At 66.3% G+C, this 55,671-nt stretch carries 55 protein-coding genes (2 of these 55 running past the window's edge); 29 read left to right on the top strand and 26 right to left on the bottom strand.

Annotated features, from left to right (window positions below; all coding sequences use genetic code 11):
* On the top strand, window positions 1-32 hold the final stretch of the coding sequence (locus tag AWJ14_RS21520) for a polysaccharide deacetylase family protein (protein WP_066184551.1). 1,036 nt of this gene lie to the left of the window's left edge; 32 of the gene's 1,068 nt are visible here — the last part of the coding sequence; its start codon lies beyond the left edge, outside the window; the stop codon is at window positions 30-32.
* Here the strand turns inward: AWJ14_RS21520 and pdxH are convergent.
* Window positions 23-637: a pyridoxamine 5'-phosphate oxidase gene (gene pdxH, locus AWJ14_RS21515; RefSeq protein WP_066184549.1), complete on the bottom strand. Its 615-nt coding sequence runs from the start codon at window positions 635-637 to the stop codon at window positions 23-25. The two genes, AWJ14_RS21520 and pdxH, sit on opposite strands and share 10 nt — an antisense overlap.
* Window positions 638-787: 150 nt before the next feature.
* Between pdxH and AWJ14_RS21510 the strand changes: the two genes are divergently transcribed.
* The 5 genes from AWJ14_RS21510 to AWJ14_RS21490 all read left to right on the top strand — a co-directional run bounded on the left by AWJ14_RS21510 (window position 788) and on the right by AWJ14_RS21490 (window position 4,401).
* Entirely contained in the window at window positions 788-1,141 is a 354-nt protein-coding gene (locus AWJ14_RS21510) for an RT0821/Lpp0805 family surface protein (protein WP_066184545.1), read from the top strand.
* Window positions 1,142-1,246: 105 nt separating this feature from the next.
* On the top strand, window positions 1,247-2,281 hold the full coding sequence (locus AWJ14_RS21505) for a DnaJ domain-containing protein (protein ID WP_083220423.1): 1,035 nt from the start codon (window positions 1,247-1,249) through the stop codon (window positions 2,279-2,281).
* A 210-nt stretch (window positions 2,282-2,491) separates the two neighbouring features.
* Window positions 2,492-3,304 (top strand): enoyl-ACP reductase FabI, encoded by an 813-nt coding sequence (gene fabI / locus AWJ14_RS21500; RefSeq protein WP_066184541.1) that lies wholly within the window; start codon window positions 2,492-2,494, stop codon window positions 3,302-3,304.
* Window positions 3,305-3,341: 37 nt separating this feature from the next.
* Window positions 3,342-3,932: a histidine phosphatase family protein gene (locus tag AWJ14_RS21495; RefSeq protein ID WP_066184539.1), complete on the top strand. Its 591-nt coding sequence runs from the start codon at window positions 3,342-3,344 to the stop codon at window positions 3,930-3,932.
* A 172-nt stretch (window positions 3,933-4,104) separates the two neighbouring features.
* Entirely contained in the window at window positions 4,105-4,401 is a 297-nt protein-coding gene (locus tag AWJ14_RS21490) for a hypothetical protein (RefSeq protein ID WP_139112744.1), read from the top strand.
* Window positions 4,402-4,485: 84 nt separating this feature from the next.
* On the opposite strand, the gene catB is transcribed toward AWJ14_RS21490, so the two are convergent.
* Both catB and AWJ14_RS21480 read right to left on the bottom strand, forming a co-directional pair.
* Window positions 4,486-5,121 carry a type B chloramphenicol O-acetyltransferase gene (catB, locus tag AWJ14_RS21485; RefSeq protein WP_066184535.1) on the bottom strand — a complete coding sequence of 212 codons (636 nt, stop codon included), beginning with the start codon at window positions 5,119-5,121 and terminating at the stop codon, window positions 4,486-4,488.
* Window positions 5,122-5,296: 175 nt separating this feature from the next.
* Entirely contained in the window at window positions 5,297-5,557 is a 261-nt protein-coding gene (locus tag AWJ14_RS21480; protein ID WP_066184533.1) for a DUF1344 domain-containing protein, read from the bottom strand.
* 220 nt (window positions 5,558-5,777) lie between these two features.
* Here AWJ14_RS21480 and aroC point away from each other — a divergent pair, with 220 nt between their 5' ends.
* The 3 genes from aroC to AWJ14_RS21465 all read left to right on the top strand — a co-directional run bounded on the left by aroC (window position 5,778) and on the right by AWJ14_RS21465 (window position 8,701).
* Complete coding sequence (gene aroC, locus AWJ14_RS21475) at window positions 5,778-6,872, top strand: chorismate synthase (RefSeq protein ID WP_066184531.1); 1,095 nt, start codon at window positions 5,778-5,780, stop codon at window positions 6,870-6,872.
* A 12-nt stretch (window positions 6,873-6,884) separates the two neighbouring features.
* Window positions 6,885-7,985: a 3,4-dihydroxy-2-butanone-4-phosphate synthase gene (gene ribB, locus AWJ14_RS21470; protein WP_066184529.1), complete on the top strand. Its 1,101-nt coding sequence runs from the start codon at window positions 6,885-6,887 to the stop codon at window positions 7,983-7,985.
* A 215-nt stretch (window positions 7,986-8,200) separates the two neighbouring features.
* Complete coding sequence (locus AWJ14_RS21465; protein ID WP_066184527.1) at window positions 8,201-8,701, top strand: GNAT family N-acetyltransferase; 501 nt, start codon at window positions 8,201-8,203, stop codon at window positions 8,699-8,701.
* On the opposite strand, the gene AWJ14_RS21460 is transcribed toward AWJ14_RS21465, so the two are convergent.
* Window positions 8,683-9,453: a gamma-glutamyl-gamma-aminobutyrate hydrolase family protein gene (locus tag AWJ14_RS21460; RefSeq protein WP_066184525.1), complete on the bottom strand. Its 771-nt coding sequence runs from the start codon at window positions 9,451-9,453 to the stop codon at window positions 8,683-8,685. The two genes, AWJ14_RS21465 and AWJ14_RS21460, sit on opposite strands and share 19 nt — an antisense overlap.
* Before the next feature lie 168 nt (window positions 9,454-9,621).
* Window positions 9,622-10,815 (bottom strand): winged helix-turn-helix domain-containing protein, encoded by a 1,194-nt coding sequence (locus AWJ14_RS21455; RefSeq protein ID WP_066184523.1) that lies wholly within the window; start codon window positions 10,813-10,815, stop codon window positions 9,622-9,624.
* A 170-nt stretch (window positions 10,816-10,985) separates the two neighbouring features.
* Between AWJ14_RS21455 and AWJ14_RS21450 the strand changes: the two genes are divergently transcribed.
* From AWJ14_RS21450 to AWJ14_RS21415, 8 genes are all read left to right on the top strand, one after another.
* The gene (locus AWJ14_RS21450) at window positions 10,986-11,912 is read left to right on the top strand and encodes a histone deacetylase family protein (protein WP_066184521.1); all 927 of its coding nucleotides are present in this window, start codon (window positions 10,986-10,988) and stop codon (window positions 11,910-11,912) included.
* 3 nt (window positions 11,913-11,915) lie between these two features.
* Window positions 11,916-12,161 (top strand): exodeoxyribonuclease VII small subunit, encoded by a 246-nt coding sequence (locus AWJ14_RS21445; protein WP_066184519.1) that lies wholly within the window; start codon window positions 11,916-11,918, stop codon window positions 12,159-12,161.
* Window positions 12,162-12,210: 49 nt separating this feature from the next.
* Window positions 12,211-13,134, top strand: coding sequence for a pirin family protein (locus AWJ14_RS21440; protein ID WP_066184517.1), 924 nt, complete (start codon window positions 12,211-12,213; stop codon window positions 13,132-13,134).
* A gap of 181 nt (window positions 13,135-13,315) precedes the next feature.
* Window positions 13,316-13,555 (top strand): hypothetical protein, encoded by a 240-nt coding sequence (locus tag AWJ14_RS21435; protein ID WP_066184515.1) that lies wholly within the window; start codon window positions 13,316-13,318, stop codon window positions 13,553-13,555.
* A gap of 243 nt (window positions 13,556-13,798) precedes the next feature.
* On the top strand, window positions 13,799-15,730 hold the full coding sequence (dxs, locus tag AWJ14_RS21430; RefSeq protein WP_171904920.1) for a 1-deoxy-D-xylulose-5-phosphate synthase: 1,932 nt from the start codon (window positions 13,799-13,801) through the stop codon (window positions 15,728-15,730).
* A gap of 183 nt (window positions 15,731-15,913) precedes the next feature.
* Entirely contained in the window at window positions 15,914-16,216 is a 303-nt protein-coding gene (locus tag AWJ14_RS21425; protein WP_139112743.1) for a hypothetical protein, read from the top strand.
* A gap of 58 nt (window positions 16,217-16,274) precedes the next feature.
* Window positions 16,275-17,042, top strand: coding sequence for a TlyA family RNA methyltransferase (locus tag AWJ14_RS21420; RefSeq protein WP_066184509.1), 768 nt, complete (start codon window positions 16,275-16,277; stop codon window positions 17,040-17,042).
* The gene (locus AWJ14_RS21415) at window positions 17,039-18,298 is read left to right on the top strand and encodes a class I SAM-dependent RNA methyltransferase (protein ID WP_066184507.1); all 1,260 of its coding nucleotides are present in this window, start codon (window positions 17,039-17,041) and stop codon (window positions 18,296-18,298) included. The genes AWJ14_RS21420 and AWJ14_RS21415 overlap by 4 nt, the downstream gene beginning before the upstream one ends.
* 405 nt (window positions 18,299-18,703) lie before the next feature.
* Here AWJ14_RS21415 and AWJ14_RS21410 read toward each other — a convergent pair whose 3' ends face one another.
* The 3 genes from AWJ14_RS21410 to AWJ14_RS21400 form a co-directional block, all read right to left on the bottom strand.
* The gene (locus AWJ14_RS21410; protein ID WP_066184676.1) at window positions 18,704-19,462 is read right to left on the bottom strand and encodes a crotonase/enoyl-CoA hydratase family protein; all 759 of its coding nucleotides are present in this window, start codon (window positions 19,460-19,462) and stop codon (window positions 18,704-18,706) included.
* A 46-nt stretch (window positions 19,463-19,508) separates the two neighbouring features.
* Window positions 19,509-21,290, bottom strand: coding sequence for an acyl-CoA dehydrogenase family protein (locus tag AWJ14_RS21405; RefSeq protein WP_066184505.1), 1,782 nt, complete (start codon window positions 21,288-21,290; stop codon window positions 19,509-19,511).
* A gap of 199 nt (window positions 21,291-21,489) precedes the next feature.
* Entirely contained in the window at window positions 21,490-22,527 is a 1,038-nt protein-coding gene (locus AWJ14_RS21400; RefSeq protein WP_171904919.1) for a GGDEF domain-containing protein, read from the bottom strand.
* A 202-nt stretch (window positions 22,528-22,729) separates the two neighbouring features.
* On the opposite strand from AWJ14_RS21400, the gene AWJ14_RS21395 reads away from it, so the two are divergent.
* From AWJ14_RS21395 to AWJ14_RS21380, 4 genes are all read left to right on the top strand, one after another.
* A complete protein-coding gene (locus tag AWJ14_RS21395; protein WP_066184501.1) occupies window positions 22,730-23,701 on the top strand; it encodes an L-threonylcarbamoyladenylate synthase in 972 nt (323 codons plus the stop codon).
* Between the two features lie 261 nt (window positions 23,702-23,962).
* Complete coding sequence (locus tag AWJ14_RS21390; RefSeq protein WP_171904918.1) at window positions 23,963-25,507, top strand: pilus assembly protein TadG-related protein; 1,545 nt, start codon at window positions 23,963-23,965, stop codon at window positions 25,505-25,507.
* A 190-nt stretch (window positions 25,508-25,697) separates the two neighbouring features.
* The gene (locus tag AWJ14_RS21385) at window positions 25,698-27,131 is read left to right on the top strand and encodes an FAD-binding oxidoreductase (RefSeq protein WP_066184497.1); all 1,434 of its coding nucleotides are present in this window, start codon (window positions 25,698-25,700) and stop codon (window positions 27,129-27,131) included.
* Window positions 27,132-27,315: 184 nt separating this feature from the next.
* Complete coding sequence (locus tag AWJ14_RS21380) at window positions 27,316-27,882, top strand: DUF6101 family protein (RefSeq protein WP_066184494.1); 567 nt, start codon at window positions 27,316-27,318, stop codon at window positions 27,880-27,882.
* Between the two features lie 58 nt (window positions 27,883-27,940).
* On the opposite strand, the gene ubiA is transcribed toward AWJ14_RS21380, so the two are convergent.
* Window positions 27,941-28,915 carry a 4-hydroxybenzoate octaprenyltransferase gene (gene ubiA, locus AWJ14_RS21375; RefSeq protein ID WP_066184489.1) on the bottom strand — a complete coding sequence of 325 codons (975 nt, stop codon included), beginning with the start codon at window positions 28,913-28,915 and terminating at the stop codon, window positions 27,941-27,943.
* 279 nt (window positions 28,916-29,194) lie between these two features.
* On the opposite strand from ubiA, the gene purD reads away from it, so the two are divergent.
* Complete coding sequence (gene purD / locus AWJ14_RS21370) at window positions 29,195-30,466, top strand: phosphoribosylamine--glycine ligase (RefSeq protein ID WP_066184674.1); 1,272 nt, start codon at window positions 29,195-29,197, stop codon at window positions 30,464-30,466.
* 118 nt (window positions 30,467-30,584) lie between these two features.
* Entirely contained in the window at window positions 30,585-31,133 is a 549-nt protein-coding gene (locus AWJ14_RS21365) for a plant virulence effector HPE1-like domain-containing protein (protein ID WP_066184486.1), read from the top strand.
* Between the two features lie 277 nt (window positions 31,134-31,410).
* On the opposite strand, the gene glyS is transcribed toward AWJ14_RS21365, so the two are convergent.
* The 4 genes from glyS to AWJ14_RS21345 form a co-directional block, all read right to left on the bottom strand.
* Complete coding sequence (gene glyS, locus AWJ14_RS21360; RefSeq protein ID WP_083220422.1) at window positions 31,411-34,059, bottom strand: glycine--tRNA ligase subunit beta; 2,649 nt, start codon at window positions 34,057-34,059, stop codon at window positions 31,411-31,413.
* A 229-nt stretch (window positions 34,060-34,288) separates the two neighbouring features.
* Entirely contained in the window at window positions 34,289-36,211 is a 1,923-nt protein-coding gene (locus AWJ14_RS21355; protein WP_066184481.1) for a DUF2207 domain-containing protein, read from the bottom strand.
* A gap of 3 nt (window positions 36,212-36,214) precedes the next feature.
* The gene (locus AWJ14_RS21350) at window positions 36,215-37,477 is read right to left on the bottom strand and encodes a 3-phosphoshikimate 1-carboxyvinyltransferase (RefSeq protein ID WP_066184478.1); all 1,263 of its coding nucleotides are present in this window, start codon (window positions 37,475-37,477) and stop codon (window positions 36,215-36,217) included.
* 115 nt (window positions 37,478-37,592) lie between these two features.
* The gene (locus AWJ14_RS21345; RefSeq protein WP_066184475.1) at window positions 37,593-38,144 is read right to left on the bottom strand and encodes a LemA family protein; all 552 of its coding nucleotides are present in this window, start codon (window positions 38,142-38,144) and stop codon (window positions 37,593-37,595) included.
* 316 nt (window positions 38,145-38,460) lie between these two features.
* Between AWJ14_RS21345 and AWJ14_RS21340 the strand changes: the two genes are divergently transcribed.
* Window positions 38,461-39,927 carry a sensor domain-containing diguanylate cyclase gene (locus tag AWJ14_RS21340; protein WP_066184472.1) on the top strand — a complete coding sequence of 489 codons (1,467 nt, stop codon included), beginning with the start codon at window positions 38,461-38,463 and terminating at the stop codon, window positions 39,925-39,927.
* Window positions 39,928-39,990: 63 nt separating this feature from the next.
* Here AWJ14_RS21340 and AWJ14_RS21335 read toward each other — a convergent pair whose 3' ends face one another.
* From AWJ14_RS21335 to AWJ14_RS21315, 5 genes are all read right to left on the bottom strand, one after another.
* Entirely contained in the window at window positions 39,991-40,944 is a 954-nt protein-coding gene (locus AWJ14_RS21335) for a glycine--tRNA ligase subunit alpha (RefSeq protein ID WP_066184469.1), read from the bottom strand.
* 140 nt (window positions 40,945-41,084) lie between these two features.
* Window positions 41,085-41,276 (bottom strand): hypothetical protein, encoded by a 192-nt coding sequence (locus AWJ14_RS21330; RefSeq protein ID WP_066184466.1) that lies wholly within the window; start codon window positions 41,274-41,276, stop codon window positions 41,085-41,087.
* Window positions 41,277-41,346: 70 nt separating this feature from the next.
* Window positions 41,347-42,204, bottom strand: coding sequence for a S49 family peptidase (locus AWJ14_RS21325; RefSeq protein ID WP_066184465.1), 858 nt, complete (start codon window positions 42,202-42,204; stop codon window positions 41,347-41,349).
* 119 nt (window positions 42,205-42,323) lie between these two features.
* Window positions 42,324-43,226: a tRNA1(Val) (adenine(37)-N6)-methyltransferase gene (locus AWJ14_RS21320; protein ID WP_083220421.1), complete on the bottom strand. Its 903-nt coding sequence runs from the start codon at window positions 43,224-43,226 to the stop codon at window positions 42,324-42,326.
* Window positions 43,204-43,449: a putative signal transducing protein gene (locus AWJ14_RS21315; RefSeq protein WP_066184463.1), complete on the bottom strand. Its 246-nt coding sequence runs from the start codon at window positions 43,447-43,449 to the stop codon at window positions 43,204-43,206. The genes AWJ14_RS21320 and AWJ14_RS21315 overlap by 23 nt, the downstream gene beginning before the upstream one ends.
* Window positions 43,450-43,581: 132 nt before the next feature.
* Between AWJ14_RS21315 and AWJ14_RS21310 the strand changes: the two genes are divergently transcribed.
* The 3 genes from AWJ14_RS21310 to AWJ14_RS21300 all read left to right on the top strand — a co-directional run bounded on the left by AWJ14_RS21310 (window position 43,582) and on the right by AWJ14_RS21300 (window position 47,564).
* Window positions 43,582-44,598 (top strand): polyprenyl synthetase family protein, encoded by a 1,017-nt coding sequence (locus AWJ14_RS21310; protein WP_066184460.1) that lies wholly within the window; start codon window positions 43,582-43,584, stop codon window positions 44,596-44,598.
* Window positions 44,599-44,726: 128 nt separating this feature from the next.
* Window positions 44,727-46,649 (top strand): tetratricopeptide repeat protein, encoded by a 1,923-nt coding sequence (locus AWJ14_RS21305; protein WP_066184458.1) that lies wholly within the window; start codon window positions 44,727-44,729, stop codon window positions 46,647-46,649.
* A gap of 15 nt (window positions 46,650-46,664) precedes the next feature.
* Complete coding sequence (locus AWJ14_RS21300) at window positions 46,665-47,564, top strand: 4-(cytidine 5'-diphospho)-2-C-methyl-D-erythritol kinase (protein ID WP_066184452.1); 900 nt, start codon at window positions 46,665-46,667, stop codon at window positions 47,562-47,564.
* Window positions 47,565-47,570: 6 nt separating this feature from the next.
* Here AWJ14_RS21300 and AWJ14_RS21295 read toward each other — a convergent pair whose 3' ends face one another.
* Window positions 47,571-48,086, bottom strand: coding sequence for a glycosyltransferase family protein (locus AWJ14_RS21295; protein WP_066184447.1), 516 nt, complete (start codon window positions 48,084-48,086; stop codon window positions 47,571-47,573).
* A gap of 203 nt (window positions 48,087-48,289) precedes the next feature.
* Here AWJ14_RS21295 and AWJ14_RS21290 point away from each other — a divergent pair, with 203 nt between their 5' ends.
* Both AWJ14_RS21290 and AWJ14_RS21285 read left to right on the top strand, forming a co-directional pair.
* Window positions 48,290-49,447, top strand: coding sequence for a PA0069 family radical SAM protein (locus AWJ14_RS21290; protein ID WP_066184445.1), 1,158 nt, complete (start codon window positions 48,290-48,292; stop codon window positions 49,445-49,447).
* A 168-nt stretch (window positions 49,448-49,615) separates the two neighbouring features.
* Window positions 49,616-50,263: a ribonuclease HII gene (locus AWJ14_RS21285; RefSeq protein ID WP_139112748.1), complete on the top strand. Its 648-nt coding sequence runs from the start codon at window positions 49,616-49,618 to the stop codon at window positions 50,261-50,263.
* A gap of 164 nt (window positions 50,264-50,427) precedes the next feature.
* Here AWJ14_RS21285 and AWJ14_RS21280 read toward each other — a convergent pair whose 3' ends face one another.
* The 7 genes from AWJ14_RS21280 to der form a co-directional block, all read right to left on the bottom strand.
* Window positions 50,428-50,907, bottom strand: a complete 480-nt coding sequence (locus AWJ14_RS21280) for a F0F1 ATP synthase subunit B (RefSeq protein WP_066184439.1) — start codon at window positions 50,905-50,907, stop codon at window positions 50,428-50,430.
* A gap of 15 nt (window positions 50,908-50,922) precedes the next feature.
* Window positions 50,923-51,507 (bottom strand): F0F1 ATP synthase subunit B, encoded by a 585-nt coding sequence (locus tag AWJ14_RS21275; RefSeq protein ID WP_066184436.1) that lies wholly within the window; start codon window positions 51,505-51,507, stop codon window positions 50,923-50,925.
* Window positions 51,508-51,571: 64 nt separating this feature from the next.
* Entirely contained in the window at window positions 51,572-51,799 is a 228-nt protein-coding gene (locus AWJ14_RS21270; RefSeq protein ID WP_066184433.1) for a F0F1 ATP synthase subunit C, read from the bottom strand.
* A gap of 65 nt (window positions 51,800-51,864) precedes the next feature.
* On the bottom strand, window positions 51,865-52,614 hold the full coding sequence (locus tag AWJ14_RS21265; RefSeq protein WP_066184431.1) for a F0F1 ATP synthase subunit A: 750 nt from the start codon (window positions 52,612-52,614) through the stop codon (window positions 51,865-51,867).
* 37 nt (window positions 52,615-52,651) lie between these two features.
* Window positions 52,652-53,059: an AtpZ/AtpI family protein gene (locus AWJ14_RS21260; RefSeq protein ID WP_066184428.1), complete on the bottom strand. Its 408-nt coding sequence runs from the start codon at window positions 53,057-53,059 to the stop codon at window positions 52,652-52,654.
* Window positions 53,060-53,297: 238 nt separating this feature from the next.
* Window positions 53,298-54,476 carry a cell wall hydrolase gene (locus tag AWJ14_RS21255; RefSeq protein WP_066184425.1) on the bottom strand — a complete coding sequence of 393 codons (1,179 nt, stop codon included), beginning with the start codon at window positions 54,474-54,476 and terminating at the stop codon, window positions 53,298-53,300.
* 164 nt (window positions 54,477-54,640) lie between these two features.
* Window positions 54,641-55,671, bottom strand: the 3' portion of a protein-coding gene (gene der, locus AWJ14_RS21250; protein ID WP_066184421.1) for a ribosome biogenesis GTPase Der. 469 nt of this gene lie beyond the right edge of the window; the window shows 1,031 of its 1,500 coding nt (coding positions 470-1,500); its start codon lies off the right edge, out of view — the gene reads right to left on this strand; it ends in the stop codon at window positions 54,641-54,643.

The following is a 55,671-nucleotide window of genomic DNA, read 5'->3' as shown; positions in this document are numbered from 1 at the left end:
CCTTCGCGCTGCGGCCCGCGCGTCAGGGATAGAGCCGGGTCCTGTCCCAGGCATCGCCGGTACGGGCGAACACCACGCGATCGTGCAGCCGGAACGGACGGTCGTGCCAGAATTCGATGGTCTGCGGAATGATGCGGAAGCCGGACCAGAAGGGCGGGCGCGGAATGTCGCCGATGGCGTGTTTGGCCGTGTATTCAGCGACCGCCTTTTCGAGCGCGAAACGGCTTTCGAGCGGACGCGACTGCTTGGAGGCCCAGGCGCCGATGCGGCTGCCGCGCGGGCGCGAGGCGTAGTACTCGTCGGCCTCGGCGTCGCTGACCTGCTCCACCGGCCCGCGTACGCGCACCTGCCGGCGCAGCGATTTCCAGTGAAAGCACATCGCCGCCTTCATCGAGCCCAGGATCTCGCGGCCCTTGGTGCTTTCGAAATTGGTGTAGAAGACGAAACCGCGCTCGTCGAAGCCCTTGAGCAGGACCATGCGCACATCGGGAAGCCCGTCCGCATCGACCGTGGCCAGCGCGACCGCATTGGCATCATTGATTTCGGAAGCCTTCGCCTCCTCGATCCATGCGGCGAAAAGCCGGTACGGTTCGTCCGCTTCGGTGAAGTCACCGATTGTTAACCCTGTTTCCGTCATAGTCTTCCTTCATGCCTCCAGGCCGGAGTTGGCAGCATCGTGATATTTGACCTAACAGAAGCGAAGGGAGCGGAAAAGGGCAGGACGGCCCGGCGCGCCGTTTTCCGGGCAGCGCTGGCGCTGCCCGTCTGTTTGGCGTTGTCCGGCTGCATGAGCGGCAAGTCCCCGGCAGTGTCGGCGCTGACGATCGACGACAGCACCACCGGCGCGATCACGCCGCTGTCGGCCGACAGCGAAATCCAGTCGGACAGCACCGTGATCCGCGATCTCGTGGGCGCGCTCGGGCAGGCAGGCATGGCCGAACCGCAGCCCTGGTCCAACACGCTTACCGGCTCCGCCGGTGTGATCGGCGGCGTCACCGCAGTTGCCGATGGCGCGCGGGCCTGCCGTCAGTTCCGGACCACGCGGCACAGCTATGACGGCGTCGGCATGTTCGAGGGCCGGGTCTGCCAGCGCCCGGACGGCGGATGGGATCTCCTCAATTTCGACCGCATCGGCGCCTGAGACGTCAGCCCCGCCCCGGATTCGCACCGCACGCGATTTCATATACGGATGGTTAGCAATATCCCGCTACGCTGGCCGCGATAAGCGTTACGGGAATTTTGTATTATGCGTAGTCCGTACACGGTGCTCGGCCTCTCCAGAACGGCAAAGCCCGACGAGATCAAGAACGCCTACCGCCAGCTCGCCAAGACCTGGCATCCCGACCAGAATCAGGGAGATCCGGAGGCCGGGAACCGGTTCGCCGAGATCTCGCATGCCTATCGGCTGCTGATCGATCCGGACATGCGGCTCAAATTCGACAACGGCCATATCGATGCCCGCGGCCGCAAGCGCACGCGGCCGATGCGGGGCTTCGCGGCCAATCCGTTCAAGGCCTTCAAGCAGGCGATGGCATCGGGCACCGCAGCCTCCGCCGGCGCGGCGGCAAGCGGGCAGCCCGCCGACACCCCGGGGGACGCAAGCTTCGAGGAGATGGTGTCGCACATCTTCGGCGACGCGGCAGCCCGCGAGCCGAAGCAGGCACCGGACCGGGCCACCACATCCCGGCGCCGTAGCCAATCCGACGCGCCGGGCATGGACGAAGACCCGCTCGACGCCCTCGACGCGCTGTTCGAGAAATGGAAGACGCGGCACAAGCCGCAGGCGGCCGCCCCGGTTTCGCGTCATCACGTCGAGATCGACCTGAAGGCGGCGCTGACCGGCAGCCGCGCGGAAATCACCCTGGCCGACGGCACGACGGTCGGCTTCGAAGTGCCGGCCGGCACCGTCGACGGCGCCGAGATCGAAGTCCCAGCGCCCGCCGCCTCCGCCCTGGGACCTGCGGTGGTGACCGTGCGCCACCGCAAGCATCCGACATTCCGCTCGCTGGGCGCCGACATTCACGGCGAGCAGACGATCGAGCTTGCCGAGGCGGTGCTGGGCGGATCGATCCTGTTCGAAGGGCTCGACGGCCCGTTGCGGCTCGCGGTTCCGGCCTGGTCGGGTTCCGACACCGTGCTGCGCGTCCAGGACAAGGGCTTGCCCACCGCCGGCGGCGGGCGCGGCGCGCTGCTCGTCCATCTCAGGGTGGTGCTGCCGGAAACGCCCGACCAGCAACTCATCGACCTGATGCGCATCAGCCGGAAGGCGATTTATGTCTGACCCCGCGCGAAGACCGGCACCGGGCTGCCGGTCCGGCCGCAAAAATGCTCGCTTTCAGGATATGAAGCAGAGCATTGCACCGCTGAGCAGCCGGATCCCCGGCTGACACGCATACGACATATCACCGGCGCACCGCGCCCTTAACACCGTGACTTGCAGGCGGCTGCCCCGTGTGCCATAGCCTGCGCTTCAATTCCGAGGGAGACTAGAATGGCTGACACTTCCGGCCTGATGAAAGGCAAACGCGGGCTGATCATGGGCGTGGCCAACAACCGCTCGATCGCCTGGGGCATTGCCAAGGCCTGCGCCGACGCCGGCGCGGAACTGGCCCTGACCTACCAGGGCGACGCGCTGCGGAAGCGGGTCGAGCCCCTGGCCGCGGATCTGGGCGCAATCATTGCCGGTCACTGCGACGTCACCGACCTCGACAGCGTCGATGCCGTGTTCGCGGCGCTGGAAGAAAAGTGGGGCAAGCTCGATTTCGTGGTCCACGCGATCGCGTTTTCGGACAAGGACGAACTGACCGGCCGCTATGTCGAGACCACCCGCGAAAACTTCAACCGCACCATGGAGATCTCGGTCTATTCGCTGACCGCGGTCGCCAAGCGCGCCGAGCCGCTGATGACGGATGGCGGCTCGATCCTGACGCTGACTTATTACGGCGCGGAAAAGGTGATGCCTCACTACAATGTGATGGGCGTCGCCAAGGCCGCCCTGGAAGCCAGCGTGCGGTATCTCGCGGTCGATCTCGGCGGCTCCAACATCCGCGTCAACGCGATCTCGGCCGGGCCGATCAAGACGCTTGCCGCCTCGGGCATCGGCGACTTCCGCTATATCCTCAAGTGGAACGAGTACAATTCGCCGCTCAAGCGCACGGTGACCATCGAAGAGGTGGGCGATTCCGCGCTCTATCTCGTCTCCGATCTCGCCCGCGGCGTCACCGGCGAAGTGCTGCATGTCGATTCGGGCTACCACACCGTCGGCATGAAGGCCGTCGATGCGCCCGATATCAGCGTCGTCTAGCCCCAAGCCCGACACCCGCCCCTGAAGGACCGCCGGCATGCTTCTCTATGTGATCCGCCATGGACAGACGGACTACAACAAGGAGGACCGTCTTCAGGGCGCACGCGACATTCCGCTCAACGACACCGGCCGCGCCCAGGCGACCGGCAACGGCCGCACGCTCGCCGGGCTCGAGAGCCTGGAACTGCCGCTGCCCGAATTCGACTGGGTGGCAAGCCCGCTGGGCCGGACGCGCGAAACCATGGAACTGGTGCGCAAGGCGGCCGGCCTTGAGCCCCGGGACTATCGCACCGACCAGTTGCTGATCGAACTGTCGTTCGGCGACTGGGAGGGGCACACGCTTGAAGAAGTGGCGGCGCACTCCCCGCACCTGATCGAGCAGCGCGAACAGGGCAAATGGGATTTCCGCCCGCCGGGCGCGCGCGCGGAAAGCTATGCCATGCTCGCCCAGCGCATCGACCGGTTTCTGGAAACGGTCACCCGCCCCACGATCTGCGTCGCCCATGGCGGCGTGGTGCGCGCGCTGTTCAACCGCATCGGCCATGTGCCCGGCGACGAAGCCGCGATGATCGACATCCCCCAGGACCGTGTGCTGAAGATCGACGGCGCGTCGATCGGCTGGGTGTAATCGCCGCACGCACAACCTTATGCTTTACGGCCGGGCTTCTCCTGCCTACTCTCTCGCCATTGCACCAGCGAGAGCGTCGAACATGAGATTTCCAATTGCTTCTTTCATGGCCCTTATGGGCCTTTGCCTGCCCGCGACGGCCGCGGATGTCGTCAAGGCCAACAGATCATCCGTGATGTACGACGTGGCGGTCTGGCTGCCTTCCACCTGCGCGACTTTCGGGCGGATCAAACACCAGATCCAGACCCCGCCGAAGCATGGCCGGCTCGATTTCACCACCAATATGAGCAAGGCCAAAAATATTCCCGCAAACTGCAAGGGCAAGGTCAGGGGGCTGCAGATCATCTATACGCCGGATCGCGGCTATCGCGGCCCCGACAGCTTTTACGTCAGCGTGATCGTGCCCCGCTTTGAAAACGACCCGGCGCCGACGGGTCACCCGCTCCGGTCCAGGTTCACCGTGAAATAGCGACCAGGGCCTGCCCGACCAGCCTTCCGGAGCTGAGCCGGTCGTGCCCCCGCCCCCCCCGGTCAGGAGGCGGGGGCATCGCTGTCAACCGGCGCGGATGCGCTCGCTCCAATGCGCGTGCAGCGCCTCGACGTCACCGCTGGTGAGCAACGGCATCGCGGCCTTGAGCTGCGCCTCGGGCCAGTCCCACCAGCACATTTCGGTGAGCAGCGCGACCGAGCGTTCATCGAAGCGCATCCGCACGGTTCGCACGGGATTGCCCGCGACGATGGCATAGGGATCCACATCGCGGGTCACCACCGCCCTTGTGCCGATCACGGCCCCGTCGCCGATTCGCACCCCGGGCATGACGATCGCCTCCGACCCGATCCAGACATCGTTGCCGATCACCGTGTCGCCGGCCGGCCGGTAGCCGTTCGCGGCCCCTTCGAAGGCCTCGACCTCCGACATCCAGTAGAAGGGAAAGGTGCTGATCCAGTCGTTGCGGTGTCCCTGGTTGCCCGCCATAATGAAGGCTGCACCCGAGCCGATCGAGCAGAAACTGCCGATCACGAGACGGTCGACGCCGTCATCGGGCAGGAGAAACCGCGCGCAGTCGTCGAAGCTGTGGCCGTGATAATAGCCCGAGTAATAGCTGTAGCGGCCAACGACGATGTTCGGGTTGGTGACCTGCTTGTCGAGCGTGACGCCCCGGAAGGGGCTTTCGAAATAATTGTTCATGTTCAGTCCTCTGAATGGATGTGCGTCCGCGCGCACGCGGAACCGGCGCAGCCGCCGGACGGCGCTGCGCTTGAGCCCTGTCCGAGCGTCAGGGCGTCATTCAGATGGTTCGGTCTGCCGACTTCACGAGGGACCTTCACATGGAAAAGAGAGGGGTGCGTGACCGCTCGGCGGCTTACTGCACCAGTTCGAGATCGTTGATCATCCGCTTGCCGTCGACCTCGGTGTAGAAGATCACCACTTCGACATCCTTGTCGAGGCCTTCGAAATTGAACTCGGTCGGGGTCTGGTAGACCTTGCCGTCGTCGAGCTTGATGGTCTGGTCGGCGGGCGAGACCTCGGCAATCAGGCCGGTGGCGTCCGCGCTCTGGGCCCAGGCCGCAAATGGCGCGAGAAGGGCGGACACGGTCAGCAAAGCAGAAATGGCAAGACGCATGGGACAATCCTTGGTCAAAGATTCGTTTTGCCCCTTGAAGAGGCTGATTGTGGCAAAATTGATGGCGGCATGAGAGCCACAAACGCAGCCGATGTCAACGAAACGCCCCTGGCGCCTGCCCGTTTGCACAAAAACACTTCCCCCCGCCCCCCGATATCCTCTAGAACTCGGCACGAATGCAAGGACGCGGGCCGGCCCCGCCAAGATCACGGTAAAATCCATGTCGCACAACACTTTCGGCCATCTGTTTCGCGTGACCACCTGGGGCGAAAGCCACGGTCCGGCGCTCGGCTGCGTGGTCGATGGCTGCCCGCCCGGACTGCGTTTTTCCGAGGACGGATTGCAGCACTGGATGGACAAGAGAAAGCCCGGCCAGTCGCGCTTCGTCACCCAGCGCCGCGAGGACGACAAGGTGAAAGTGCTCTCGGGCGTGATGCGCGAGGAGAGCGGCGAGCTCGTTACCACCGGCACGCCCGTGTCGATGCTGATCGAGAACACCGACCAGCGCTCCAAGGACTATTCCGAGATCGCCCGGCGCTACCGGCCCGGCCACGCCGACTACACCTATGACGTCAAATATGGCATCCGCGACTATCGCGGCGGCGGACGCTCCTCGGCGCGCGAGACCGCGGCGCGGGTGGCGGCGGGGGGGCTCGCACGCCTGGTGGTGCCGAACATGATCGTGCGCGCGGCGCTGGTGCAGATCGGCGATCGCAAGATCGACCGTGGCAACTGGGACTGGTCCCAGGTCGACGCCAACCCGTTCTTCTGCCCGGACGCCAAGATGGTGCCGGTGTGGGAAGACTATCTCGACACCATCCGCAAGGCGGGCTCCTCGGTCGGCGCCGTCATCGAGGTGGTGGCCGAAAACGTGCCCGCCGGGCTGGGCGCACCAATCTATGCCAAGCTCGATCAGGACATCTGCGCCAACCTGATGTCGATCAACGCCGTCAAGGGCGTGGAGATCGGCAACGGGTTCGGCGCGGCCGAAATCAGCGGCGAGGAAAATGCCGACGAGATGCGCATCGGCCCCGACGGCAAGCCGGTGTTTCTGTCCAATAATGCCGGCGGCATTCTCGGCGGCATCTCGACCGGGCAGCCGATCGTTGCCCGCTTCGCCGTCAAGCCGACCTCGTCGATCCTCAACGACCGGCGTTCGGTCGATGCCGACGGCAACGAGGTGGACGTGCGCACCAAGGGCCGGCACGACCCCTGCGTCGGCATCCGCGCCGTGCCGATCGGAGAAGCCATGGTCGCCTGCGCGCTGGCCGACCATTATCTGCGGGACCGCGGCCAGACCGGCCGCCTGGACTGAGAGAGACGTTCCATGAGCTATGACCAAGCGCACGTCGTTGACGCCATCCGGGCCTTCGAGGCCGGCGAAATCGTGGTCGTGACCGATGACGGCGGCCGCGAGAACGAAGGCGACCTGATCGTCGCCGCGGTTCACTGCACGCCCGAAAAGATGGCCTTCATCGTGCGCCACACTTCCGGCATCGTCTGCACGCCGATGCCGCGGGAAGAGGCCAAGCGGCTCAATCTGACAGCGATGGTGGCGGAAAACGATTCGGCGCACACCACCGCCTTCACCGTCTCCGTCGACTACAAGCACGGCACCACCACCGGCATTTCCGCGGAAGACCGGACGCTGACGGCGCGCAACCTCGCCAACCCCAATTCCGGCGCGTCCGACTTCACCCGGCCCGGCCACATCTTTCCGCTGATCGCGCGCGAGGGCGGGGTGCTGATGCGCTCGGGCCATACCGAGGCCGCCGTCGACCTGTGCCGGCTCGCCAGCCTGCCGCCGATCGCGGTGATCTGCGAACTGGTCAACGATGACGGCACGGTCACGCGCGGCGAGCAGGTCGACCAGTTCGCCGCCACGCACAATCTCAAGCAGATCTCGGTCGCCGACCTGATCGCCTACCGCCAGCGCAAGGAAACGCTGGTGCACCACGTCGAGAGCTTCGACGTCGAGACCGTCGCCGGCCCCGCCAAGGCGCATTCCTACAAGCTGCCGTGGGATCCGATGCATCACCTTGCCGTGGTGTTCGGCGACGTGCGCGACGGCGTCGACGTGCCGGTGCGGCTGCATCTCGAATCGGTGGTCGACGACGTGTTTTCCAAGGCCGACCCGATGACCGCGATCATGACGCGGATGGCCAGGGAAGGCCGCGGCGTGGTGGTCTATCTGCGCGAAGGCTCGGTCGGCGTCGGCAAGCAGACGAACCGCCGCGACATCGCCGGCGACCGAGAGGAGCATGCGGAAGCCAAGGCCCGCGAGGACGAATGGCTCGAAATCGGGCTGGGCGCGCAGATCCTGAAGGATCTCGGCATCAGCTCGATCCGGCTCTACTCCTCGCGCGAGCGCCATTATGTCGGCCTCGAAGGATTCGGCATCAAGATCTCCTCGACCGAGATTCTCTGAACCGCCAGCCGGACATGCGTGATGGCGGCAGTACCCGCCTGTCAAAGTGGTGGCGCATCCCTTGCATGACCTGACGCTCAGGCCGATTGATTTCGGATAGCATCCGGCTCCGCCCCCCGCGGAAGCCCTTGCGTCTGCCGCGGCCGTGATCACGCGATTGCCCCCCGCGGCCGACGTCCCTCGCAAAGCCCCTGCCCTCATCACGGGAGACCTGCATGGACATCCGACCCGCCACCGCAGACGACGCCGAGGCGATCATTTCCCTCTGGCATCGGGGATGGCACGAGGCCCATGCCGCTCTCGTGCCCGAGGAGATCCTGGCCTACCGGAAGCCGGACACCTTTCGCACCTGGTGGGCGGAAGCAACAGACAGGTTCTTCGTCGCCGTTTCCGGCGCGCGGCCCATCAGTTTCGTGTCCGTGAAGGACTGCGAAGTCGTCAAGCTGTATGTCGGGTCGGCAGCGCGCGGCACGGGCGTCGCGCCCGCCTTGCTCGCGTTCGCGGAACGGACCCTGGCGCAGGTCGGGGTCACCGAGGCGGAACTCTTTTGCACTGCGGGCAATGCCCGGGCAGAGCGGTTCTACCTCCGGAACGGCTGGCGTCTCGCCGAGACCTTTGACGATGCGCTATGGACCCCGGCGGGCGTCACCCGCAGGGTCATCGTCCCCACGCATCGCTTTCGCAAAGGGCTGGCCGGTCAGTTCTCCGCCCGATAGGCGGCCACCGCTTCGCCGAAGGCGCGGAACAGCTTCTGATTGACCGGATTGTCCTGCGGGTCGTATTCGGCGTGCCACTGAACGCCGAGCGCGAACCCCTTCGCGTCGCGGAAGCGGATCGCCTCGATGGTGCCGTCTTCCGCCACGCCTTCCGACACGATCCTGTCGCCGAGTTCGAGCACGCCCTGGCCATGCAGCGAATTGACCCGGATGGTGCTGCTGCCGAGGATCTGCGCGAACACGCCGTCGGGTTCGAGCCTGACCTCGTGGCGGTCGGCGAAGACCACCGCCGGGTCGGGATGGATCTCGCCGGTCTCCAGCCGCGGCATGCGGTGGTTCATCCGCCCCGGCAGTTCGCGGATCTCGGGATGCAGCGAGCCGCCGCCGGCCACGTTCATTTCCTGAAAGCCGCGGCAGATGCCGAACAGCGGCACGCCGCGCGCGACGCAGGCCTCGACCAGCGGCAGCGCCACGGCGTCGCGGGCGACATCATAGGGCTCGTGGCGCGGATCGGGCACGGCGCCGAACCGGCTCGGATGCACATTGGCCCGCGCCCCGGTCAGCAGCACGCCGCTGACGACCGACAGCAGGTCGTCGATGTCGGTGATCTCGGGATTGCCGGCGAAGATCAGCGGCAGGGCGCCGGTGACGTCGGCGATGGCCTGGAGATTGCGTTCCCCGGCCATCTGCACGAGGAACCGGTTTTCCATGTTGTAGGTGTTGCCGATGATGCCGATAACGGGCTTTGGCATGAGTGGGCCTCGCATTCAGGTCGGCCCCGCATCAAGCGGAACAGACCCTCCGTGTTTTCCACACCCTGCGGCGTTCAACAACTCCACCCCGGCAAAAAACCGCACAAAAACCCTGAATTCCGGGGTGACGGAGTTTCAACCGCTGCAGCCGGAGCCTGCCTCCGCGCCTCAGGCGGCAAGCCAGCCCTCGGCATATTCGACGCCCGACACGCCGGTGAAGCGGGCAAGGCGCGCAAGTTCGGCGTCGAGCTTCGCCAGGCGCCCGGCCGAGGCGCGCACGCCCGGTTCGAGCCACAGCCGGGCGACCTTGAGCGTGTCGGCCTTGCGGTCGGCCTTCATGTCGATGCGGCCGATGATGCGGTCGCCTTCGAGCAGCGGGAACACGTAGTAGCCGTATTCACGCTTGGCCTCGGGCACGAACACCTCGATGCGGTAGTAGAATCCGAACAGGCGTTCGGCGCGGTTGCGGTCGCGCAGCAACGGATCGAACGGGCTCAACACCCTGACCCGCGCGGGCGGATCGGGCCAGTCGGCCGGATCGGGCGACAGGCCCTTGAAGGCAAAGCTCGCGCGCGCCCTGCCCCCGCCCATGCAGTCGATCTCGACCGGCACGAGTTCCGCGCGGTTGGCCGCGACCCAGGCCCTGGCTTCCTCCGGCGTCACCAGGGCCCAGAAGGCCGCGATCTCCCCGTGGGTGGCGAAGCCGAGCCGCGACAAGGCGCCGCGGCAGGCCCAGTCGACAAATTCCTCGTGCGTCACCTCGGGCATGCGGTGGCGATCCGGAATCACCCGTTCGCTCAGGTCGTAGACCTTCTGGAAGTTCTCGCGGGCTGAGATCGCGAGCTTGCCGGTGTGCCAGAAGAATTCGAGCGCGGTCTTGGAGGGATGCCATTCCCACCAGCCGCCGGACTTGTGGCCGGCCTGCTTGACCTCGCGGGCCATGATCGCGCCTGTCTCGGCGATCCGGGCATAGGTTTCGTCGAAAGCCCTGTCGAAATTCTCGCCATGCCACTTGGCCCAGCGCTCGCGCATCACCGGTTCCCTGCGCCGGAAGCGGTGCTTCCAGTAGCGATAAAAGGCGCTCGGGATGATCGAGGCGTCATGGGTCCAGTGCTCGAACAGGTCCCTGTCCTCCTCCAGCAACTGCCGAAGATGCTCGCGCCGGAAGGTCTGGTTGCGGGAAAACAGGATCTGGTTGTGGGCGCGCTCGACGGTCGAAATACTGTCGACCTGGACGAAGCCGATCTCATGGATCAGCGCGAGCAGGTCCTGTTTTGACAACGCCCGGGCGGGCGGCGCCGAAAGCCCCTGCTTGGCGAGGAATATCCGCCGCGCGGCGGTGTTGGAAACCGGAATCACCATGGCGCGAGCTTACACGCGTTCCCGCTTTGTTCAACAGCCATTGTCCCGCCCCGACGGCTCTCGGAGGTCAGGCCCAAGCGCGGCTGCGGCGCGCGCGCAGGTGACAGGTCGCGGATCTTGCTTTATCGATAGGACTGGCCCCAGCGCGATTTCACCGTTAGACGGATTCCATGACAACTTATTATTACTACAATCCCATCTGCCTGGAACACCAAACGCCGCCCGGCCATCCGGAGCGGGCCGACCGGTTGAAGGCGCTCGAGGCCATCTTCGAACACGAGCATTTCAACACGCTGGTCCGCCACCTGGCGCCGGAAGCCGCGGCCGAATCGGTGCTGCTGGCGCATCCCGAGAGCTATCTCGAACACGTGCGCACATCGATTCCCGAAACCGGGTTCGCCCGCATCGACGAGGACACGGTGGCAAGCCCGCGCTCGATGGAAGCGGCGCTGATCGGCGTCGGCGGGGCGATGGCAGCGGTCGATGCGGTATTCAAGAAAGAGGCCGACAACGCCTTTGTCGCCACGCGCCCCCCTGGCCACCATGCCGAGAAGGCCACTTCGATGGGGTTCTGCCTGTTCAACCAGGCGGCCATCGCTGCGCGCCATGCGCAGAAGGTCTATGGCGCCGAGCGGGTGGCGATCATCGACTGGGACGTGCATCACGGCAACGGCACCCAGGACATCTTCTACGACGACCCGAGCGTGATCTACTGCTCGACCCACCAGATGCCGCTCTATCCCGGCACCGGAGCGCTGTCGGAAACCGGCCAGGGCAACATCTTCAACGCGCCGCTGTCGGCCAATGACTGCGGAGACCAGTTCCGCGAGGCCTTCAGGACCCGCATCCTGCCGGCGGTCGAAAACGCGCGGCCGGACCTCGTCATCATCTCGGCCGGCTTCGATGCGCACCACCGCGATCCCCTCGCCGAGATCAACCTGGTCGCCGACGATTTCGACTGGGCCACCGGCAAGTTGATGGAAATCGCCGGCCGGCACGCCGGCAACCGGGTCGTCAGCCTGCTCGAAGGCGGCTATGATCTGGTCGGCCTCGCGGAATCGGCGGCCGCCCACGTGATCCGGCTGCAGGAGGGCTGACCCGTGACGGAAGCCAGCGACATCAACACCCTGAGTTTCGAACAGGCGGTGGCCGAACTCGAACGCATCGTCGAGCAGCTCGAACGCGGCGACGTGGCGCTCGACAAGTCGATCGAGATCTACGAACGCGGCGAAGCGCTGAAGGCGCATTGCGAGAAGCTCCTGTCGGCCGCCGAAAAGCGCATCGAAAAGATCCGGCTCGACCGCCAGGGCCAACCGGCCGGCACCGAGCCGCTTGACACCGAATAACCAGGCGCGCGCGCCCCGCGAGCGCGGGCCCGGACGAGGAGAGACCCAGATGAGCTTCTTTCCCGGCGGCGATCCCGAGCCTGGCGACGCACTGTCCTGCGACGCCATCGAGCACCTGATCATCCCCTCCTCGCGCGACATCGGCGGCTTCGCCGTGCGCCGGGCGCTGCCGACCGCACGGCGGCGCATGGTGGGACCGTTCATCTTTTTCGACCGGATGGGTCCGGCGGTGCTGACCGGCGGCGCCGCCCTCGATGTCAAACCGCATCCCCATATCGGGCTGTCGACGGTGACCTATCTGTTCGACGGTGCCATCCGCCATCGCGACAGTCTCGGCACCGAAATGGTGATCCGCCCGGGCGACGTGAACCTGATGACGGCCGGCCGCGGCATCGTGCATTCGGAACGGTCGCCCGAGGAGATGCGCGGCGGCGAGCTTTCGATCTCGGGCCTGCAGACCTGGCTTGCGCTGCCCGACACGCTTGAGGAGATCGACCCGAGCTTCGCCCATGTCTCCAACACCGAATTGCCCGTGATAACCGATCACGGCATCCGCGCCCGGCTGGTGATGGGCCATTTCGGCGGCGCCACGTCGCCGGTGCCGCAATTCAGCGACACGCTCTATGTCGATCTTGCGCTCGAGCCCTCATGCTCGGCGCCGTTCGATGCAGCCTGGGAAGAGCGCGCGATCTATGTGCTCGACGGCGCGATCGAGATCGCCGGCGACCGCTTCGGGCCCGACCGGCTGCTGGTGCTGCGCCCGGGCGACGCGATCACGATGACCGCCGGCGAAACCGGCGCGCGCCTGATGCTGTTCGGCGGCGAGAGCATGCCGACGCGGCGCCACATCTGGTGGAACTTCGTCTCCTCCTCGCGCGAGCGCATCGAACAGGCCAAGGCCGAATGGCGCACCGGCCGGTTCGATATCGTTCCCGGCGACGAAGAGGAATTCGTGCCGCTTCCGGGAGCCTGAGCCCCGCATTTTTTGGCCATCGCCGCACCGACTCACAACCAACCGGCAGACTGCGCCAGCATCGGCCACGATCTGTTCGGCCGCATTGCTTGGCATTTCATTCGCGGATCCACTATTATTTTGTTGAAACCCGGGTTTGTTCGATTACAAACTTTCGGCATTGTCATTGGAGGATATGTTTATGAGAAAATACTTATGCGCGACCCTGCTGAGCCTTGCGGTGGTCTCGCCGGCCCTGGCCGGCAATGCAACCCTGAAGAAGGACGGCAAGTCCTACGCGCTCAATTGCAGCAGTGGCGGCTGTTTCCTGTCGGAAAAAATCTCGATGTTCAAATCGGGTCCGAAACAGCGCCTCGGCCCGGGCGGCGTCGACAATTTCAAGGCCTGGCAAAAGAAACTGAAGAGCCAGGGCTACAACTGATCCGGCCCCGACGGCGCGTTCAAAAAGGCGGCCATCCAGCGCATGGCCGCCTTTTTCCGTCTGGATGGGGCCTCGCCCGCAACCCTGGCGCCGACAATGCGCTGCTTGCGGTGAGGTTACGGGCGGCCGCGCAGGCGTGACAAACACGCCTGTGGCATGTTTACACAAGCCCCACTTGAAGCGTTAATCCGGGTTTACACATTCCGGTTTCCGGGCTAGGCCTGAATGATTGTGAGGCATGACGTGACAAAACCGCCAGAAACCCCGCTCCTGGATACCGTCCGGTTCCCATCCGACCTGAAGGCCATTGACGACAAGCTGCTGCCGCAGCTGGCGCAGGAAGTGCGCGCCGAAATGATCGACGCGGTGTCGCGCACCGGCGGTCACCTGGGCGCCGGCCTCGGCGTGGTGGAACTGACGATCGCCATCCACAAGGTGTTCGACACCCCGCACGACCGGCTGATCTTCGATGTCGGCCACCAATGCTATCCGCACAAGATCCTGACCGGACGCCGCGACCGCATCCGCACGCTGCGCCAGGAAGGCGGGCTGTCGGGCTTCACCAAGCGCGCCGAAAGCGAGTATGACGATTTCGGCGCGGGTCATTCCTCGACCTCGATTTCCGCCGGGCTCGGCATGGCGGTCGCAAGCCAGTTGCAAGGCGTCAAGCGCAACGTGATCTCGGTGATCGGCGACGGCGCGATGTCGGCGGGCATGGCCTATGAGGCGCTCAACAATGCCGGCGCGCTCGACGCGCGGCTGATCGTGATTTTGAACGACAACGACATGTCGATCGCCCCGCCGACCGGGGCGATGAGCGCCTATCTCGCGCGCATGGCCTCGGGCCGGACCTATATGGGCATCCGCGAGGCCGGCAAGAAACTGACCGCCTATCTCGGCGAAAGCGCCGACCGCGCCATCAGCCGCGCGGTGGGCCACGCCCGCGGCTATGTGACCGGCGGCACCATGTTCGAGGAGCTGGGCTTCTATCACATCGGCCCGATCGACGGGCACAATCTCGAGCACCTGCTGCCGGTGCTGCGCAATGTGCGCGACAATGGCGACGGGCCGGTTCTCATTCACGTGGTCACGCAGAAGGGCAAGGGCTACGCGCCCGCCGAAGCGGCTTCCGACAAATATCACGGCGTGTCGAAATTCGACGTGGTCACCGGCACCCAGGCCAAGGCCAAGCCCAATGCGCCGAGCTACACCGCCGTCTTCGGCGAGGCGCTGGTCCAGGAAGGCACGCTTGACGACAAGATCGTCGCCATTACCGCGGCCATGCCAGGCGGCACCGGCGTCGACAAATTCGCCACAGCCTTTCCCGACCTCACCTTCGATGTCGGCATCGCCGAACAGCATGCGGTGACCTTTGCCGCCGGCATGGCGACCGAGGGGCTCAGGCCCTTCTGCACGATCTATTCGACCTTCCTGCAGCGCGGCTACGACCAGGTGGTCCACGACGTGGCGATCCAGAAGCTGCCGGTCCGGTTCCCGATCGACCGCGCGGGCTTCGTGGGCGCCGACGGCGCCACCCATGCCGGCACCTTCGACACCGCCTATCTCGCCTGCCTGCCGGGCTTCGTGGTGATGGCCGCGGCCGACGAGGCCGAACTCAAGCACATGGTGCGCACCGCCGCCGCCTATGACGAGGGCCCGATCTCGTTCCGCTATCCGCGCGGCGAGGGCGTGGGCGTGGAAATGCCCGCCCGCGGCGAAATCCTGGAAATCGGCAAGGGCCGCATCGTCCGCGAGGGCGCCAAGGTGGCGCTTTTGTCGTTCGGCACGCGGCTCGCCGAATGCCTGCTCGCCGCCGAGGACCTCGACGCGGCGGGCCTGTCGACCACGGTCGCCGACGCCCGCTTCGCCAAGCCGCTCGACCACGACCTGATCCGGCAGCTTGCGCGCCACCACGAGGTGCTGATCACCATCGAGGAAGGCTCGGTCGGCGGCTTCGGCAGCCATGTGTTCCAGTTCCTGTCGTCGGAAGGTCTGCTCGACGGGGGCCTGAGGGCGCGCTCCATGGTGATGCCCGACATCTTCATGGACCATGCTTCCCCGGAAGCGATGTATGCCCGCGCCGGCCTCGACCGGAGGGGCATCGTCGACACCGTGTTCCGCACGCTCACCGGCCAGGCGCGCGACACCGCGCAGGTAAGCCTTCTGAAACCATAGGCATTTGCCGCCCTCTAACCATGTCTTTTGGGCGTTCCGAAAGGCGTGGCTGCTAGTCTCCTTGCCAGAAGAAGAAGACTGACGGGGTGGTTGATCATGACACCGGGACATTCTGCGCGACAGCTTGCTGCGCGGCATTTGGCATGCGGGGCGCTTGCGGCATCGCTGCTCAGCGGCACCTCGATGGCCGCGGCGCTGGCCGGTGCACAACCGGCCTATGACCGCCATATCGAGGAGGCCGCGATCCGCATGCTGCAGCCCAAACTCGGCGAGATCCGCGGGCCGCTCGATCTCGATGCCCGCAATCACCTGTTTCCGCCGCTGTCCGAGCGGGTCGGGTTGCGAGGGGCCTCTGGCTTTTCCGCGCCGCCCGCGCCCGCCGGCGCGCCTGAGCACGTTACCGTGACCGATCCCCGCACCGTCATGCCGGCCCCGGCGCCAAATGGCAGGCAGCCGCGCGCGGAGGGCAGCATCCTCCGCTATTGACGGCCCACGCCCCGACAAAGGGCTTGCCCTCGCGCCGCTTCCGCGCCAAGACGGCGCGATGAACACACCCGCCTCCCCCAATGCGCCCGCGCGCGACCGGCTGGACCAGGTCCTGGTCCGGCGCGGGTTCTACGACAGCCGCTCGCGGGCGCGCGACGCGATCGCGCGCGGGGCGGTCTCGGTCGATGGCGCGGTCATCGCCAAGGCGGGCGCGCTGGTGGCGGATTCGGCGGAGATTTCGGTGCGCGATGCGGCGCGCGAGTACGTCTCGCGCGCGGCGCTCAAGCTCAAGGCCGGGCTCGCCGCCTTCGGCTACGATCCGGAGGGGCGGACCTGCCTCGATATCGGCGCCTCCACCGGCGGGTTCACCCAGGTGCTGCTCGAAGCCGGCGCGACCCGCGTGCTCGCGGTCGATGTCGGCCATGGCCAGCTGGCGGCGTCGCTTCTTGGCCATCCGCGCGTGACAAATCTCGAGGGGCTGAACGCCCGCGATCTCGCGGCCTCGCATCTCGACGGCGCCGAGATCGGCGCGGTGGTCTCCGACGTGAGCTTCATCTCGCTGAAACTGGCGCTGCCGCCGGCGCTCGACCTCGCCGCCCCCGGCGCCTTCGCCGTGCTTCTGGTCAAACCGCAATTCGAGGCGGGACGGACAGCGATCGGCAAGGGCGGACTGCTGAAGGATCCCGCGCAAGGCCCGCGGATCGCGGACGATCTCGCCCGCTGGCTCGATGGCCTGCCCGGCTGGCGCGCCACCGGCCCTGTCGCCTCGCCGATCGAGGGCAGCGACGGCAACCACGAATTCCTGATCGGAGGCGTCAAAACATGAGCGCTGAAAGACTTGCCATCGCGCGGCTCGGCGCCCAGGGCGACGGCATCGCCGACACGCCCCGGGGCCAGGTGTTCGTGCCCTTCGCCGCGCCCGGAGACGTGGTCAATGCCGGGGTCGAGAAGAACCGCGGCGCGCTGATTGCCGTGCTCGAGCCCTCGCCCGACCGGGTGACGCCGCCCTGCCCGCATTTCGGCCCCGACCATGAGAATGCCGGCTGCGGCGGCTGCGCGCTGCAGCATGTGGCCGATGCGACCTATCGCGACTGGAAGCGCGACCTGGTGGTCGCAGCACTCGAAAGCCGTGGCATCAGGGCAGAGGTGGCGCCGCTCGTCGCCTGCGCGCCGCACGCGCGGCGACGCGTGGTGTTTGCCGCGCGCCGCACGGACAAGGGCGCGGTGCTCGGCTTCAACCGCGCCTCAAGCCACCACATCGTCGCGATCGAGACCTGCGTCGTCGCCTCCGAGCGGATCAACCAGATGCTGCCGGCGCTCCGCCGCCTTGCCACCGCGGTGGCGGTCGGCAGGGAGGCGTTCCGGCTCTCCGTGCTCGACGCCGCCCCCGGGCTGGATCTGGCCGCCGAGGCCCCGTTCAAGCTCACGGAACCCGACCGGCTGAGGATCATTTCGGCGGTGCGGGCCGAGGCGGGCGTGGCCCGGCTTACTTTCAATGGCGAGATCCTGATCGAGAAACAGCCGCCCGAACTCGGCTTCGGCCGCGTGAGCGTGAACCCGCCGCCAGGCGGCTTCGTGCAGGCGAGCCGCGAGGCCGAGACCGTGATGGGCGACCTCGTCACGGATCACCTTAAGAAATCCAAGCGCGTGGCCGACCTGTTTTCCGGCGCCGGCACCTTCGCGCTGCGGCTCGCCGAGGCAAGCCATGTGCACGCGGTGGAGGCCGATGGCGCTTCGCTCGCAGCGCTTGACCGCGCCGCGCGCCACGCGCAGGGGATTAAGCCGGTGAGCGTGGAAAAGCGCGACCTGTTCCGCCGCCCGCTGATGGCCTCCGAGCTCAAACCCTATCAGGGCCTCGTCTTCGACCCGCCGCGCGCGGGCGCCGAAACCCAGGCGCAGGAAATCGCCCGCTCGACGATCCCGCGCCTCGCCGCGGTTTCCTGCAATCCGCTGACGCTTGCCCGCGACCTCGAAATCCTCCTCAAATCCGGCTACCGCCTCACCTCGGTCACGCCGATCGACCAGTTCCTGTGGTCGGCCCATGTGGAAGTGGTGGCGCTGCTCGAACGCCCGAAGCGGTAGAAGGGCTCCGCCCTCTCCACCGTCACCCCGGAGCTGATCCGCGGGCCGCCCACTCGCGCGTCCGCGCGGTGAGAGACTGTTGTCGGACAAAGAAGGCGCCACCCGGCTCGCGGACGCTCGCCCGCTGGATACCGAATCGGGGTCCGGCATGACGGGGGATTGGCCGCGCATTTCCGTATTTCGCGGCCGATGCACGGACCCCTCGTTTCGTCATCCTTGGGCCCCGACCCGAGGATCCATTCCGTGTTCTTTCCAGCCCCGATACAGGTCGAGACATCACGGTATGGATCCTCGGCTCGGTGGCCGAGGATGACGACGGAGAGAGTGCGGGATGACGACGGAGAGAGCCCGGGATGACGCAGGGCGTGACCGCGCGGTCTGAGAAGGCCGGCGCTGAAGCGGCGCCTACTTCTTCCGCGCCATGAAGGCCTGGAAGGCGGCCAAGGCTTCGGCGCTTTTCAACTGGCTGGCAAACAGCGCGCCCTCCTCGCGGATGCGGGCGACGACGGTTTCCGGGTCGGGCTTGACCAGGCGGCGGGCGATCGCGAGTGCCTGGGGCGGTTTGGCGGCGAGAGCCGAGGCCGCCTCGAAGACGGCGGACTCAAGCGCGTCGGCGTCGACCACGCGGAAGATCAGGCCCGCGCATTCGGCCTCTTCGGCGGAAAAGGGATGGCCTGCGGCGAGCAGCGCGAAGGCCTTCTGGTGGCCCATGATCGCGGGCGCGAGCAGGCTGGAGCCGGCTTCGGGCACCAGCGCCAGGTCGACAAACGGGGTATGGAAGCGTGAGCCGGGCGTTGCGAAGGTCAGGTCGCAATGCATCTGGATGGTGGTGCCGATGCCGATCGCCAGCCCGTCGACGCCGGAGACCAGCGGCTTTGTGAGCCTCGCCAGCGCCAGCAGGAAATCGGTGACTTCCGCGCCGTTCGAGGCGCCCATGGCGACCGCCATGAAATCCTGCAGGTCGTTGCCGGAGGAGAAGGCCCCGGGCGTGCCGAGCATCACATGGGCGCGCACGCTCGCATCCGCCTCGCCGTCGGTGAGCGCCTCAGCCATCGCCTGATACATCGCGCGGGTGATGGCGTTCTTCTTGTCGGGCCGGTTGAAGCGGATGACGTTCAGTGCGCCGGCATCGCCTGCGCGTTCAGTCAGGATATGGTCTGTCATGTCCGTCCCCTTCAGGATCGCGCCGGAGACACCGGCCACTGCTTGATCAGGCGAGCGCCGCTTCGGCACCCTTAAGGCTTGCGGCGCCCTCGGTGGCGGCGGCCAGAAGCCCGGCGGTTTCGGGGGCGAAATTGGCGGCGGCGAAGCGGGCGAGCGCCGCGCGGGCCGCGGCTTGCGGCGCCTGCGCATCCGCCAGCACGCCGCGGGCGACGAGCGCCACCGTCGCGGTCAACCCGAACAGCCGCAGATAGGGCGTGGCGCCGGTCAGTGCGTCGGGCTGCCGGCCCTCGGCAAGGGCCGCCTGCATATAGGCGGTGGCAGCTTCGAGATCGGCGATCGCCGCCTCGAGCCGGTCGGCGACGCCCGCGAGCGCACCGGAATTGTCCGCACGCGCGGCTTCCGCGTCGGCCTTGAACTCGGCAATCAGCCGGGCGACCGTGTCGCCGCCCGAGAGCGGCAGCTTGCGGGTGACCAGATCGATCGCCTGGATGCCGTTGGTGCCCTCATAGATCGGCGCGATGCGGGAATCGCGGAGCAGCCGGGCGGCGCCGGTCTCCTCGATGAAGCCCATGCCGCCATGCACCTGTACGCCGAGCGAGGCCACTTCCATGCCGATATCGGTGGAGAAGGCCTTGGCGATCGGGGTGATCAGGCTCGCGCGCTCGGACCAGGCCTTGGCCTCGTCGCCTTCGGTGAGCCGCGCCATGTCGAGCGCCTCGGCGCACGAATAGCAGATGGCGCGCGCGCCCTGCGTCAGCGCCTTCATGGTCATCAGCATGCGCGCGACGTCGGGGTGCTGGATGATCGGGCTCATGCCTTCGCCCGAAAAGCCCGGGGCGCGGCCCTGAGTGCGCTCCTTCGCATAGGCGATCGCCTTCTGGGTGGCGGTTTCGGCCACCGCGACGCCCTGCATGCCGACGGCGAGGCGGGCATTGTTCATCATCGTGAACATGCAGGCGAGGCCGCGGTTTTCCTCGCCGATCAGCCAGCCGATGGCGCCGGGCTCGTCGCCGAACTTGCCGTCGCCATAGATCATGGTGCAGGTGGGCGAGGCATGGATGCCGAGCTTGTGTTCGAGGCCCGAGCAGAACACATCGTTGCGCGCGCCGAGCGAACCGTCGTCGCCGACGAAGAATTTCGGCACCAGGAACAACGAGATGCCGCGGGTGCCCGCCGGCGCATCCGGCAGCCGCGCCAGCACCAGATGAATGATGTTGTCGGTGAAGTCGTGCTCGCCATAGGTGATGAAGATCTTCTGGCCGAAGATGCGGTAGGTGCCGTCGCCCACCGGTTCGGCGCGCGCCTTGAGCGCGTTGAGATCCGAGCCCGCCTGCGGCTCGGTCAGGTTCATCGTTCCCATCCATTCGCCGGTCACGAGCTTTTCGAGATATTTGGCCTTGAGCTCGTCGGAGGCATGCTTTTCCAGCGCCTCGACCGCGCCCATGGTCAGCGTCGGGCCGATTCCGAAGGCGAGCGAGCCGGAATTCCACATCTCCAGTGCCGCCACCGACATCAGCATCGGCAGGCCCTGGCCGCCGAAATCTTCCGGCCCGGTCAGGCCGTTCCAGCCGCCGTCGATCCAGCTGCGATAGAGTTGCTTCCAGCCCGCAGGCGTGGTGACGACGCCGTCGTCGAGCTTCGCGCCCTCGGTGTCGCCGATCTCGTTCAACGGTGCGATCTCGTCGGAGGCGAAGCGGCCGGCCTCGGCCAGGATGGCGTCGACCAGATCCTCGCCCAGATCACCGAACCGGCCGGCGTCGAGCGCCTTGCCGAAGCCCGTGACTGATTTGAGCGTGTGGGCGATTTCCTCTACGGGCGCACGGTACATGTGGGTCTCCTGCCTGCTGGCCGCCCTCCTTGGCGGCATAACTCCATGCGCATGGCTAAGTGGTTTTTACGTAAGCGTCAAATTCATAGATGGGGTTTGTTCAAGGATTTTTCGCGTCGCACAGCCGGACCGGGGCGGGCTGCGCACCGCGCCGGCGGCCGGGCCGCCGCGCCTGCGCGGCTTGAAAGCCGGGCTCAGATCAGGCTTTGTAGATCATCCAGCCCTTTTGCTCTCCGGCCGAGGCCGGGGCATTGCGCGAGAACAGCGTCGCCCTGTCGCCGCCCTCCTTCTCGGAGGCCGCCAGCGCCTGCTCGGCAAATCCCATCAGGCGCGCGGCGTTGTCGGCGATCGTCGACATCGCCACGCCGATCGACAGCGTCGCATTGCCGAGCCCGGTGCCGTTGTCGGAAATGATGACGGGCCTCATGGCCGCAGCCGCGCGCATCCGGTCGATGACGCGCATGATCTCGTCTTCCGCCGCGCTGTTGACCAGGAAGGCGAAGCGGTTGCCGTCGAGCCGGGCGATGAATTCCCCCTCCCGGTTCGCGCCCTGGAACAGCTGGCCGACATGGCGGATCGCGTGGTCGCCCGCGCCCTTGGCGTTGAAGCGCTGGAAATCGTCGATCTCAACGAAGGCGAGGCCGCACATCATCGGCAGATCCGGATTGGAGTAGACACGGGCGACGGCCTTGTTGAAGGCCCGGCGGTTGGCAAGTCCGGTCAGCGGATCGACGAATTTCATCCGCTCGAAATTGTCGATGTCGGACTTGACCTCCTCGAGCGCCGCGGCCTGCTCGGCGGCGACCGCGACCAACGCCTCGCTTTTCGACGCCTGCCGTTCGGTCGCCATGCTCAACTGCTGGATCGACCGGCTCAGCGTCTCGCGGTCGATCTCGCCGTCAGTTGAAAAACTGCGCGAGGCTTCGTCGATGATCTTCGAGTAGTCGGAGAGCGAGGACTGCTCCTCCTCCAGAAGCCCGATGAAGCTGGTGATCTCCGTGCGCATGCGCTCATTGGTGCGCGCCGCCACGGATTCCTCGTGGTGGTGCGGCAGGAACTTGCGTCCCAGTTCGTCGAGCGCCTTCTGGGTCTTGTGCTTGCCGATGGCAATGAAGCCCTTGGTGAGTTCGGGATTGTTGCCGGAATAGGCCTCGTAGACGAGTTCGTAATTCCGCGGCAGGCCGTCGATGCCCATCTGGAACATCACCGTCGCCACGCGAAGCCCAACGGACGTCACGGCAGAATTCTGTTTGTTCATCCCGGCACACTCATCAAGAAAGTCGCATATTTGTCCTCTGCCCGAGAAAAGTTATTTGCCGGATAACCGCATTGCTGCAATTTGAACGACCCCGTCACTTTGTCCGAAGAAAGCGGAAAACCGGCTTTGTTGCGTCCGCGCGGCGCGCCTGATAGAGGCTCTCGCGATCAACGGACATCCCATGGCGCGCATCCTTTCGACCCTCGATCCCGACACCCTGACGCAGGCTTGCGACGCACTGCGTCGCGGCGAGCCCGTGGCCGTGCCGACCGAGACGGTCTACGGGCTTGCGGCGGACGCCACCCATCCCGGCGCCATCACCGCGATCTATGAGGCCAAGGGGCGGCCGCGCTTCAACCCGCTGATTTCGCATGTGTCCGACATCGACATGGCGCGGGCGCATGTGCGGTTCTCGCCGCTCGCGGAGAAGCTGGCCCGGGCCTTCTGGCCGGGCGCGCTGACGCTGGTGCTGCCGCTTGAGCCTTCCGGCGCGATCCATCCGCTCGCGACCGCCGGGCTTGCGACCGCCGCCGTGCGGATGCCGCAAGGCTTCGCGCGGGAACTGATCGCCACTTTCGGCCGGCCGCTCGCAGCCCCGAGCGCCAACCGCTCGGGCCGGGTGAGCCCGACCTCGGCCGAGCACGTGGCCGAAGATCTGGGCGAGCGCATCGGCCTGATCCTCGATGGCGGACGCTGCCCGATCGGGGTGGAATCGACCATCGTGGCGGTGGAGGACGGCAGGCTCAGGCTGCTCAGGCCCGGCGGGATTGCCGCCGAGGCGATCGAGGAAATCGCAGGGTTAGCGGTCGAACGGCAGCAGCCTCAGCCCGGCGAGGCCGTGATCGCGCCGGGAATGCTCACCTCGCATTACGCGCCGCAGGCGGCGGTGCGGCTCAACGCCGCCGATGTCCGCCCCGGCGAGGCGCTGATCCGCTTCGGCGAAGCGCCGGTTGCGGGGGAAGATCGCGCGCATGCCGTGTTCAACCTGTCGCCCGCCGGCGACCTGCGCGAGGCGGCAGCCAACCTGTTCGACTTTCTCAAGCGCGCGGATGCCTCCGGCGCCAGCGCCATCGCGGTGGCGCCGGTGCCCGCCCACGGGCTCGGCGAAGCGATCAACGACCGGCTGGAACGGGCGGCCGCACCGCGGCCCTGAGATCGTCCGCGCCGGTGCTGCCGGGCCATTCCCCTTTGCCGGGCGACTGCCAGCCAGTTTTCGTTAACCAGCCTCTCCGTTTGCGCGGCCGCGGAGACGGCGATGGCCAGTCCTTAAGTTTGGCTTTACCGCAGGCTGCTAGTTTTCGCTGGATTTAAAAAGGCCTGGCCAGCACCGGGGCCCAACGCAAAGGCGAAAAAGATGGTTGCAACACATCCGTTGCTGTCAAGATTCGTGACCGGCAAAGACGGCAACTTTGCCATGATCAGCGCCATCTTGCTGCCGGTGCTGTTCGCATCCGCAGGGCTGGCCGTCGACTATGTCAACCTGTCGAGCGCGAAGTCGGAACTTCAAAACGCCATCGATGCGGCGATTCTCACGGTCTCCCGCAAGGATGTCACGGAACAGGATCGCTCCGACATCTTCCGCGACGCCCTCAACGCCCAACTGGCAACCAACCGCCATCTTACTCTGGTGGATCAGACAGTCAGCCAGACCGCCGGCGTGAACTTCATTCGCACCGATGGCGGCGCGACAGCACGTGTTCCGCTGCTCTTCATGGGAAAGATGATGCCGAACACGGTTTCGGTGGTGGCGTCGACGACCTTCTCGACACGAAGCATCGAGATCGCGATTGCCCTCGACAACACCGGCTCGATGGGATCGGGCGGCATTTCGGCCCTGAAGGACGCGTCGCATGCCCTGCTGGACGCCCTTGGCAGCATCAACACGGACCAGCAGAGCCTCAAGGTCGGCCTCATCCCCTTCGTCACCGCCGTGAATGTGAAGGGCGACGGTTTCAGCAAGACCTGGATCGATGAGGACGGCAGATCGCTTTACAATGGCTGGACATTCCTGACCAGCACCCAAAGGACGAAGCGAAAGGCCAACGGAAACAACACCGGCGATTTCGGCGCCGACCAGTACCCGCATCATATGCGACTGTTCGGGTGGTCGGGAACCACTTGGAAGGGATGCGTGGAAGCACGGCCGGCACCCTACAACACGAGCACCACCCCGCCCAACGCCAACAATCCCGACACCTTGTTCGTGCCGTATTTCGCGCCCGACGAACCCGGCGGACAGATGAAACAGGGAGGCAACGAAGGCAAGGAATTCAACAACTCCTGGCTCGATGACGACGCATCCGGGGATGACGCGACGGTTCAGCGCTCGACCAGAAAATACAAGACGCAGCACCCCGTCGTCGCCAACCACAGAGACCTCTCCGGGCCCCTGACCCTGGGTCCCAACCGCGCCTGCCCGACACCGATCGTGCCGCTGACTGGCGAGATGGACAAAGTGCGCTCCGGCATCGATGCCATGCAGTACTGGAACGGATCGGGCACCAATATTGCGGAAGGCCTGGCATGGGGATGGCGGGTTCTTTCGCCCGAAGCCCCCTATACCCAGGCTGTCCCCTATGACCGGGATGCCGCCTCGAAAATCCTGGTGATCATGACCGACGGCACCAATGTCTCGTTCGGATCGGAAAAGACCATCAACAAATCGGACTACGGTTCCTATGGATTTCTCAGCGACGGCCGCATCAACTCGGCCACCACGCAGTCGAGTGCGGAATCCTATCTGAACAGCTCGACCGCCAACATGTGCGCCGACATCAAGAAGCTCGGCATCGAAATCTACACGGTGCTCTACAAGACCAGCGCGTCCTCGGTCGTGAACCTTTTCTCCAACTGCGCCAGCCGCAAGGACAACTTCTTCATGGCCAAGGACGTGGTCTCGCTGAAGAAGGCCTTTTCGGCCATCGGGCAGTCTGTGGCAGGCGTCCGCATCAGCAACTGACACTCTGCGGGGCCGGTCACGGGCCGGCCCCGGACGCCGTTTGCCGGGTGGGGAGCGCCGGGGCTCCCCTGAACACGACCGGCCTGCTCCGGGACATGGATCCGGCGTCCCCGTCCTCCCTCTGCGGAGCGGACGCTTGAGCGGGCGCCGGGCTCTCGACTTGCAGCGGTTGCGAGGCTAGATCTCGACGATGACCGCACCCCTGATCGATTCCTCGCTGATTTCCCGTTTCGCAGCCATTACCGGTGAGCGCCATGCCCTGACCGGAGAGAGCGACATTGCCCCCTATCTCGTCGAGTTGCGGGGCAAGTTCGCCGGTGAAAGCCCGCTGGTCCTGAGGCCCGCCGACACCGCGCAGGTCTCGGCGATCCTCAAGCTCGCCAACGAAACGCGCACACCCGTGGTGCCGCAGGGCGGCAATACCGGGCTTGTGGGCGGTCAGACGCCGATGCCCGGCCAGGGCGCGATCGTGCTGTCGCTCAGCCGCCTCAACGCCGTCCGCGCGATCGACCCGGTCGGCCAGACCATGGTCGCCGAAGCCGGCGTGGTGCTCGCCAAGGCACATGAAGCGGCGGGCGAACACGGCCTCATGTTCCCGCTGTCGCTCGGCTCGGAAGGGTCCTGCCAGATCGGCGGCAATCTCTCCTCCAATGCCGGCGGCACCGCCGTGCTCGCCTTCGGCAACATGCGCCAGCTCTGCCTGGGGCTCGAGGTGGTGCTGCCCGACGGCGAGATCTGGGACGGGCTCAGGTCCCTCAAGAAGGACAACACCGGCTACGATCTCAAGGACCTGTTCATCGGCGCCGAGGGTACGCTCGGCGTGATCACGGCGGCCGTCCTCAAGCTGTTCCCCAAGCCGCGCGGGCACGAAGCCATCTTCGCAGGCATTGACAGCCCGGAAACCGCGCTCAAGCTGTTCCGCCTGGCCCAGGATTTTTGCGGACCCTTGCTGACCGGGTTCGAGCTGATGCCGCGCATCGGCATCGAATTCACCACGAAACATATCGAGGGCGTGCGCGACCCGCTGGCCGAGCCGCATCCCTGGTATGTGTTGATCGACATTTCCTCGGGGCAGTCGCAGGAGGCGGCGCGCGCGATGCTCGAAGGGCTGTTCGTCGCTGCCGACGAGGCGGGGCTGATCCGCGATGCCGCGGCCGCCGAAAACGAGGCCCAGCGCCAGGGCTTCTGGCACCTGCGGGAATCGATGTCCTGGGCGCAGCGTCCCGAAGGCGGCTCGATCAAGCACGACGTCTCGGTGCCGGTGGCCAGGATCCCCGAATTCCTGTCCCTTGCCGACCGCGCGGTGGCCGCCGCCATGCCGAGTGCGCGCGTGGTCGCCTTCGGGCACATGGGCGACGGCAACATTCACTACAACATCTCGCAGGGGCCGGGAGAGGACACCGAGGCCTTTCTCGCGCGCTGGGGCGAAATGAACGCCATCGTGCACGCGATCGTGCTCGACCTCGGCGGCTCGATCTCGGCCGAGCACGGCATCGGACAACTCAAGCGCGATGAACTGGCCGCGATCCGGTCGCCGGTAGAAATCGCGCTGATGCGCCGCATCAAGGACGCGCTCGACCCGCACGGCATCATGAACCCGAACAAGGTCCTTGCCGCCCGGTAACCTTTCCAAAATGGTAATGGGACAGTCGTGTTCTGCTAACCATTTCCGGCGCATAGCTTTTCTTAACCCAAATTTTTAAGCCGTCGAAAACGGCCATCGGTCATTGTGCCTCCTGTGAGAGGGCGAAAAGCCCCGAATGAGAAGACCGGATCACCGGCTCTCAAGAGTTACAGAGGCGTATAAGATGACCAACACCGTTTCGAAGCCCGTCTGGGCAGGATATGAGCTACGGCTCGACCCGGGCATTTTCCCGCAACGCGTGTCCTATGCGGCGCGCGACGAACGCGACGAAGTGTCCGTGACGCTCGACAATCGCGGTGCCGTCATTCGCAAGGTCCTGACGAAGTCGGGGCTGCCGCTGTCGATCGCGCTGCCGGCGCGCGCCTTCAAGGGCGTGGCCGCGCGGGCCATCGACCACGGCGATGGCACGGTGACCGTGACCCTGGAACTGCACCATACCGATCTTGCGCTGTGCGTGCCGCTGCTGGTCGCCCATGACCTCGGCGACATCGCCGCCGACTGGCGCGCCTGGTCCGATCTCTACGGCCTGCCGATGCTGATGGTGGAAGCCGACGGCGTGGCCCGGCCGCTCGAGGACGGCACCGACCGGTGCGCGGGCACGGCTCCCTCGCGCCGCCGTCGGCATCACCAGATCGCCGATCGCCGGCCGCGCTTCCTGGTGCGCCGCTCGACCGGCACCATGGGTATCCGCATGAAGATCGAAGGCCGCGAGATCATCGCCCGCCGCTGAACCGGAATACCGGCTTGTTTCAGGCCCGGCCGCTCCTTGGGAGTGGCCGGGCTTTTCGTTACAGGACTATGGCCAGGATCAGGCCCGCGAACACGATCATGCCGACATGGTGATTCGCCTTGAACAGCTTGAGGCACTGGTCGGCGTCGTCGATGTCGAGAACCCGGATCTGCCAGGCCAGCAGGGCCACCGCCGCGGCGAGGCCGGCATAGGCGGGCCAGGACACTGCGGCGAGCCAGAAGGCCGCAAGCGCCATGGCGGTGAACAGCCCGTAGAACAGGACCAGCCACAGCTTGGTGCGTTCGCCGAACAGGCGCGCGGTGGAGCGCACGCCGACCAGCGCGTCGTCCTCCTTGTCCTGGTGGGCATAGATGGTGTCGTAACCGATGGTCCAGGCAATCGCCCCGACATAGAGCAGCACCGGCGGCCAGGCGAGATCGGCGAAGACCGCCGCCCAACCCATCAGCGCGCCCCAGGAAAAGGCCAGTCCCAGGAAGAACTGCGGCCAGTCGGTGAAGCGCTTGGCGAAGGGATAGATCGCGACGACGCCGAGCGAGGCGATGCCGAGCGCGATCGAGAAGCTGTTGAACTGCACCAGCACCAATAGGCCCACCAGCGCCTGGACGACCAGGAAGGCTGCCGCGGCGGTCCGCGAAATCCGCCGCGAGGGCAAGGGCCGCGAGCGGGTGCGCGCCACCTTGGCGTCGATGCGGTAATCGACCAGATCGTTCCAGGTGCAGCCGGCGCCGCGCATGGCGATCGAGCCGACCATGAACAGGACGAGGTGCCAGAGCGTGAGCGTGGGATACCAGACCGTGTCGATATTGGTCTCGGCGCTGGCGACATTGGCGGCAAGCGCCGCCGACCAGAAACAGGGCCACATCAACAACTGCCAGCCGATCGGCCGGTCCCAGCGGGCGAGCTGGGCATGGGGCCACAAGGCGCGCGGCAGGACGCGGTAAACCCAGTTGCCCGAGGGCGCATCGGCGACGCGGGCGTGTTTGTCAGTCAGGGGATCATGTGTGTGCGGCATGTCCGACTGTTGCCACCCGAAGCAGGACCGGTCAAGACGGCTGCGGCCGCAGCCTGGCGGAATGGGAGCTTAAGCCGCAGCCCCCGGGGCACCCTGGCCTACGTCGGACCAGCCTGCACAGCTCTCTCCCGGCACCGGCAGGCGGCAGCGATGCGTTTGGGTGTGTACCCCGCGCCGCAACGGCGGTTCCGCGCTTGACCCTGCGGCGATGTTTTCCTAACCCGGTGCCAACGGGCGCTGCCGCCTGTCCCAACCCCGCGCGTGTGGAGAATGCCGATGATGAATGTGCTGTTGATCGGGTCGGGCGGCCGCGAGCATGCGCTTGCCTGGAAGATCGCCCAGTCGCCGCTGCTCGGGACGCTTTACGCGGCGCCGGGCAATCCCGGGATCGCCGAGCATGCGGCGGTGCAGGATCTCGATGCGGGCGACCACGAAGCCGTCATCCGCTTCTGCCGCGACAAGGAGATCGGTCTCGTCATCGTCGGGCCGGAAGCGCCGCTGGTGGCGGGCCTGGCCGATCCGCTGCGCGCGGCCGGCATCGCCGTGTTCGGCCCTTCCGCCGCCGCAGCACAGCTCGAAGGCTCGAAGGGCTTCACCAAGGATATCTGCGCCCGGTTCGGCATTCCAACCGGCGCCTACCAGCGCTTCAACAACGCGCCCAAGGCCAAGGCCTATGTGCGCCAGCAGGGCGCGCCGATCGTCATCAAGGCCGACGGGCTGGCCGCCGGCAAGGGCGTGACGGTGGCGATGACGCTCGACGTGGCGCTGGCCGCCATCGACGACTGCTTCGAGGGCGCGTTTGGCGATGCGGGCGCGGAAGTGGTGGTGGAAGCCTATCTCGACGGCGAGGAGGCGAGCTTCTTCTGCCTCTCGGACGGCAAGACGCTGCTGCCGCTCGCCACCGCCCAAGACCACAAGCGCGTGGGCGACGGCGACACCGGCCCCAACACCGGCGGCATGGGCGCCTATTCGCCGGCGCCGGTGATGACGCCGCAGATGGTCGAGCGCACCATGAAGGAGATCATCGAACCCACCATGCGCGGCATGGCGGAGATAGGCATGCCGTTCCAGGGCGTGTTCTTTGCCGGGCTGATGATTACCGACAAGGGGCCGGAGCTCATTGAATACAATGTGCGCTTCGGCGATCCGGAATGCCAGGTGGTGTTCATGCGCCTGAAGAACGACCTGCTCGAGCTGCTTCATGCCGCGGCGACCGGCACGCTCGACAAGGCGAGCGCAGACTGGCGCGAGGAGACCGCGCTCACGGTGGTGCTCGCCTCCAAGGGCTATCCGGGGTCCTACGAGAAACCCACGCCGATCACCGCCCTGCCCGCGGAAACCGCCGACACGAAGGTGTTTCATGCCGGCACCGCAATGAAGGACGGCACATTGGTTGCCACCGGCGGGCGCGTGCTCAATGTCACCGCGCTCGGCCAGTCGGTGGCGGACGCGCAGGCGAAGGCCTATGCCGCTGTCGACGCTGTCGCCTGGGACAACGGGTTTTGCCGCCGCGACATCGGCTGGCGCGCGGTCGCGCGCGAGAAAGCCTGATTTAACTCTTCGTTTACCGCTTCCAAGAACCGGATCGTAACGGCCCGCTGCTAGGGTGCATTCACCAAAGCCGGATATTCCGCCTCCGGGCGGACCGGCTGAAACGGGAGTATGCGCCATGCTGAGACTGTTGATTGCCGCGACCATCTGCGCAAGCGCAGGCGCTGCCAGCGCCGGCTCGATCGAGCAGTTCGCGCCGACCGGCGGCGCACGCACCAGCATCCTCGAAATCGGATGCCCGGCCTGCGCGCAGGCGGAGAAGGCAAAAAAGGCCGAGGCAACCCAGGTCCGGCTCGCGCCCGGCGAGCAGATCGTCGAAATCCGCAATGTCGACGGCGAGATGAAGATCTACCGCACCGAAAACCTGCGTGGCGGCTCGCCCGTCACCATGGTCAGCAAGGCGAGCGAAGCCGATCTGGTGGCGCTCGGCGTGGCCGCCCCGAAGCCGGGCCAGAGCGTCGCAACCGAAATTCCGGCCACGCCGAAGGCAATCGCCGCGACACCCTTCCTGCCGCCGGTGGTGACGGAGGCCCCAGCCGAGCCGCCGCTGGTCGAGCCGGCGATCGCCACGACCGCTCCGCCGGTCGACACCGACACCCGGACCTCGGCGCTGGCAGAGATGGCGAAGCCGTTCGATCCGTCGGCCTACGAACTCCGGCTCAACTAGGGCGCTTGCCGCGCCCACGGCCCCACCGGCAAGGCCGGATCGGCCGGTTTGACATCATGTCCGGAGGCGACCGAGGTTCCCGCCCCTTGCAGGCCCTGCATCCGGACCATTCACAACGGACGGCCCCACACCGTCCGTGCCCCGCAAGTCCCCGACCGGACCACGCGATGGCACACGGAGCCGGCTCCCACCTCCAGGGGCGCCGGCTCTGGCCGTTGCGGGCAAGGCCTGGAAGGTTGCGCAGCGTTTCGCCGGCGGTCAAGCCGCCGGCAGCCGCTCAGCCGGCGATCTTCGAGAAATCGGCGACGGCACCCGTGGCTTCGCGGATCATGGCGAGCAGCGCGAGGCGATTTGCGCGCACCGCCTCGTCCTCGGCATTGACGAGCACGGCTTCGAAGAAGGCGTCGACCGGCGCGCGCAGCGCTGCAAGTGCCGCCATCGCCGCGGCATAGTCTTCCTCGGCAATCGCCGTCGTGGCGGCCTCCACAGAGGAGGTGACCGCCGCATGCAGCACCTTTTCTGCCTCAAGCTCGAACAGCGCCGGATCGACGCTTTCGGCAACCCGCGTGCCCTTCTTCTCCTCGGCGGCGAGAATATTGGCCGCGCGCTTGGCGCCGGCCAATAGGTTCTTGCCGTCCTCGGTGTCGAGGAATGCGCCCAGCGCCGAGACCCGGCGGGTGATGTCGAGCAGGTCGTCGGATGCGGGCGTGATCACCGCGTCGATCAGGTCATGCCGCGCGCCCTGGTCGCGCAGATAGACTTTCAGGCGGTCGTGAAAGAAGGAAAGGAGGTCCGATGCAACATAGTCGAACCTTTGATCGAGCCAATCGATTTCCTGCGCCGCCAAAAGATAAGCTTCGAACCCCGTTGGGGCGTCCCCGCGCCCAGTACTTTCGAACCAAATATGAACCATCAAATGCTGAATCTGCTCAAGCCTTTGGAATGCTTGGGCGTAAGAGCTTTCTCTGATTGCATATTCCTCTTCATCAGCACCTCCGCCCAGATCTGGATTACCCGCTTGGGCCAAGCTGATTGCAGAATAATGCTCATCAAGAAAACCATCGCCATTCAGAAGATCATAATACACTCTATCTCCCAGATTTGGCTGCGGTGCCCGATCATATTGTGCGTCATACCTAGACAATAAAAAGCGGTAGTCGTCAAAGCGTCTAAGGCCCCAAATCAAGAGTGCCGCTTGGGGGGATTTAAATGTAGGAAGCAAATTCATCCGCACCCCATTCTCCACCAGAATCCGGATCACGCCCAGCGCCGCACGGCGAAGCGCGAAGGGGTCCTTGGAGCCGGTGGGCTTTTCGTCGATGGCCCAGAAGCCGACCAGCGTGTCGAGCTTGTCGGCGAGCGCGACGGCGATGGATACCGGGTCGGTCGGCACCTCGTCGGAGGGGCCTTGCGGCTTGTAGTGCTGCTCGGCGGCAAGCGCCACGGATGCATCCTCGCCCTGCAGCCCTGCATAGATGCGGCCCATCACGCCCTGCAGTTCAGGGAATTCGCCGACCACTTCAGTGGTCAGATCCGCCTTGGCGAGCACCGCCGCACGACGGGCGAGTTGGGCGATCTGCTCCCCTCCCCCTTGCGCGACATCCGCCGAAGACGAGGCATCACCCCCACCCGGAGCTTCGCTCCGACCTCCCCTCACGGGGGAGGTTGAAGAGTGCGCCACCACCGGCGCCAGTTCTTCCGCCAGTTTCGCAATGCGGGCGACGCGCTCGCCTTGCGTCCCGAGCTTGGCGTGGAAGGTCACGCCCAAATGGTCGAGCTTGGCCATGCGCTGGTCGAGCGGCTTGTTGAGATCGAGACCGAATTTTTCGGCCGAGGCCTGAAGCTCGCCAAGATCCGGCAGGTTGGCCTGGTCGGTGTTCCAGAAATAGAGGGCGTCGGAGAGGCGCGCGCGCACCACCTTGCCGTTGCCGCGGGCGATCTCGGCGCCGCCGTCGCTGGCCTCGACATTGGCGACCAGGATGAACCGGTTCGACAGCCCGCCGCCGGGCTTTCTCAGCACGAAGCATTTCTGGTTGGTCTTGATCGTCAGCCGAATGATGTCGTCGGGGATTTCGAGGAATTCTTCCTCGAATTCGCCCATCAGCACCACCGGCCATTCGACCAGCCCCGAAACCTCCTCGAGCAGCGCCTCGTCCTCGACCAGTTCGAGGCCGGAGGCAAAGGCGAGGTTCCTGGCGTCGGCGAGAATGATCTCCTTGCGCCGCTCGGCGTCGAGGATCACGCGGGCGCGATCGAGTTTGTCGACGTAATCGTCGAACCGGCGCACGGTGAAGCTCTCGGGCGCGTGGAAGCGGTGGCCGGCGGTCACATTGCCGGCGACGAGACCGTCGATCCCGAACGAAATCACGGTCGGCTCCTCGGTTTCCGGGCCGAAAGTGCAGACGATCGACTGCAGCGGCCGCACCCATTTCAGGGCTTCCGGTCCCTTGCCGTCAATGCCGCCGAAGCTTGAGCCCTTCGGCATCGAAGCCGCGCCCCAGCGCATGGATTTGGGCCAGGAGAAGCCGCGGATGATACCGGGCATGACATCGGCGATGATCTCTTCCGCGTCGCGGCCGGGCCGCGAGATATGGGCCACGTAGAAGTCGCCCTTCTTCGGATCGCTGTGCACATGCGCCTGGGAAATGTCGGTGAGCCCGGCCTTGCGCATGAAGCCCGCCAGCGCCTGTTCCGGCGCCTTGGTGGACGGGCCCTTGATCTCCTCGCGCACGTCGCGCGAGCGCGCGGTCAACCCGCGGATGTCGAGCGCGAGCCGGCGCGGCGTCCAGTATTCGCGCGCGGCCTCGTAGGTCAGCCCGGCATCGACCAGCGCATCGGTCACGGCCTTGCGCAGGTCGCCGGCCGCCTTGCGCTGCATGCGCGCAGGGATTTCCTCGGAGCGGAGTTCGATCAAAAGGTCGGGCATCAGTTGGACTCCACACTCAGCGAGGCGCGCATGCTATTTTTCAGTTTGCCCGTCCTCACGGCTGCGCCGTTGCGGGCGAGCGGGCGGGCAGGAATTTCTTCCGAGCGGAGTTCGATCAAAAGGTCGGGCATCGTGTCACACGCGGTCATTGGAAGGATGAGCGCGGCTTAGCAAGGGACGCGACGAAAGTCACCTTCCCTCGCTGCAAAAACCGCGATCCGGTGCGGCTCTACCAGCCACCGCCGCCACCGCCACCACCGCCGCCGCCGGAAAAACCGCCGCCCGACGAGCCCGACGAGCTTTTCGGTTGCGGCATCGACGAGGCCATGGCGGCCGAGACCGCGGCCACGGAAGTCGAGGCGGCGCGGCCGATGTCGCCGGGCGACCAGGAGGAGCCGTGATACCAGCGCGGCTGGTAGGCGCGCGCCTCTTCCGGGGCGATGCGCTTGAGTTGCGCCGCCCAGGCGTCCGACCAGGGCTTTTCCACCCCGAGCCCCACCGCATAGGGCAGGAACCGCTCGAACAGCTCTTCGGAGAGCTCCGGGGCGTCGCGCAGGTTGAGCCGGTTGGTCTCCGCCGTTTCGAGATAGAGCTTGAAGCCCTTGATGTCGGCGAGCACCTTGGCGCCGGTTTCGGTGGGCGCGCCGATCAGCCAGACCATCGCGATCAGGGTGGCGATGCCGACCAGCAGCACCGCGCCGGCCAGCCGATAGACCGGCAAACCGTCCGGGAGCACCACCAGCACGCCGATCAGGAAAACCGCGGCGCCGAGCAGCATCAAACCCGGCCCCAGGATGCGGCTGCCAAGACCGGGCTCGCGCCACAGCGAGAAGCCCGCAAAACCCAGGCCACCGCCGAACAGCGAGGTCATCAGCACCGGGATCAGGTAGAGGATGCCCTCCTCCGGCGGATCCTGAAGCACGATGCCGCCGATCAGCGCGGCAACCGCCACGACCGCGACCAGCACCACCCGGCCGAGATTGGACTTGTAGTACCGGTCTTCGTATTCGCTGGAGATCGCCCTGCGCAGGGCGGCGACGGCGGACTGCAACGAGGTGCCGTTGGCCTTGGTCAGGGCCATTTCCTGGCGTCCGCCGAGCAGGCCCTTGAACAGCGCCGCCTCGCCCCCGGGCAGCGCCGGCCGGTCGGCCGCTGTGGCCATCGGCCCGGGCCGGATCGTCACCCGCTTGCGTTCGTCCTCGTCGATGACGAGGAAGCGCTTGACGCCGAGCGACAGCAGCGCTGCGACAAACGGCATGTCGACGCCCTTGCGGCCGGTGCGGAAGCCGTTGAAATGGGCAAACGACAGCGCCGCGGGCGAAAGATTTTCCGGCGGATGAAACAGCGGGATGATCGGCGGCGCGGGCGGATCGCGGCCGATCCGGTTCCAGAGATTGACGAGATAGATCGGCACCCCGAGCCAGACGAGAATGATGAGCGCGATGCCGGCATTGGCCGTGAGAGAGGCGACAGCGCCCGCACCATCGGGCGCGACCACGCCCGGGGTAAAGCCCACGGCGATGGTCAAGCCTTCTTCGGGACCGAGCGGCCGGGTCAGCGAGACACGGACGTTCGAGGCGCTTTTCGAAGCCGCGTAGTTGCGCGTCTCCGCACCATAGGCGCCGGTATAGGCCTCCACCTGCAAGGGCTGCGCGCCCTCCGGCAGGTGCACCACCGCCTCGGCATTCAGAATCGGGAAACTCCAGAAATTGCCGGTGACGTTCCAGTAAAGCTCGTCGTAGTCCCCGAAATAGCGCAGTTGCCGCGTCGTCACGTAGCGGATCGTGTAGGTGTGCTCGCCGCGGGCAATCAGCACATCCGGATCGCCGATATAGATGCGCAGGAAGCGGCCCTGGGTTTCGGTGCGAAACGCCGTATCCTCGCCGTCGTGCAGCACCTCCAGGATCTCGAGGCCGTTGGTGGACCACAGGCCCCAGTCGTCGAGCGCGCGCACCGGAATGTCGCGGAAGATGCCGCGGCGGATATCGTAGCCCTCGGCATTGACCGTGATGGTCTCGGTGACGTCGAGCGAGGCATCGGCGTTGACGGTGATGTCGGCGCGGAAATTGCGGATTTCCTCGGCGGCCCACGCGCCCGCGCTCGCTGCGAGCGACAGGACGAGGACGACCATCAGGCCGGCAAAGCGCCTCATCGCTCAGTCTCCCGTCTCGTAGCGCACCCCGAGCGACGCCAGCGCATCCCAGTAGCCGGGATAGGTCTTGCCCACGCATTTGGGGTCGAGAATGGTGATGCCGGAGGTCTTCAAGCCCGCGAGCGCGAAGCTCATGGCAATGCGGTGATCGGCAAAGGTGTCGATCTCGGCCGGGCGGCGCTGGCCCGAAAGGGCCGGATCGCCGCTGACGATCAGGTCGTCGCCCTCCTCGCGCGCGAGGCCCTCGCGGATCCCATTGAGGCCCAGCGACAGCGCCCGCACGCGGTCGCACTCCTTGACCCGGAGATTGGCGATGCCGGTGAAGCGCACCGGGCTCGCGTTGTAGGCGGCGAGCACGGCGAGCGTGGGAATGGCGTCCTGCATCTGCGAGCCGTCGATTTCGGCCGGCATCTGCGGGAAAGTCGCAATCATCTGGTACGCTTTCGCGTCGGGCTGGGTGAAATCCGCCGCCGGCGTGCCGATGTCGATCTGGCCGCCGGTCAGCGCTTCCGCGGCCCACAGATAGGTGGCGGCAGAGGCATCGGGCTCGATGTGGAAACCGGTGGCGCGGTAGCCCGTCGGCCGGATCCTCCAGGCCGAGGGAGAGACCTCCTCGATATCCGCTCCGAACGCGCGCATCGCCGCGAGCGTCAGGTCGATATAGCCGCGCGCGCCGATCTCGTCGCCGGCGAGCTCGACGCTGAAGGGGCGGCCCAAGAGCGGCGCGGCCATCAGCAGCGCCGAGACATACTGGCTCGACAGCCCGGCATCGATCACCACGCGGTCGGCGGCGAACCCGCCCTTGGCGCGAATCGTGACCGGCGGGCAGCCGGTCGGCGCGGAAATGTCGACGCCGAGCGAAGACAGGGCGTTCACCAGCGGCAGGATCGGGCGCTTGCGCATGTGGCTGTCGCCATCGACGATCACCTCCCCCTTGACCAGCGCGGCAATGGCGGCCGGCAGGAAGCGGACCGCGGTGCCGGCATTGCCGAGAAACAGCGGATGCGCGGGCACGGCGAGCGCGCCGGTGCCGGTGACGGCGAAGGTGGTCTCCTCCGGCTCGTCGATCGTCACGCCCATCGCCCGCAGCGCCTCGGCCATGTAGCGGGTGTCGTCGCTCCTGAGCGCGCCCGTGAGCCGGCTCTCGCCTTGCGCAAGGCCGGCCAGCAGCAAAGCGCGGTTGGTGATCGATTTCGATCCGGGCGGCAAAACCCGGCCCGAAAGCGCGTGCCCGGGCGGCACGATCGTGAGCTTTTCAGTTGTCATCGGTCATTCCTGGATGCTTGGCCTTGATTCTCGGCCTGGATTCCGGCCTTGGGTATCGGCCTTGCTTTTCTTGACCACGGCCTTGCGGCCAGGGTTTACCGCCGCTGCGGCGGTGTCAGAACTTGACGGTCGGGACCGCGCGGTCGGCTTCGCTCTCGAGTTCGAAATACTCGGCTTTGACGAAGCCGAACTGTCGCGCGACGAGATTGGAGGGGAAGGACTCCACCGACACGTTCAAATTGCGCACCGCGCCGTTGTAGTAGCGCCGCGACATCGAGATTTCGTTTTCGGTTTCCTCCAGCGCCTGCTGGAACTCCTTGAAATTCTCGCTGGCCTTGAGATCGGGATAGCTTTCGGCCACCGCCATCAGCCGCCCGAGCGCGCCCGAAAGCGCGCCTTCGACCTGCGCCCGCTGCTCGGGCGACCCGGACCGGCCGGCCACCGCCTGGCCGCGCAGGCGCGTGACCTCTTCCAGCAGCTCCCGCTCATGGGCCATGTAGCCCTTGACCGATTCAAGCAGGTTGGGAATGAGGTCGGCGCGCCGCTTGAGCTGCACATCGATGCCGCTCCAGCCCTCGCCCGCCATCTGCCGGTTCTTGACCAGCGTGTTGTAGAGAGAGACCGCATATATCGCGATGCCGGCGAGCACCGCCACACCAATCCACATTCCCATGGTTCAACTCCCGGATTCGCGCCTGTTCCGCCCTTGCCGGCGCAAACCGCCGGCGGCGACGACCTTACGCAGACTCGGTGGGAAAATCCACGCCCCATGCACAGGCCAAGCGCAGGACACGCCCATGGCCGTCCTCGCTCCTGGCCGGCGGAGGGCCTGCCGCCCGGCCCTGGCAATGCAAAAGCATCAAGCCCGTATATTTATCAAGTAAAGCTTTACCTTTCCTAAGCCATAAATGGCAGATGCCGGTCGACGGGGTCCTCCATATCGCGGGTCCTGCGGTTATTTCGGATCACGGGAAGCCCTTGTTATGACGGATTTTGATGCAACCATTTTCGAGCTCGCCCCGGTCGCGATGTGGATCGAAGATTTTACCGGCGTCAAGCAACAGTTCGACGAGTGGCGGTCAGAAGGCGTTACCGATCTTCGCAGCTATCTCGAGGAAGACATGACCCGCACGGCGGCCTGCTCCGCCCGGATCAAGGTTCTTCGGGTCAACGCCAAGACGCTCGACCTGTTCGAGGCCGAGACCTTCGATCATCTGGTCGACAATCTGCCCGCCGTGTTCCGCGACGACATGTTCGAAAGCCACATCAACGAACTGGTCGAGCTGTGGAACGGCAAGACCGAATTTTCGAGCAACGCCGTCAATTACTCGCTGTCGGGCCGGCGGATGGACATCCAGCTCAAGGGCACCGTCATGCCCGGCCACGAAGACACGCTCGCCCGCATCCTGGTCACGACCGAGGACGTGACCGCACGCGAGGACGCCCGCCGCCAGGAAGCCGCAAGCCGGCAGCATGCCGAAGGCCTGTTCAAGCATTCACCGGTGTCGCTGTGGGTCGAGGATTTCAGCACCATCCGCAACCTGATCGAGGACGTGCGCGACCGCGGGATCGAGGATTTCCGCGTATTCATGGACGTGCACCCGGAATTCGTGCATCAGTGCATGAGCGAGATCCGCATTCTCGACGTCAACCAGGCGACGCTCGACCTGTTTTGCGCGCCCGACATCCGCACCCTGCTGCTCCGCCAGGTCGAGATCTTCCGCGACGAGATGGAAAAGCCCTTCCGCGAGCAGTTGATGGACCTGTGGGAAGGCCGGCTCTACCACCACCGCGAGGTGATCAATTACGCGCTTGACGGCACCGTGCGCCACATCATCCTGCATTTCGCCGTGCTGCCCGGCCACGAGCACGACTGGAGCCGGGTGCAGGTGGCGCTGACCGACATCACCGCGCGCAAGAAGGCCGAAGCCTATCTCGAATATCTCGGCAAGCACGATGTGCTCACCAAGCTGCACAACCGCGCCTTCTACAAGGATGAGCTCAACCGGCTGGAGCGCAAGGCGCTGCGTCCGGTATCGGCGATCATCATGGATCTCAACGGGCTGAAGGACGCCAATGACAATCTCGGCCACGATGCCGGCGACACCCTGCTGCGCCGGTTCGGCGAGGTGATCTCGGGCGTGGTGACGCGGCCCAACCACGCCGCCCGCATCGGCGGCGACGAATTTGCGATCCTGCTCCCCGGCTCGGACCACAAGGTGGCCCGCGCGATGGTCGACACCATCAACGAGTTGCTGCACATCAACAACCAGTTCTATTCCAACCAGCCGCTGAGCGTGGCGATCGGCATGGCGACGAGCCGCGATGGCGAAACCATGGAAGACCTGGTCAAGCGCGCCGACATGGCGATGTACGAGGACAAGCGCGCCCACCATACCGGCGGGCAGACACTGCTCGGCAAGCCCAAGCCGGTCTCTGCAGCGTCCTAGGGCAAGCCGCGCGCCTGCGCACTGCCCCCCTGCGCCCTGCTCCGCGCGCTCCGGCGCCCGCCGCTACTCGGCTGCCTGCAGGTAACCCGCGCCGCCCGCCTTGGTCAGCAGGAAGGCCTCGCCGCACTGGCGCGACAGGTTGCGTACCCTGAGGATATAGCCCTGGCGTTCGGTCACGGAAATCACACCGCGCGCATCGAGCAGGTTGAAGACGTGGGACGCCTTGATGCACTGGTCGTAGGCCGGCAGCACGCATTTGTGCAGGCCGGCAGGCTCGTGCGGCGCGCCGGCCTTGAGGATCGCCTCGCATTCCCGTTCGGCGTCCTCGAAATGCTTGAGCAGCATGGCGGTGTCGGCCATTTCGAAATTGTAGCGGGAATATTCCTGCTCGGCCTGCAGGAAGACATCGCCATAGGTGACCTTCTCGTCGCCCTCGCGGCCGTTGAAATTCAGGTCATAGACATTGTCGACGCCCTGCACATACATGGCGAGGCGCTCGAGGCCATAGGTCAGCTCGCCGGCCACCGGCGCGCATTCGATGCCGCAGACCTGCTGGAAATAGGTGAACTGCGAGACTTCCATGCCGTCGCACCAGCATTCCCAGCCAAGCCCCCAGGCGCCGAGCGTCGGGCTTTCCCAGTCGTCCTCGACGAAGCGGATGTCGTGCAGCAACGGGTCGATGCCGATCGCCTTGAGCGAGCCGAGATAGAGCTCCTGCAGGTTCGAGGGATTGGGCTTGAGGATCACCTGATACTGGTAATAGTGCTGCAACCGGTTGGGGTTCTCGCCATAGCGGCCGTCCTTGGGGCGGCGCGAGGGCTGCACATAGGCCGCGTTCCACGGCCTGGGGCCGAGCGCGCGCAGCGTGGTGGCCGGGTGAAAGGTGCCGGCGCCAACCTCCATGTCATAGGGCTGCAGCACCGCGCAGCCGTAGTCGGCCCAGTACCGGTGCAGGGCGAGGATCAGCCCCTGGAACGAGCGCGTCGGCTGCATGTGATCGGGAAGGTCAGCGGTCATGGCGGAAATCCGGGTAGAATGGCGGTCGCAAGGGGCCGGACCCGCCGGCTCCCAGAATGCGGCGACAGGTGCCACGGCTGCCCATCAGGGTCAAGTGCGCGCACGATGCGCCACATCCGGGCCAGAGGCCTCTGGGCGGCCTATTCGTCGGGCTTCCTCAACCGGTATTCGCCGGTCTTGGGATCTTCGACGAGAGTGCCCTGCGCGCCGGTGCGGCCTTCCTTTTCGGCATCCCTGACCCGGGCATTGACGCGTTCGGCCTCCTGCAGGAAGCGCTTGTAGCCAAGCCATGCGACCGCACCCACGGCGGCGAGCAGAAGCAGTTGCGGCATTGCGGCAGTCCTTTCGATGCATTCCGGTCGGAGCCGGCCGCCACAGCGGGGTGAGACAGGCCCGGGCTTTCTACAGTCCGTAGCGCGCCCAGAGCGCGCGTTCGTCGATGACATTCAATCCTGCTTCGGCGATCCCCGCAAGCGCGCCCGCCGACAGTCCCGCAGCAACGCCCGGCACCCGGCGGCCCAGAAACCCGCGCTGCGGCGACACCAGCCGCAGCTTGACCTTGTCGCCATAGCGTGCGCGCAGCGTCGAGCGCAGGTCGCCGAGATCATCGACCAGCCCCAGTTCCTTGCCGCGGATGCCGGTCCAGAACTGCCCGGTGAACAGCTCCGGATCGTCCTTGAGCCGCGCGCCGCGGCTCTGCTTGACGAGATCGATGAAGACCTTGTGGATCTCGAGCTGCAGTTCCTTGAGCCGGGCCACGTCCTCGGCCTTTTCCGGCTTGAACGGATCGAGCAGCGACTTGTTCTCGCCCGCGGTGTAGACGCGGCGCTCGACGCCGATCTTGTCGATCAGGCCGGTGAAGCCGAAGCCCGCGGAAATGACGCCGATGGAGCCGACCACGGAGGACGGATCGGCGAAGATCTCGTCGCCGGCGCAGGCGATCATGTAGCCGCCGGACGCGGCCACGTCCTCGACGAAGACCAGCACCTTCTTGTTCTTCTCTTCCGCCAGATCGCGGATGCGCTTGTAGATCAGCCGCGACTGCACCGGCGAGCCGCCGGGCGAATTGAGCATGATCGCCACCGCCGGCGCCTTCTTGTCATCGAAGGCGCGCGCCAGCAGCGGCGCCGCGGTGGCGATGTTGAGATTGGGGCGAAACTGGTTGCCGCCCGACATGATCGCGCCGCTCAGCCGGACCACCGGAATGACGGTGACGTCCTTGCGGAAGCGGGCGGGAAGGATCGAAGTGAAAGAAACCATGGCGGACCATTCCTGTTGGCACGCGCGTCGCGAGGCGGACGCGCGGGGTGATGGAGTTGCATGTATGTCTTTTCCGCCGCAGTGCAATGCCTCGGCTGGGCGGTGCGGGACCGGCCGGCCTATTTCCCGGTGCGTGCCGGGCTTCGCCGCAGGTGCGCGGCGCGGCCGTTGCCGAGATCGCCCATCAGCGCGGTGAAGCGGGTCCCAGGCCCGTCGTGCAGCAGCAGCCGGTCGCGCAGGCTCAGCCGTGCGCGGCTGCCCTTGATGGCCGTGACCAGCATGCGGATCGCATCGTCGCCGGGGCGCGGGCAGACCGGGGTGATCTCCGCCCCGCCGAAGCGCTTGCCGAGGCCGGCGAGAATCTCGGCCACGGATTCGGGCCGCGCGATCACCGAGACCTGCCCGCCGGGCCGCAGGATCGCGCCGGCGGTGCGCAGCCAGCGCTCGAACAGGTCGCCGGTCTCCATGACATGGGCCTCGGCCTTGAGCGGATCGGGCGTGCGGCGATCGAAACCGGGATTGAACGGCGGGTTCATGATCACGAAATCGAAGGCCTGGTCGGCAAGCCCGGCGGCGCGCCGGCTGTCGCCGTGAAGGCTGACATCGGCTTCGAGAACGGCGAGCCGCGGCGCCAGATGCGCGTTCTGCACGAGCGCGAGCGTGCGCCGGGCGCAATCGGCCATCACCGGCGAACGCTCGACCAGCGTCACCGCGAGGTCGGGCAGACGGTTGGCGGCGGCGAGGACCGCAGCGCCGGCGCCGGCGCCGAGATCGGCGAGCGCGCCGCGCGCGCCGGGCGGCACCGTTGCGGCCAGAAGCATGGCATCCATGCCGGCGCGGTGCCCCGAAGCCTCGGGCTGGACCAGATAGAAGCCGCCATAGTGGAAGGCATCGAGGGTAAATCCGGGCCGCGGCTCGGCATCGCCTGCCGCGCCGGTCGCGGTTGCCGCACCGGGCAAGCCGGCCGGGGCGTCAGCGTCGGGCGCCGGCCCGCCGGCCTCAGCGTCCGGCCTCACTGTCATTCCATGGCCTGAGTTCATGTTCCAATCCGGCATCGGTGACGATGCGACGCGCCTGGAGCGCCTGTTCGGCATCGACCAGGATCCGCCGCGGAATGATGCCGACCGACCCTTCCATGATGCTCATGCCGCTGTCGGCCACCATGCAGCCGATGCCGGCGTCGCGCATCAGGCTTTCCACAAAGGATATGAGCACCGGGTCGTTGGTGCGGATCAGATCGTGCATCGGCTCTCCCTCATCCACTTGTTCCACCGCCCCGTGTCAATAATCAACCCCCACCCGCGCCAAATCGCCGCTTGCCGTGGTGGGACGGGCTGAATAATGTGCGCCGGAAAGTCAAAGCAGGAGTCCGTAGCATTGGGTGTCGTCGTTTCGCTTGAAGATGGAAAACACAGGGACGCATCGGTCAAGCCGCTGGTCGACAAGACCCGCGGCGACATGGACCGCGTCAACCAGCTGATCTTGTCCAAGGCAGGATCGGACGTTGCACTGATTCCGGAAGTGGCCAACCATCTGATCTCCTCGGGTGGCAAGCGGCTGAGGCCGATGCTCACGCTCGCCTCTGCGACCATGTTCGGCTACACCGGCGAGGCCCATGTCAAGCTCGCAACCTCGGTCGAGTTCATGCACACGGCGACGCTTTTGCATGACGACGTGGTCGATGAAAGCGACTTGAGGCGCGGACGCTCGACCGCACGCATGATCTGGGGCAACCAGGCAAGCGTGCTGGTGGGCGACTTCCTGCTCGGCCAGTCCTTCAAGATGATGGTGGAAGTGGGCTCGCTCGACGCGCTCGACGTGCTGTCGACCGCAGCCGCGGTGATCGCCGAGGGCGAGGTGCTGCAGCTCTCCGTGGCCAAGAACATGGAAACCACGGAAGACGACTATCTGTCGGTGATTCGCGCCAAGACGGCGGCGCTGTTCTCGGCGGCCTGCGAGGTCGGCCCGATCATCGCCGGCTGCGGCAAGGCCGAACGCAACGCGCTGCGCTCCTACGGCATCAATCTGGGCCTCGCCTTCCAGCTGATCGACGACGTGCTCGATTATGGCGGCTCGTCGAGCGATCTCGGCAAGAATGTCGGCGACGATTTCCGCGAAGGCAAGATCACGCTGCCGGTGGTGCTCGCCTACCGGCGCGGTTCGGAAGCCGAACGCGCCTTCTGGCGCGAGGCGATCGAAGGCGGCCAGGCCGACGACCAGTCGCTCGAAAAGGCGATGGGGCTGCTTGCCAAATACGGCAGCCTGAAGGACACCACGATGCGCGCCGAGCACTATGCCTCGATCGCACGCGACGCCTTGGCCCCGCTGCCGGATTCGGACGAGAAATCGGCGCTGCTCGAAGTCATCGCCTTCTGCGTCAACCGCGCAAACTGATGCCGCCACCCGGCGGCAAGGCCGGGACCCGGCCTTGCCGCCCTGCGCCAAAAAAGCCATTGTGTTGGGTATTAGGTGCTTCGGCAGTCGGCCGGCGCGCGGCCAGATCAAACATGAGGCAAAACTTGATGCGGCGAAATACGACAGCCCGGCTTGCAGCCGGCCTTGCGCTCGGCCTGATCCTTTCGGTGAGCGGTCCGTTTGCCCCGGGCACCGGCCGGGCGGCGGCGTCCGCGCCCGAACAGCCGGCGGAGGCCCAGCCCAATTTCCTCGGTTTCGCAGGGGCCTTCCTCGCCGGACAGACCGCGGATGCCGACAACGACACCGGCCGCGCCATTGAATTCTACACCAAGGCGCTCGAATTCGATCCGGACAACGCCGGCATCAAGCAACGGCTGATGGTGGCGCTGTTCAGCGACGGCCGCTTTGCCGAAGGCGTCACGCTGGCGCGCGAAATGAAGACCGATCCCGCCGTCGCCCAGGTGTCGAGCCTGGCGCTGATGGTCGAGGCGATCACCAAGCGCGAATACCGCAAGGCCGCCAGCCTGCTCGATGCCAATGACAGCAACCCGATCGACCGGCTGCTCAACACGCTGCTCAATGCCTGGGCGGAATTCGGCGACGGCAAGGGCAATGCCGCGATCAAGTCGGTGCTGACGCTCGACGGGCCGCCCTGGTATCCGGTGTTTACCCGCTTCCACGCCGCCGCCATGGCGCAGGCGATGGGCAACAAGGCCGAGGCGCGCAAGCACTACACCGACCTGATCGCCGAGCCGCAGCTCGGCGGCACCGCGCCCGACACCTATGTGCGCGGCGTCATGGCGCTGGCCGGGCTCGAGGCGCGCGAAGGCAATTCCCGCGCAGCCCTCGACGCGCTGGCAGCCGGCGAAGAGTTTTCGCCGGGCTATGCGCCCCTGTCCGCGCTCCGGCAGACCATTGCCGATGGCGGCAAGCCCGAGGCCGGGATCAAGACCGCGCAGCAGGGCGCGGCCGCCGTCTTCTTCACCCTGGCCAGCGCGCTCAACCGCGAAGGCGCGGAGGAAACCGTCGGCATCTACCTGCAGTTCGCCCGGGTGCTCGACCCCGCCGACGCGGCGACGCTGGTGCTGCTGGGCAGTCTCAAGGAACGGCTCGGCAAGGCCGAGGACGCCATCAGCATCTATGAGTCGGTGCCGGAAAACTCGCCGATGCGGCGGGTGTCGGAACTTCAGCTCGGGCTCGCGCTGGCCGATCTCGGCCGCAATGCCGAAGCCAAGGACCATCTCAAGGCGCTGATCGAATCCGATCCCAAGGACATCCGCAGCTATCTCGCCTATGGCAGCGTGCTGTCGCAGGACAAGGATTATGCGGAAATGGCCCGCGTCTACGAAAACGCGATTTCCGTGATCGGGCCGACGCCCACGCGCAGCGACTGGAACCTCTATTTCCAGGCCGGCATCGCCCATGAGCGGCTCAAGCAGTGGCCCAAGGCCGAAGCGATGTTCAAGCGCGCGCTGGAGCTGTTTCCGGACCAGCCGCAGGTGATGAATTACCTGGGCTATTCCTGGATCGACATGAACATGAACCTCAAGGAGGGCATGGACCTCATTCGCGCCGCCGTCGACCTGCGGCCCAATGACGGCTACATCGTCGATTCGCTCGGCTGGGCGCATTACCGGCTCGGCGAATACGCCGATGCGGTGCGCGAACTCGAGCGCGCGGTCGAACTCAAGCCCTCCGACCCGACCATCAACGATCATCTGGGCGACGCCTATTGGCGGGTCGGCCGCGAGCTTGAAGCGAGCTTCCAGTGGAAGCGGGCGCTTGCCAACGAGCCCGAGGCCGATCTCAAGCCGAAGATCGAGCTCAAGCTGAGCGAAGGCCTGCCCGCCGCCAATCCCGACATTCCCGCCGCGGCCAACGACGCGACCGGAAAAGGCGGCGACGCCGCGCCCCGGCCCGAGGCCGGCGCCGACAAGGAGGGCGCGCTCGCGCCCGCCGCGACGCCGCGCCATGCACGGCTTGGCGACACCTCCCCGACCCCGGGCGGCGCTGCGGCGGCCCGCTTCTAGGGCCGCCCTGCATCGATGCTGACCCGAGACGCTCCGGCAAAGATCAATCTGGCATTGCATGTCACTGGCCGCAGGCCAGATGGCTATCATCTGCTCGAAAGCCTGGTGGTGTTCACGGAACTCGGCGACCGGGTGAGCGCCGGGGCTGCGGAGGACGACAGCTTCGCGCTCGAAGGCCCGGAAGCCGGCACGCTTGCGGCGGAAGACAGCCAGGGCAACCTGGTGGTGCGGGCGCGCGATGCCCTGCGCAAGGCGGCACAACGGTCCGGACATGCGGCCCCACCCGTCGCCATCACGCTCGACAAGCGGCTTCCGGTCGCCTCCGGCATCGGCGGCGGCTCGGCGGATGCGGCCGCGACCCTCACGCTTTTGAGCGACCTCTGGGGATACCACCCCTCCGCGCAAGAGCTGGCGGAAATCGGGCTGTCGCTGGGCGCGGACGTGCCGATGTGCCTCGCCGGCACCCCGCTCGTCGCCCGCGGCATCGGCGAAGCGCTCGAACCGGTCGAATTCGGCTTTGCGCTCGACATGGTGCTCGTCAATCCGCGGATCGGCGTCTCCACGCCCACCGTGTTCAAGGCACTCGCGCGCCGCGACAATGCGCCCCTGCCCCCGGTCGAGGGTCTTGAAGACCGCGCCCGCTTCCTCGGCTGGCTCGAGACGGTCCGCAACGATCTCGAAGCGCCTGCACGACAGATCGCGCCGGCGATCGGCGACTGCCTGTCCGCGCTGTCGGACACGGGCGCGCTGCTGGCGCGGATGTCGGGATCGGGAGCGAGCTGCTTCGGGATCCATGCGGACGCGGATGCGGCCGCCGAGGCGGCGCGACGGCTCAGGCAGGCGTATCCGGGCTGGTTCGTTGCCGCCACCCGAACCCGGAGCGCCCCCGGCCGGCAGGTGCGCCAGGCTTCGTAACGCGACTCAGGACAGGGCCAGAACCGCCGCAGGCACGATCTCGCAATTGAGCCGGGTCATCGCCAGCCCGCGGCCGAGGCTTTCCAGCGACTGGCCGGATTTGGCATTGGCAACCGCCTGGCGCTTGGGCATCAGCACGCCGTGTTCGAGCGCGGAGGCACGGCGGCGCATGCGCGCCAGAAACGGCAGGCGGTATTCGCGCGAGGGGCTGAGCCGTGCCGCCTGACGGCCCGCGGCGATATGCTGGCCGACATGGTCGGTCCAGCCCAGAAGCGGCCGTGCGCCCGGCTCGACCAGCAGCAGCCAGTCGCCCCGCGCCGCGCGCACCACCTCACGCAGATCCGGATCTTCCAGAAAAAGGCAGCCTGCCGCATCGGCAAGCTGCGCCGTGCCGTCACGCGAGCCGCGGTCGAGGATCACCACCTCGGCGACGAGCCCTTCGACCGCGCCACGCACCAGGGCTGCCAATGTGACCGCGAGCGCGCTTTCCTGGTCCTTGCATTCGATGAGTACGCTGATCATTGCCCCCTTTTAGAACATGCGCCGACGCGACGCCAGCGCCCCGGCCCGGTTGGACGGGGGCTTGCGCGGGCCATCAAACTTGTTCTTGCTTTGTTCCTTAAATTGCGATAGGAAAATAATCACCGCCACGGCAAGGCTGCTCGTCCGAACCGGAACGGCCCGCCCGCCCCAACCAATGTCCCGTCGGGACGCATGGAGGTCTCATGCCAAGTCTTTCAGCGTTGAAGCAAACCGCCTTCGCACCCGGGCTTCAGGCCGGGGAAGCCGATGCGCTCGTGGCGGCAAGCGGCCTCAGGGTGCGCGACGAAAGGGTACGCGGCCGCGGCGCCGGGCTCAACATGTCGGGCCGTTACGAGCTCGAGGCCCGCGAGGTCTTCGACGACGGCTGGAACAGCCTCGAGGACCTGGCGCCGTTCAAGACCGAGGTGCAGATCGAAAAGCCGCGCACGGTGATCACCCGCAACCAGTCGCCGGATCTCAGCTTCGACCGGTCGATCAATCCCTATCGCGGCTGCGAGCATGGCTGCATCTACTGTTTCGCCCGGCCCACCCATGCCTATATGGGGCTGTCGGCGGGGGTGGATTTCGAGGCGCGGCTGTTTGCCAAGCCCGATGCGCCGCGGCTTCTGGAGCGCGAACTGTCGCGGCCCGGCTACAAGGTGCAGCCGATCGCGATCGGCACCAACACCGATCCCTATCAGCCGGTGGAGCGCCGCTGGCGCATCATGCGGCAGCTGCTTGAGGTGCTGGAGGCGGCCGGGCATCCGGTCGGCATCGTCACCAAGTCGGCACTGGTGACGCGCGACATCGACATCCTGTCGCGGATGGCCTCGAAGGGGCTCGCGCGGGTGGCGCTGTCGGTGACCACGCTCGACCGCAAGCTGTCGCGGACGATGGAGCCGCGGGCGGCGGCCCCGGACAAGCGGCTTGAAGCGATCCGTGCGCTCACGGAGGCCGGCATTCCGGTCTCGGTGATGGTGGCGCCGGTCATTCCCGGCCTCAACGACCACGAGATCGAGCGTATCCTCGATTCGGCCAAGGCGGCGGGCGCCGATGCGGCGGGCTACATCCTGCTCAGGCTTCCCATCGAGGTGAGCCCGCTGTTCCGCGACTGGCTGCTCCGACATTATCCGGACCGCTACCGGCACGTGATGTCGCTGATCCGCTCGATGCGGGGCGGCAAGGACTATGACGCCGAGTTCGGCAAGCGCATGCGCGGCACCGGCCCCTATGCCTGGCAGATCTCGCGGCGGTTCGACATGACCGCCAAGCGGCTCGGCCTCAACCTCAGGAAGGCGCCGCTCAGGATAGACCAGTTCGTACCACCGCATGGCGAAGGCGTGCAGCTGAGCCTTTTGTGAGCGCCGGCAGCAGCGCTGCCTGAAACCAGCAATTGCCGCGCCGGCCCCGGGCGCGGCAACAGAACCGGACCGCCGCCGCCCCGTCCAGGGCGGTCCGGCGCCCGCGCGGCACCCGTCCCCCGCCGCCGGGCCTTGCAGAGGATCAGACGGGTGTGCGAGCCTGGCCGCATCATGGCCCGTACCCCGTCTGATTCCCTGTTTCCCGACTTCCCCGCCACGCCGGACGACCGTCACGAGCGCGAGGCCCTGCGGCGCGGATTCCGCGTCGTCGCGGGCCTCGACGAGGCCGGGCGCGGCCCGCTTGCCGGTCCCGTCGTCGCCGCGGCGGTGGTGCTCGATCCCGACGCCATTCCCCAAGGCTTGAATGATTCCAAGGCGTTGAAGCCCGCCCGGCGGGAACAGCTGTTCGAGGCCATCCTCGCCGCGGCGCAGGTCGGCATCGCCAGTGCCTCGGCGCGCGAGATCGAACGCACCGACATCCGCGCGGCAAGCCTCGCCGCCATGCGCCGCGCGCTTTCGGCGCTGCCGGTTGCAGCCGATTTCGCGCTGATCGACGGCCGCGACGTGCCGCCCGGGCTCACCTGCCCGGGACAGGCCCTGGTCAAGGGCGACGCGCGCTCGCTGTCGATCGCCGCGGCCTCGATCGTCGCCAAGGTAACCCGCGACCGGATGATGCTGCGCGCGGCCCGCACCTATCCCGCTTACGGCTTCGAGACCCATATGGGCTATGGCGCCAAGCGGCACCTGCAGGCGATTGCCACACACGGCCCCTGCCCGCTGCACCGCATGAGCTTTCGCCCGCTACGCAGCGACTGAGAGCCGCGGGCCGCCGTGCGGCGGCGGCATCGCTCATCCTCGTCACTTCCTGCCGCAGGGATCGCCAAAGGGCGCGCGCCGCAGCGCCACAACCTTGGCATGCGGGCAACGCAAAAGGCCGGGAGACGATCCCGGCCTTGATGCTGTGCAGATGAACGCCAGGCTCAGTTGAGCCGGGCCTTCATGTCGCTGAGCGATGCCTTGAACAGGTCGTTGGCGGTCTTGCTGTCGACCTTGGCGGCGATCAGCTGCTCGGCCGCGGCCATGGCCAGATCGACGGCCGAGGCGCGGACTTCGTTGATCGCGTCGGTTTCGGCCTGGGCGATCTTCTGTTCGGCCATCGCGGTGCGACGGCTGACATAGTCCTCGGTCTTGGCCTTTGCCTCCTCGCGCAGGATCTTGGCTTCCCGCTCGGCGGCGCTGAGCAGGCTCTGCGCCTCGGTTTCGGCTTCCTTGCGCTTGCGCTGGTACTCGGCCAGCAACTGCTGGGCTTCCTCGCGCAGCTTCTTGGCCTGCTCGAGTTCGTTGCGGATCTGATCGGCGCGCCGGTCGAGCGCACCGCCGATCATGCCGGGCACCTTCATGTAGGCGATCACCGCCAGGAAGATGATCAGTCCGACCAGGGCAAAGAATGTTGCGTCCATGATAGAAGTCCCCGCTTACTTGCCGGATGCGGCGCGGATCGCGTCGGCGACCTCGGCCTTGGTCACGGAACCGCCCAGAAGCTGCTTGACCACTTCCGTGGCGGTCTCCTCGGCGATGGAATCCACATCGGCGAGCGCTTTCTGCTTGATGGCGGCGATGCTCTTTTCGGCCTCCGCCATCTTCTCGGCCAGTTCCGCCTCGGTCTTGACGCGCTCGGCTTCCGCAGCCGTCTTGGCCTTCTCGCGGGCAGCCTCGGCGATGGCCGATGCCTTCTTGCGCGCGTCCGCCAGTTCCTGCTCGTAGGCAGCAATGGCTTCGTCGCCTTCTTCCTTCAGCCGGTTGGCTTCATCGAGGTCCTGGGCGATCCGGTCGCGCCGGTGCTCCAGAATGCCGCCGATGCGCGGAACGATGACCTTCGACATGAGCAGGTAGAACAGCCCGAAGGTGATCGCCAGCCACAGGATCTGCGAGGCAAAGGTCGACGAATCGAAAGGCGGGAACATACCGCCACCATGGGGTTCAGCCCCGTGTGCGCCGGTTTCCGAATGGGTGCCTTCGGTGGGGTTGGACTGGGCATAAGCCGGGGTCACAACAAACATGCTTGCCTCCAGATGAAATGCCACGCCGGCGGGCGGCGTGGCAAGCCTGACACTCTTACGACGATTAGACGGCGTAGAGGAGAAGGAGGGCAACGAGCAGCGAGAAGATGCCCAGAGCTTCCGTCACGGCGAAGCCGAAAATCAGGCGGCCGAACTGGCCATCAGCGGCAGACGGATTGCGCAGGGCGCCTGCGAGGTAGTTGCCGAAGATGGTGCCCAGGCCGATGCCTGCGCCACCCATGCCGAGGCAAGCGATGCCGGCGCCGATGTACTTTGCTGCTTCTGCTTCCATGATTTAACTCCTTTGGAATGGGATGGATGCGATCTGAGGGGCGGCGGACCGCCGGTGAACTGTTCCTAGTGACCGGGATGCAGGGCGTCGTTGAGGTACATGCAGGTCAGCACCGCAAAGACGTAGGCCTGAAGGAAGGCGACGAGGAATTCGAGAGCGGTCAGCGCCACGGTCATGGCCAGCGGCAGGATGGCGCCGCCAATGCCGAGCGCGCCCATCGACCCGAGCGAGACGACGAAGCCGGCAAAGACCTTGAGCGTGATGTGGCCCGCCAGCATGTTGGCGAACAGACGAACCGAGAGGCTGATGGGACGCGACAGGAACGAGATGACCTCGATCAGCACCACGAGCGGCATCAGCGCCCCCGGAACGCCCGAGGGCACGAACAGATTGAGGAAATGCAGCCCGTGCTTCCAGAAGCCGTAGACCACCACGGTGCCGATCACCAGCATGGCGAGCGCGAAGGTGACGATCAGATGGCTGGTGACGGTGAAGAAATACGGGAACATGCCGAGCAGGTTGGCCACCAGCACGAACATGAACAGCGAAAACACCATCGGGAAGAAGCGCATGCCTTGCGAGCCCGCGCCGTCGCGCAGCATCGAGGCCACGAATTCGTAGGAGATTTCCGAGACCGACTGCAGCCGCGAGGGGATCATGCCGCGGTTCGAGGTGGTCAGGAACAGAAAGCCCGCCGCCGCCGCCACGGTGGCGACCATGAACAACGACGAGTTGGTGAACGACAGGTCCAGACCGCCGATCTCGATGGGAACGAGCTTGCTGATCTGGAACTGGTGTATCGGATCGTTGGACACTTCACGCCTCTTTTTCGCATTCCGGTCGAGCCGGACCCTAATTCCCGTCGTCGTCCCCGCGCCCGCTGTCCGGCTTGGCCCGCGCCGCTCCGGGCTGGGCCACCGCGCCGGTCGAGCGCAGGATATTCAGGACCCCGGCGCAGAAGCCCAGGATCAGAAACACAATCAGTCCCCAGGGCGTTGTCCCCGCCAACCGATCGATACCGTAGCCCAGCACCGCTCCAACGATCACGCCGGCGATGAACTCGCTCGACAGCTTGACCGCAAGCGCGTAGCCCTGCCTGTCGTCCTTTTGGCTTCCCCGTCCCGTCTCCGCCGTGCGGCGGGCGAGCAGTTCGGCGTCCAGTCGCTGGCGACGGGCCTCGAGGCTATCCGCCCGGCCGTTTTCCGTTTCACCGCCAGCGCCCTCTTGGTCGGGTCCGCCAGGCCTGCGCTTTTCATCCATGGATGCGCTCCCCTGACACGTCAGCGACGGCCTGGAAAAAGCCGTTTCGAAGTCGGCCGCAACATAGTTTTAGGTCAGATCATAGTCAAGGCGCGGCGGGCGCTTAAGGCGAGACCGCTTTCCTGTTTATTTTCAATGAGTTGATAGCCGGCCTGCGGGGCTGGCTGTGGAAGCTTGAGAAAAACTTCCGCCGCCGGGCGGGACTCATGCCCGCCGCGGCGTGCGCCCCTGGCGGGGATCAGGACCAGCCGCCGCCATAGGTGACGTAGAAAACATGCAGTCCGATGCGGCCGACCTTGCGCATTCTCTTGGCCCAGGGCGGGCGCACATAAGTGGCGTGATAATGGGTGGAGGAGCCGACTTCCTTGAGCCAGATCTTGCCGGCGGAGGTCGCAAGCGCGATTTCCTCGGCCACATTCCAGTGTTTGGGCGACCTCACCCGGTCCTTGATGCCGTCGCAGGCAAAGGAGAACTGGCAGCGGTTGCGCCAGTTGTCGTTCTGGTAGACCACGCCGCAGATCGTGTTCGGATAGGTCGGATTGCGCACCCGGTTGAGAATCACCTGCGCGACGGCGGCCTGACCTTTGACCGACTCGCCGCGGGCCTCGAAATAGATGCCGGCCGCGAGGCAGCGCTGCTCATTTGCGGAAAACACGGAAGCCGGCAGCGCGGTCGCGGCCCAGCCATGATCGTCCTTGCCGACCGGCGGGATGAACCGGCCGCGCTCGGCGCCTTCGTTGAGCACGGAGCTGAACGGCGACTGCTTGGCATAGTCGGGCTCCGGCGGGGCATAGGCGGTGGCGAGAATATCGGGATTGTCGTTGGTCACCAGGTCGGCCAGCACTGCCGGCACCTGCGCCGCGGCCTTGTGCGTGCCCTTGGCGAAGAAAGTGGTGGCGATCTCGTATTCCTTGCCGCGGATATCGGGCTTGCGGAACGCCATCGCCTGGTCGGGCTTGTCGACCGGCTGCAGCAGGTTCGACTGGCGCTCGAGCACCGAGCCCGCGGAAAAATCCTTGGGCGGCTGGATCGGGGCGACGTCGATCACCCGGCCCTTCTTCAGGCTGCGGGTCACGCGCTCCGAATCGGGACGCGGGTCGGCCACGCCGATCTTGCCCAGGAACGCGATCTTGTCGCCATTGGGCAGGGTCACGCCCGCGCCGGAGGCGATCGACGAGGTCATGATCGGATCGGTGAATTCGAGTTCGGCGGCCTGGATCGAGCCCGCGGGCGACGCCGTCAGCGCCGTCTTCCAGCGCGCAACCGCGCCGTCGGAGCCGGCCAGCATGGTGGCCATGTCGGCGTGGGAGGTGACGGTGGGGGTCATGACAAAGGCCGACAGGCCAAGGACGACGGGTGCGGAAAGGCGGCTGAGCAGGGAATGGCCGCTGGCGGGCGAACGACGCTTCTGACGCAAGACTACAACTCCGGAACTCGGGACACTGACGCGGGACTGGCCGTGACAATGGACGATTAACCTTGATGGAGCGTTAATGAGCCAACGCGAATGTCGGGAGAGCCGGGCCAAGGCCCGGGTCTAAGCGATGGCCGGGAGCAGTCGCGACCGCTCCGGTCGGGCGGTCAGCCGCTGCGTTTCTTGGGCGCGAGTTTGCCCGACACCGTGCGCCGCGTCGATTTTTTCGGCATCACCGAGGCACGCTTGGGCTTGCCGTCCTTGGGCGCATAGGGATTGTCGCCGCTGCGGTAGACCACGCGCAGCGGAATGCCCGGCATCTCGAAATCGGCGCGCAGCGAATTGACGAGATAGCGGGTGTAGGATTCCGGCACGGCCTCCGGCCGTGTGCACGAGATCATGAAGCCGGGCGGGCGCGACTTCACCTGGGTCATGTATTTGAGCTTGAGGCGCCGGCCGGAGACCGCCGGCGGCGGATGATGCGCGGTCACATGGTCGAGCCAGCGGTTGAGCTTGGCGGTGGAGATGCGCTTGTTCCAGACGCGGTGGACGAGCGCGATGTTCTCCATCAGCCGGTCGAGACCCTCGCCGGTCTGGCCGGCCACGGTGACGGCGCGGATGCCGCGCACCTGCGGCAGCAGCCGGTCGGTCATCTCGCGCAGTTCGGCAAGCTTTTCCTGGCGGTTGTCGATCAGGTCCCACTTGTTGAAGGCGATCACCGGCGCCCTGCCCTCGCGCACGATCAGGTCGGCGATCTGCAGATCCTGCTTTTCGAAGGGGATGGTCGAATCGAACACCACGACCACCACTTCGGCGAAGCGGATCGCCCGCAGCGCATCGGCGACCGAGAGTTTCTCGAGCTTTTCCTGCACGCGCGCCTTGCGGCGCAGGCCGGCGGTGTCGAACAGCTTGATCTGGCGGCCGCGCCATTCGAAATCGACGGCGATCGAATCGCGGGTGATGCCGGCCTCGGGGCCGGTCAGCAGCCGGTCCTGCCCCAGGAAGCGGTTGATCAGCGTCGACTTGCCGGCATTGGGGCGGCCGACGATGGCCACTCTCAACGGCTTGGTCTCGTCGTAATCGGGACCTTCGTCCTCCTCGTCGGCGGAGGACACGTCGATATCGGTCACGGCCTCGACGGCCGGTGCGTTTTTCGGCGGGAAGCAGCGCTCCTCGCCGAAGGCGGCGACGATGGCGT

Origin of the sequence: Parahoeflea olei (genome assembly GCF_001703635.1) — a bacterium.
Classification (GTDB): Bacteria; Pseudomonadota; Alphaproteobacteria; order Rhizobiales; family Rhizobiaceae; genus Hoeflea; species Hoeflea olei.
This window is presented reverse-complemented; position numbering and strand designations above follow the sequence as displayed.

Bases quoted from the DNA above. Each gene is read 5' to 3' on its own strand.
- pdxH (WP_066184549.1), bottom strand. From the start codon at position 637: ATGACGGAAACAGGGTTAACAATCGGTGACTTCACCGAAGCGGACGAA.
- AWJ14_RS21510 (WP_066184545.1), top strand. From the start codon at position 788: ATGAGCGGCAAGTCCCCGGCAGTGTCGGCGCTGACGATCGACGACAGC.
- AWJ14_RS21505 (WP_083220423.1), top strand. From the start codon at position 1,247: ATGCGTAGTCCGTACACGGTGCTCGGCCTCTCCAGAACGGCAAAGCCC.
- fabI (WP_066184541.1), top strand. From the start codon at position 2,492: ATGGCTGACACTTCCGGCCTGATGAAAGGCAAACGCGGGCTGATCATG.
- AWJ14_RS21495 (WP_066184539.1), top strand. From the start codon at position 3,342: ATGCTTCTCTATGTGATCCGCCATGGACAGACGGACTACAACAAGGAG.
- catB (WP_066184535.1), bottom strand. From the start codon at position 5,121: ATGAACAATTATTTCGAAAGCCCCTTCCGGGGCGTCACGCTCGACAAG.
- AWJ14_RS21480 (WP_066184533.1), bottom strand. From the start codon at position 5,557: ATGCGTCTTGCCATTTCTGCTTTGCTGACCGTGTCCGCCCTTCTCGCG.
- aroC (WP_066184531.1), top strand. From the start codon at position 5,778: ATGTCGCACAACACTTTCGGCCATCTGTTTCGCGTGACCACCTGGGGC.
- ribB (WP_066184529.1), top strand. From the start codon at position 6,885: ATGAGCTATGACCAAGCGCACGTCGTTGACGCCATCCGGGCCTTCGAG.
- AWJ14_RS21465 (WP_066184527.1), top strand. From the start codon at position 8,201: ATGGACATCCGACCCGCCACCGCAGACGACGCCGAGGCGATCATTTCC.
- AWJ14_RS21460 (WP_066184525.1), bottom strand. From the start codon at position 9,453: ATGCCAAAGCCCGTTATCGGCATCATCGGCAACACCTACAACATGGAA.
- AWJ14_RS21455 (WP_066184523.1), bottom strand. From the start codon at position 10,815: ATGGTGATTCCGGTTTCCAACACCGCCGCGCGGCGGATATTCCTCGCC.
- AWJ14_RS21450 (WP_066184521.1), top strand. From the start codon at position 10,986: ATGACAACTTATTATTACTACAATCCCATCTGCCTGGAACACCAAACG.
- AWJ14_RS21440 (WP_066184517.1), top strand. From the start codon at position 12,211: ATGAGCTTCTTTCCCGGCGGCGATCCCGAGCCTGGCGACGCACTGTCC.
- AWJ14_RS21435 (WP_066184515.1), top strand. From the start codon at position 13,316: ATGAGAAAATACTTATGCGCGACCCTGCTGAGCCTTGCGGTGGTCTCG.
- AWJ14_RS21425 (WP_139112743.1), top strand. From the start codon at position 15,914: ATGGCCGCGGCGCTGGCCGGTGCACAACCGGCCTATGACCGCCATATC.
- AWJ14_RS21420 (WP_066184509.1), top strand. From the start codon at position 16,275: ATGAACACACCCGCCTCCCCCAATGCGCCCGCGCGCGACCGGCTGGAC.
- AWJ14_RS21415 (WP_066184507.1), top strand. From the start codon at position 17,039: ATGAGCGCTGAAAGACTTGCCATCGCGCGGCTCGGCGCCCAGGGCGAC.
- AWJ14_RS21410 (WP_066184676.1), bottom strand. From the start codon at position 19,462: ATGACAGACCATATCCTGACTGAACGCGCAGGCGATGCCGGCGCACTG.
- AWJ14_RS21405 (WP_066184505.1), bottom strand. From the start codon at position 21,290: ATGTACCGTGCGCCCGTAGAGGAAATCGCCCACACGCTCAAATCAGTC.
- AWJ14_RS21395 (WP_066184501.1), top strand. From the start codon at position 22,730: ATGGCGCGCATCCTTTCGACCCTCGATCCCGACACCCTGACGCAGGCT.
- AWJ14_RS21390 (WP_171904918.1), top strand. From the start codon at position 23,963: ATGATCAGCGCCATCTTGCTGCCGGTGCTGTTCGCATCCGCAGGGCTG.
- AWJ14_RS21385 (WP_066184497.1), top strand. From the start codon at position 25,698: ATGACCGCACCCCTGATCGATTCCTCGCTGATTTCCCGTTTCGCAGCC.
- AWJ14_RS21380 (WP_066184494.1), top strand. From the start codon at position 27,316: ATGACCAACACCGTTTCGAAGCCCGTCTGGGCAGGATATGAGCTACGG.
- ubiA (WP_066184489.1), bottom strand. From the start codon at position 28,915: ATGCCGCACACACATGATCCCCTGACTGACAAACACGCCCGCGTCGCC.
- purD (WP_066184674.1), top strand. From the start codon at position 29,195: ATGAATGTGCTGTTGATCGGGTCGGGCGGCCGCGAGCATGCGCTTGCC.
- AWJ14_RS21365 (WP_066184486.1), top strand. From the start codon at position 30,585: ATGCTGAGACTGTTGATTGCCGCGACCATCTGCGCAAGCGCAGGCGCT.
- glyS (WP_083220422.1), bottom strand. From the start codon at position 34,059: ATGCCCGACCTTTTGATCGAACTCCGCTCCGAGGAAATCCCTGCGCGC.
- AWJ14_RS21355 (WP_066184481.1), bottom strand. From the start codon at position 36,211: ATGAGGCGCTTTGCCGGCCTGATGGTCGTCCTCGTCCTGTCGCTCGCA.
- AWJ14_RS21350 (WP_066184478.1), bottom strand. From the start codon at position 37,477: ATGACAACTGAAAAGCTCACGATCGTGCCGCCCGGGCACGCGCTTTCG.
- AWJ14_RS21345 (WP_066184475.1), bottom strand. From the start codon at position 38,144: ATGTGGATTGGTGTGGCGGTGCTCGCCGGCATCGCGATATATGCGGTC.
- AWJ14_RS21340 (WP_066184472.1), top strand. From the start codon at position 38,461: ATGACGGATTTTGATGCAACCATTTTCGAGCTCGCCCCGGTCGCGATG.
- AWJ14_RS21335 (WP_066184469.1), bottom strand. From the start codon at position 40,944: ATGACCGCTGACCTTCCCGATCACATGCAGCCGACGCGCTCGTTCCAG.
- AWJ14_RS21330 (WP_066184466.1), bottom strand. From the start codon at position 41,276: ATGCCGCAACTGCTTCTGCTCGCCGCCGTGGGTGCGGTCGCATGGCTT.
- AWJ14_RS21325 (WP_066184465.1), bottom strand. From the start codon at position 42,204: ATGGTTTCTTTCACTTCGATCCTTCCCGCCCGCTTCCGCAAGGACGTC.
- AWJ14_RS21320 (WP_083220421.1), bottom strand. From the start codon at position 43,226: ATGACAGTGAGGCCGGACGCTGAGGCCGGCGGGCCGGCGCCCGACGCT.
- AWJ14_RS21315 (WP_066184463.1), bottom strand. From the start codon at position 43,449: ATGCACGATCTGATCCGCACCAACGACCCGGTGCTCATATCCTTTGTG.
- AWJ14_RS21305 (WP_066184458.1), top strand. From the start codon at position 44,727: ATGCGGCGAAATACGACAGCCCGGCTTGCAGCCGGCCTTGCGCTCGGC.
- AWJ14_RS21300 (WP_066184452.1), top strand. From the start codon at position 46,665: ATGCTGACCCGAGACGCTCCGGCAAAGATCAATCTGGCATTGCATGTC.
- AWJ14_RS21295 (WP_066184447.1), bottom strand. From the start codon at position 48,086: ATGATCAGCGTACTCATCGAATGCAAGGACCAGGAAAGCGCGCTCGCG.
- AWJ14_RS21290 (WP_066184445.1), top strand. From the start codon at position 48,290: ATGCCAAGTCTTTCAGCGTTGAAGCAAACCGCCTTCGCACCCGGGCTT.
- AWJ14_RS21280 (WP_066184439.1), bottom strand. From the start codon at position 50,907: ATGGACGCAACATTCTTTGCCCTGGTCGGACTGATCATCTTCCTGGCG.
- AWJ14_RS21275 (WP_066184436.1), bottom strand. From the start codon at position 51,507: ATGTTTGTTGTGACCCCGGCTTATGCCCAGTCCAACCCCACCGAAGGC.
- AWJ14_RS21270 (WP_066184433.1), bottom strand. From the start codon at position 51,799: ATGGAAGCAGAAGCAGCAAAGTACATCGGCGCCGGCATCGCTTGCCTC.
- AWJ14_RS21260 (WP_066184428.1), bottom strand. From the start codon at position 53,059: ATGGATGAAAAGCGCAGGCCTGGCGGACCCGACCAAGAGGGCGCTGGC.